The following is a 57114-nucleotide window of genomic DNA, read 5'->3' on the forward strand; positions in this document are numbered from 1 at the left end:
AACAACTGGAAGAAGAACTGAGGCAAAGATAATGTCTCTGGTGACGGGTTCATAGATGCCGAGAACCGAATCATTACCCCAGTGGTGTATAAACCTTCCCACCCATTGAAGAGATGTTCACGATTCTACCTGATTGCTGCTTACGCATAGTTGGCAATATCAATTGTGTCAATCGTGCCATTCCAAAAAGGTTTACTTCAAACTGCCTTCTTGCTTCGTCAAGTGATACGTCTTCCACAGCACCGTAAGAACCATAGCCGGCATTATTAATTAAAATATCTATCCTGCCTTCGTTGTTGAGAATAGTAGCTACGGCTTCAACAATTGATTTATCATTGGTTAAGTCAAGCGCGACTACGCCCATTCCTTTTGCTTTCAGGTCATTCATTTCATCCGTTCGTCTTGCCGCTCCATAAACTGTATAGCCTTGTCTATGTAATATGGTTGCTGTTGATTTTCCCATTCCTGAACTTGCTCCTGTGATTAATGCTACCTTTTTCATAAGTTTAAATTTTAAGTGTTTTTAAATTTTGTACACTACAAATTTAAATTTACTTACCAGGCTGAATTAACACAGTAAACGGGATGTATAACACAAATTACGGAATGGAAACAAATAGAAACAAATGCAACAAATTGCAAATTTGTAACCTGCTAAAATTGTAATAGGAGGAAAAGCGCATAAAGAGCTCTTCAATCCAAAAGTTCTAAATTGTCCATCCTACCCGACACTTTAAGGTCGTTCTCTGCAATGAGGCGGCCTTTTTGTTTTTTTTGGTATCCCCTTGACAGCAAGCTACATGTTGCACGCTTTACTTTTTTCGTATAAGTTCAACCACCTGTTCAATCCAATTGGAGTCGTCATTTAAAATAATGTCTGGCCTTATTCCATAATTCTCATATTGCAAAAGTTTTTCACTTCCTTTCATATCCGTTGGATATATCTCAAATTTTCCTCCCGGCAATTTTTCTCTGTTACCATAATTGCTTCCATATGTCAGCATTCCTTTTGTTGTTTGTCCAACAGTAGTGACATTTTTTAGCTTTTTCAACTTCAATGTTAGAATCTCAGCCTGGCTTAAGGTTCCGTTGTTTAATAACACATATAAGTGCCCTTTTCTAACGAATTTTCGCAAAAGCACAAAATATTTCCCCGCTTCTTTCCCCGAGCCACCCTCATTGTTTCTTAAGTCCAAAACGAGATAGGGTGCTTTCAGTGATTCTTTTATGGAGTCATAAAACCTATGCGACTCCTGCATCGTAATATTACCTGCCTGGAACGTTTGTATCAACAAATATTCAATATCATGAGTGATATTTTTTAGTTCAAATTTAGCAGGGGTTTTAGGCAAGTTGACATAATCAACTTGATTCAGTTGTTTGGAATAAATGCTGTGGGAGTAGGATGCATAGAAGTAAGAGTTAACTAAAGATTGATGCTCGTATTTTTCATTGCCTTGAAAAATGAAGTTCTTAAACCGGGGATGTCCATATATTGCCTTATAAAGGTTTGGGCCATACGCGTAAAGATGAACAGCAATTTGTCCCCTCAGCCACCATTTAACGTCACTATCCAGTACAACCCCAAGATATTCTTTGTCGCTGCTTTTAAAAAGACCAATCGAGTAAAACTTGTCATAATGGTAAATCCCCTCTATTGAGTCAGTAGGTTTATGGCTTAATTCAGCCTTTAAGGAATCAATATTGACTTTGCAGGTGGGATAACTTAAAAACTCTTTTGCTGTTAAAAAACTGTCAATGCTCTCTTTTGTTTTGAAATTATTATAATTGGGGAGTTCATAAAATCCCAGGTGATTGTCCCGAAGGGGAAATATAAGCTGCGCCAGATTGTAGAAATAACTGTAGCTATTTGAGTTGGCTATTGTATCAGCAACCAATCGATTATACAAAGCATTATAAAAAACCAGTTTTTCACCCTTGATTTGAGCCTTGTAGGATGGTGTCTTTTGAAGAATGGATTTTAATGCTGCCAGGTCCGTCAAATATTGATTTGTTTGGGCATCTGAAACAACTGTCAAAAGTAAAAAAGATAAGGTTAATACTATTCTCATACCGTTTTAGAAGAAATATTTAGTATATGTGGGAATTAAAATTATTATAAAAAATACAATATTTTTATTACCATAAAGAATATATTCCGGCTTCATTTTACCTGATCCAGATAACTATGCCTCCCGCAATAAAAGTCCTGGTTAAAATAAAGTTGATGCCGGGAACAGGTTGGGTATTCCATTCCCTTAATTTAATCAGGCCGCCCCTGCCATCGGTTTGATTTTTTTTGTTATTATTATACTTTGTAATTCAGTCCTATAATTTATAAACAGAAATCGTGTCGGTAGAGAATCTTATAACATATTTTCACAATTACGTTCCGCTAAATAGCAAGGAGAAGGAAGACTTACGAACTCGCGTGATCGTTAAAAAAATCAAGCGCCGGCAATTTATTCTCCAGGAGCATGATGTTTGCAGGCACTATTCCTTTGTAGTATCTGGTTGTACTAAAATGTATAGCATCGATAAAAACGGAGCCGAACATAATATTCAATTTGCTGCTGAAAACGAATGGATAATGGACATTGGCAGTTTTCATTCCGAAAGAAAAAGCCTCCTTAATATAGAAGCTATTGAACCATCCGTAATTTTACAAATTGATAAACCAACCCTCATTCATCTGTATCAAAATCACCCAAAGTTCTGTAGGATTTTTAGGGTTATCATTGAAAATAAATTCATAGAACTTCAAAACAGGCTGTTACAAAACATTAGCTCCAATGCCGAAGAACGATACCTCTCATTTTTAGAACAATATCCTCATCTCTCCAACAGGTTGCCTAATACCCAGGTAGCATCTTATCTTGGTATTACACCTGAGTTCCTGAGTGTTGTAAGAAAGAATATCGCCCAAAAGTAGTCTACCCTTAAACTATCTTAAGCCTATTTCTTAAATTATCTTATTGGCTGTTGGCCTCCCTTATGGCCAAATTTGCATTATCATTTAATACAAAAGATAATGTCAATGTCAATATTAATAAGTAAGCTCAATTGGCGGTATGCCACCAAACGAATGACCGGGGAGAAAGTTCCGGATCAGAAAATTGAATCAATTTTAGAAGCTATCCGTCTTTCCGCATCTTCTGCAGGGTTACAGCCATATACCATTTATGTAATCAGCAATGCAGCATTGAAAAAGGAAATTTATGAAAAGGCTTGTCATCAACTGCAGGTTATTGAATCTTCACATTTATTGGTTTTTGCCAGTAAAACTAACATTACCGATCAATACATCAGGGAAATTGTAGCCAATACCGCGGGTATTAGAAATATTCCTGTAGAAACATTAGATGGGTATTTCAATATGGTTAAAGGATATAATGATACACTGACCCATGAACAACGTGCCAATGGTGCCGCCCGGCAGACTTATATCGCTTTGGGAACGGCCTTGATTGCATCTGCCTTCGAAGAAGTAGACGCTTCACCCATGGAAGGCTTTAATCCTCTTATGGTAGATGAAATTTTAGGGTTAAAAGAAAAAGAACTGCAAAGCGTAGTATTATTGGCCTTGGGTTATCGCAACAAAGAAGCAGATCTTCTGACCAATGCAAAAAAAGCAAGAAAAACAAGAGACCAGTTGTATGTTGAAATAAAATAGCTTCATATGCAAAAGTCAATGGTATTACTGTTATTATTCCTCTCCACAGGCTATAAAATAACACAGGCACAAAATTTAAAAACTAAAGAAGGTAATAAGATGGAAGTAGAACAAAATAAAAAAGTGGTGATCAAATTCAATAAAGAATTTTTCGAATCGGGCAATACAGCAATTACAAAGGAGTTGTTGGCGGATACATTTGTAAACCATACTGCTCCGCCTAACGCTCCTACAGATGCAAGTGTAATGATCCAATTCATTACCGGTTTTCATAAGGCATTTTCAAATATTTCCGTGCAAATTCACGAAGTATTAGGCGAAGAAAATAAAGTATCACTAAGAAAAACTATTACTGCAACACATACCGGGGAGTTTATGGGAAAAGCTCCCACAGGGAAAAAAGTGGAAATGAATGTAATTGAAATAGATATTTTAAAAGACGGAAAGATAACAGATCATTGGAGCCGGAACGATTTTATGCAGGTAGTTCAAACGCTTTAGAGCCTGATAAAAAATAATTGTAAATTTGTTAAACAAAAGAAAATGGCATAGAAATTTTCCAAATAATTAAAGATAAAAATGGGCATGTTTCGGGACGGCAAGCGTCAACTTTTCCAGGTCCATGCAAGCGTCCATTTTTCATTTAATAGTTAAAAAAGACGAAGGAGTTTATGAAGAATAATCCGGTGCCTGTGGAGTTGTTGAAACAAAGTTGACTGGAATAACTTGCGGGTTGTACAATCCTGCTATCGAAAATAAGATAGTGAGCTGCATTTATCATGTATCTCTCTTTTTTACTCCAGCCCAGGTCCGGATGCCAGGCATCCTAAAATCAGGACTCTAAAGCCCAGCGTTGAACATATCCTTATTTATGAGCGTACAGTTATTACCATACAGTAATTTAATTGAAATCAATAGGCAATCCGCCGTTCCCATTTTTAAGCAGGTAGCGGAAGGTATTGTCTTTCTCATAAGAAATGGGAAATTAAAACCAGGATATCAATTGCCCGCTAGTCGGGACATGGCATCAATGCTGAAAATTAACCGTACAACGGTAGTATCGGCTTATGAAGAACTCCAGGTTGAAGGATGGATCAACGTGATAGAACGAAAGGGAAACTTTGTTGCCCAACAACTCCCGCTGATACAGCCCAGGCCCTTCGGCCCTTTGCCAACTAATGAGCCCAACCAGCAGCAAAATCCAAATTTCTACAAGCAAGTGGCTGCGGGGCCGGTTTCCAAAAAAACATTGAGCCCTCATCACCTGATGATTAATGACGGTTACCCGGATGCGAGGGTAGCACCCCTGGACTCGATTTTTGACCGATACAGGTTCTTATCTAAAAGAGTTCACCTCCATAGTAGGTTATTGAATGACAGTGCTGCCGGAAGTATGTCTTTGAGAACCGAATTAGCCCTTTTCCTTGCTAAAACCAGGGCACTCAATATTGAATCCAGGCATGTGCTGATCACCCATGGGGCACAACTGGCAATCTTTATAGCGGCAAGCTTAATCCTGCGGCCCGGGAGCACGGTCGTCGTCGGTGATTTAAACTACCCTCTTGCCAATAAGCTTTTTGAACAAATGGGGGCGAAACTGATCAGGGTTAAAGTTGATGAAAATGGGATTGACGTTGACGAAATTGAGAACATCTGCAAAAAGTCACCACCTGATCTTCTATACATTATTCCCCACCACCACCACCCCACAACCGTCACCCTAAGTAAAGAAAGAAGGATAAAACTTTTGAATATCATTCGACAGTACCGTCTTCCGGTTATCGAGGACGATTATGATTATGACTTTCATTATGAAAATTCTCCAATACTACCTTTAGCCAGCGCAGACCATAACGGTTATGTGATCTATATTGGTTCTATCTCGAAGACATTAGCACCAACGGTCAGGTTGGGTTACCTGGTTGCAGGGGATGATTTCATATGGCAGGCTTCCATGTTCAAACAAATGGTAGAAATCCGCGGTGACTTGTTATTTGAAGAATCTATAGCCCATCTTTTTAATACCGGAGAGATGCAAAGACATTTACGAAAATCGGTAAAGTTGTATAAAGAACGGCGGGATATTTTCTGCGACATGCTTAATGCCGGTATGGGAGACCTCATTCATTTTAATACGCCGAATGGCGGCATGGCTGTCTGGGCCACGTTCCCCCCGGGGTATTCGATACCTGATCTTGCCAAACGGTTAGCAGGAAAAGGTATCTTCATGAATGATGGTAGCCTGTACAGATATAAAGATGACATCAATGGAATAAGACTCGGATTCGCCTCGCTGAATACAGAAGAAATGCAAAAATTTATCGGGGTACTTAAGGACTGCAGGTGAGTAAGGCCTCCGTCAAAGATATATGGCAGCGGCACCAAAACTATCCAGCTGCCATATACTGGCCGCAACCTGAAAATTTTATGATGACTTTTTCCAATCGTCAAATCTTATTTCCCCCGGGAAAAAATCTCCGGCAGGCACCAACAACGATCTTGGTATCTCGAAGAACATATATTTATTGTCCTCGTTGGCTACTACCTCCTTTTCTTCACGCTTTTCGTCCAGGTATTTTTTCACAAATTCATTCATCGGGCCACGATCAGGACCGGCTATCTCAACGATTCCATTTTTCGGTTCCTCCAGGGCAAACTTAACAACGTAGTTGACCACATCTGTAACGGCGATCGGTTGATAGTCGACGGTTGAAACGTGTACCTCCCTGCCCTCACCCTGAACAGCGATTATCGTCGAAATATGCTCGTGAAATTGTGTCGAACGAATGATTGTATAAGGAATGCCAGATGTTGCAATCGAATCTTCCTGTAGCTTCTTGGCCTGCAAATAACCTATATGTTGAGCAAGGGGAACGCCAACAATAGAAAGTATAAGGTGATGTTTAACATTGGCAACTTTCTCCGCTGCAACCAGGTTTTTGCCCGCGGTACTGAAAAAGTGTAAAGCCGTTTCGCCATCCGGCGATTTGGAGTTGGACAGATCTATCACAATGTCTGTTCCCTCCAGTGCTTCTTCGAGCCCCTTCCCTGTCAGGATATCAACACCCCTGCCTGGTGATCCAACAATTACCTTGTGACCAGCACCCTCCAATTTTTTACATACATCTTTCCCAATGAGGCCGGTACCTCCGATTACTAAAACTTTCATGATTGGACTATTTTTAAAAATACTGAAATATATACCCTTATCAATCTGAATTGCCAGCTTTTAAAACTTGTAGGGACATCTGTGCATGCTACATAAGCCGGCTGTATAACATCCCATCGTCCGAACTGGATTTAATTCTTAACAAAGAAATAGATTAATTAAAATTACCTGGCCATCCAGCATTCATTTTTATGGCAGTCCAGACTCCCGGGTGAAGAAGCATATCTCAGAGCTAGAGTATAGAACCCAGGCATCCCCATTTATCAGATGCTTAATCTTTCGAATTAAAGACTGGTGTAATCCCTGAATCACTTTGTCAATTAAGATGTATATAAATACTGATCGAAGTAAGGTATATTATAGTACGAACCTGTAAGAAGTAGTTGTAAATTTGCTTAACAAGAGAAAATGGCTTATAAATTTTCACAAATAATCACAATAGTAAATTCCTTTTTTTCTACTTTTATTCCGCCTCCTAAATAATCCATCATGCAATCACCCATCCTCGACCAGTTCAATACCACCATCACCACCTGGATAAACTTCCTCCCCCATTACACCTTAGCTCAACTCCACCACTACCCACGCCCCGGCTCCTGGTCTTTAGGCCAGGTATACACTCATATCATAGACGATACCCGCTACCAGGTACAACAAATGAAAGCCGCCTTGTCAACACGAGAAAACGCCGACGAAACAATGCACCCGAACGCTAAAATAATGTTCGAAAATAATAGCTTTCCTGATCTATTAATCGAAGGTCCCGCTACCAACCAAATCATCCCCCAGCCCACCAGCAAACAGGAACTCATGCAGGCATTACTACAAATTCAAAATGAAGTCAACCAAGCCTGGCAATCAATAGATCCATCCACAGCCACCGGCAAATCATTACATCCCGGTTTACACTACTTCAGCGCCCTGGAATGGTTGCAGTTTATGGAAATGCATATGCGCCATCACTTCAGACAAAAGCAGCGCATCGATAATAATGGCCGCTAAAACCCAAATGCCCTTCCAATATCGCACACTGTGTGCCCTTCCCACTATACGGAGGACCGGTTATTATTAAAACTTCCATTGTTTATTGAATTAAATCTCTCTCTTTCAAATAATCAAATATCTGTTTATCCACTTCCGAAATCTTATCCTTGTCACTATGATCCAGCCATCTCACTTCTTCAATCTCCGCTGCTGCCTGCAGCTCTCCTGTATACGCAGCCATGTAACAAGTCATCTTCACCATCACCCCTTCCGGATGCCCATGAGCCGCTGCCTCAAATACCCCCACAAATGCCAGCGATGCCGGATGCAACGCTACACTCAACTCCTCCCTAATCTCCCTGCACAAAGCCTGCGCATCTGTCTCCCCCGCCTCTCTTTTCCCGCCGGGCAGATAATACTTATCCTTACCAATACTCCTCGTAGACAGAATACGCTGATTCCTGATTTCAATCCACGCGAGTTTATCAATTACATGCATACACATTTCATTTTATTCAGGCAATTTCACCTGCTTCAATTGCCCCTCTTTTATAAACAAGGTATCCGCCTCTTTCGCAGACCACACCTTTCCTGAAAATGTTGCATCAAAGTCAGCATTTCCTACACGTGTCACCCTTAGTACCACTGTAGACCCTGAGCCCGGTGCAATATCATCGTTCAACGTCTCCGTACCATGATCTCCATAAGGACCATAATACCTGAAATAAGGTAGCTTTATTTGCTGTCCTGCTGACAATACCGGTTCATCATTATAAGAAATGCCACGAAACGCATATCCAAGCGTAATCACGTAACTTTTTTTACCCGTAGCATTGTAAGTTACAATCGCATTTTTACTGCTATCACTATACCTGATAGTATCTTTGTTAGAAATAAAGAAAGCGGTGGTCTGGGAATAACCTGTATTGACAGGATCGTCTTTTTTACAGGCAACAAAAACTATAAGAAGAAAGGTACAGCGGGTTAATATCTTTTTCATGTTATGATGTTCTATTAGGATACGAATATTTACAACAACCTACAATATAAGCCCAATCATTATACTGAACCTGGGACCTGTCAGCACACCATTTTTCCGCATCGTCATCGTGCCCACTTCATTCCGCTCACGGAAATAATCATCAATCTGGTCAAAGGTGAGGGTACTTTTCTGCTGAATCTGGATCATATATCCCAGTTCGGCACTGACTGACAGCCTGCGCCAGTGTCCACTTGCTTCCAGCAATGGTTGCAGTGCCTTCGCCCTTCTTCTGTACTTCACTTCTACCCTGTCTGTATTATAAGTACTATACGTCGTTTCATCGTAGGTATTGCCCTCATCGTCTGTATACGTATTGGTATGTGATACTATAAACTGGGCCTCCGAATAAAATCCATCGAAGTACAGATCCCGCTGCTTATTATCTATATCGCCTATATGGTTCGATCCCCTCAGTGCATAATAATCCAAACCCGGCTTCAGGGACACTGAACCCAGGTTCAATACATACCGGTACCCCCCGTGAAAATAGAAACCGCCATCACCACCCACATTCTTAAATCCACCAATGCCTAAGACGATATCATTTTTCTCATTCCATATTGACTCATAATCAGCTCCCATTGACCACATCCTGTTGGCAAAGCCATTTTTCGCTGTCCCCTTAAAAACCTCTGATTGCTGTACACCTGTACCTACCGCGACAGACGTATAATTGATATATGCCTGCGTAGCCTGTCCCGGACTCACAGGAAAGATAGATCCGTAGTTGAATGCAAGAATATGATAGTGATCAGGGAACTTTTCCCATACGTAAGATTTCAGTGGTTTCCCTGCATTGTCCTTAGCAGATGCCTGATTACCGGTAAGCGAAATAGGCTGCATACGAGGACTGGTATCTCCCCGCTGGGCAAAACCCCTGAGGCTAACAATCAATAAAATGGGCAACATGAACGTTCGCATACTATAGGTCATGGTATATAGGGTCTGTTAAATCCGCTTACAAAAATGGCTTTTTTTCCGCAGCTCTCACAAAAATTTATTTAACAACTCATACACCCGCAGACTTCCATCCCTATACCCCACCAGAATCCTTCCTTCCCCCAGCAATTTTACTGCACCTACCTCCCCCTCATAATCCTCAATCTCTTCTCCTTCCTGCACAGCTCGTCCCTTCATATTATAGGCTGTCAACTGATTTCCCTCCAGCAATAACTCTCCGAAACAAAGCATCTCGTCCCGCTTTATCAGCAATAGTCTTCCAAATCGTGTAACCGTTAGCAATACATCGTCGTTCAAATAAATCACCTGGTACTCCAGACTATCATCATTCGCAGCCGGGTACTCATTCCTCCCTTCAAACAATGTCTTCTGCATAATCTCAGCCAGCTGCATTCCTCCCGGAAACGAAAATACCTTAATCCCTTCGCCATAATGAGGTGCCGTCACAAACTCCTTCCCCGAAGGTGCAAAGGCACCAAAGATCTCATCATTACATGCTGTCAGTTCACTCAGCTCCATCCCATCAGGTTGAATCCTGATCTTAAACAAACGGGTATCATCCTGCCCCGCCGCCAGGTCCATAAAAACAAGATCCGGCGCACTGGTAGCATGAAAACCATAAGCATATTCCTGGTACCCGTCCAATGTATACTCCTGGATTACGCTGAAATCAACCGTACTCACCAGCATCAGTTTATCTCCTCCGGGTGAAGGCGTTACAAAGAGCGCAACATCCCCTGAAAAATGACAACCCGACCCTAAAAATGAATACCATTCCTCATGAGGAAATGATGCAAGCAAAGTTCCATCTACACTGTAAAACTTTACATGATTGATATCTGAAGTGCAAAACATACTGCTATCCTGCCGTACCGTCACCCTTGGATAAACATAATTGCCGAACGCCATTTCCGGCTCCTTGGTCCAGACGGGCTCCAGGTCATAATTCAGTGCCACTATCTGCGCACTATTACTAAATGTCACGACAATCAGCTCATCATTTACGATAGCTGTTTCAAGAATTTTGAGGCCACTTGAAAAAGAAAACGCTACAGGAAGGTGATATTGTACAAATGAATGCATCATCAAACAATTACGGGTTATGCACAAATATAAACGGAATTTTTCAGAGCGCTCTAACAAAAAAGAAGCTTGTATCAAAGGTAAAATTCCGGGCTCCTAATGGAGAACATTTCTCAATGCCTTCAGATTACTTTTGATACAAGCTCATTATCATAATATCTCTCTCAACCATCCATCCACCTCCTGCGCCAGCCGCAGCGGATTACTTCCCTGGCAATGCGCATCCGCCCCCGTCTCCGCATCCAGCTTCAATAAACTCTTTTTGGCTGATGGAATAGCCGCATGCCATTCCTCCGTTTGCTTTTTCCAGATACTCCCCTCCTGCATCCCTAATACCGACAAAAACGGCACCTGCACAAGAGCCGGATCCACTGCCACTCCTTCCCATCGCTTTCCTAATTCTTCCAGATCTGTAGCACCTGCCTTCCACATCAATACCTGGTGATTTCTAAGCGCTGCCTCCGACTGCACAGTCGTGTCCTTCATTTGCTTGGCCACTCCTGAAAATAATTCGTAAGGACAAGTCAACGCCGGTGTCGCCATCACCGCCGCCAATCTTGGTTCATATGCCGCTGCACGACAGGCAAAATAACCTCCCAGGCTCATGCCCAGCAGCGCAATCTTACCCACACCAAACCGCGCTGTCAATACATCGATCACTGCCCCTATCGGTTGCTCTACTGCTGCCTCCCAATACAATCCCTGTTCCTGCACAATTCCCTGTCCCGGCAAATCAACCAATGCCACCGCATAACCACGCTCCAGGTAATAACGCCCCTGCGATAAAAACCGGTCCTCATGACAGGTATCCGCTCCTCCAATCACCAACACTGTTGGCGCAGCAGGATCACTGGCCGGGTAATAATGCCCGGGCAATACACCACCTCCATAAGGTACTGAAAAACCAATCGCTGTCAACCCCAGCTCCCCCATCGCCTGGTCAAAAAGCCCCTGGCTGTTTCTAAACAAACCAAGAAACCGTTCTCCCGGTGCTACAAACTGCCACGCGGAGCGATAACACGCAAATGCCTTCAACCGTGCTTCTCCGGCTGCCCGTACAAGCCCTCTCTGCTGCCATTTCTCCGCCTGCGCATGCAGGATCTCCCCCTGCCTTTCAAAGGCATCCGCCCAGGAATCCGCATCTCCATCCTTAATCCGGGCAGCCACATAAAATGCCTCCCCGGCAGACAATCCACCTGCCGGCCCCCAGCCAAGCGCACCCAGGAAAAACAGGTCCATATTAGGATCTGAAAAACGATAACGCTGACTCAATCGCTGAGTCGAATAATCCTCATTTGCCATAACTATTTTTTAAAACGTTCTATTGCTTCCTGGATACCTGCCGCCGTCTCCGGCACCAGCCAGTTCAATCCCCGTGTTATTTTTGACTGCACACTTTCTACATAAGGACGGTAAGCTTTATTATACTTTGCAAATGCAAGCGTATAATCTTCATTTTCCTGCAATGCTTTCGCCAGAGCAGCCGCCCCTTCCATTGCCAGGCTCGTTCCCATGCCTGTCGGAAAACTCGCAGTATGCGCCGCATCTCCTACCAGTGCCACACGTCCCTTTGTCCATGACGGCATATGAACCTGGCACACCTCATCAAAATATAAATTGTCTGAACCCAGCATCGCATCCAGGATCTCTGGAATCTTCCAGGCACTGTTTGCAAAATTTTCTTTCAGGATCTGCTTGTGCTGTGCATCATTTTTATAGTCATAATCCAGCTTTTCCGATCTGAATACGAGCAATGCATTCACCGCTTTCCTAAATGGATACAAGGCCGCCATCTTACCCGGTTCATGGTATATAACAGCGCCCTTACCGGGCTGGATGGCGGGTGCCTCCACAATGGCAAAGTAAGCACCGAAGAACCTGGAGTAGTTTTCCTCCGGACCAAATACTAATCTGCGCACAGCCGAATGTGTGCCATCTGCTCCAAATACAAAATCAAAATTGCTGGTCTCCCCTGTCCTGAATGTCACCTCCACCCTATCCTCATATTGCAGCAACTGCTCAATCCTGTTTTGAAAGATAAACGTCACTTCTCCCGCAGGAATGTTCTCAAACAAGATGTCCGCCAGGTCATCCCTGTGAATTTCTATATCCCCCTTATACTCCGCCTGCGTATTGATATTGAAGCTGACAAGGGTCTCATTTTGCGCATTCACCATCTCATCCGTATGCAGGAATTCTTTCGCTTTTATCTTATCCAGGATGCCCATTTCCGCCGCCACATCCAATGCACTGCCCCGCACATCAATCGGTGATCCTCCCCGCCTTAATCCTTTTGATAGTTCTACGACAGTTACTGTATACCCATTCCGGTTCAGCCAGTATGCCAGCGAAAGACCAGCTATGCTCGCTCCCGATATCAAAACCTGCTTTTTCATGTGTTCCATTTTTGGTTACACCACAAAATTGATTGTATCTTTAGAAATAAAATAGCTCATAAACTATTAAAAATAGTCGTAAAACATATGGAAGCAACAAAAGACAAACCGGATTTCCTCCATTTTATTGATAAAATAGGATATGATGTCGGGAAAGGAATGCTCCAAAACGTCAACTTACACTATCATAAAAGCTTCGACTTCTTCCCTGAACTCGTGATGTTCTTTGCCTCCTACACCGTGAACAAAACATTCAAACGGAAAACAGTAGCGCCCATTCACATCAAAGACAGCATCTGCTTTTTCTTTAAAAATGTATTTGAAGATGAACAGACAAGTCCTGCAAAACGGATGGAAAACCCTGCCATCCGGGCCTTTCCATCTACCTATTCTTACACCAGCACGTTCAAAAAAGATCCCCGCCGCGTACAGATAGTCGCTGTTATTATCAGTGCCGAATACCTGAAAAGCTTTCTTAAAAACGATACTGAAAAGTTTCAATACCTATTTGACACCAGCTACGATTTCCTCATCGAAGAAATCATGACCGACGACATTGTCCGCAGCATCAATGATATTGTCAAAAAAGAAGAACCCCATCACCTCCCCGATTTCCACTACAAACTAAAAGCCATGGAACTCCTCTTCCACCTTTTTAAAAGCCTGAGCAAACGCGAAAAATCTATACATCAGCAACTCAGCCACAAAGACATCAGCTCCATTTTCAAAGTACGGGACAAAATCCTCTCCTCCCTCAGTCAGCCCAGTAGCATAAATGAGTTAAAACAGATCGCTGGCATGAATGAATTAAAAATGCGGAAGATCTTCACACAGGTCTTTGGTATGGGCATCTACGATTACTACCAGTATTTCAGGATGCAGGAAGCCGCCCGCCTGCTTCGTGAAGAAAAACACTCAGTGTCAGAAGTGGGTTACCAATTAGGCTTCGAAAACCTCAGCCACTTCTCGAGAACTTTCGAAAAATACATCGGTAAAAAGCCTAAAAAATATAGCACCGAACGATAATCTGGAAATTACCCAACCAAAATCAGCAAATAGTTAAACCGGTTTAGCAAATTCTTTTATACCTTTCCTGCTGCTTATACCACTTAAATATGAAAAAACTGGTTTTTCTATTGTTGACTGCATTACAGTCAGCTACCATGTATGCGCAGGTCACCAGGGTTCCCAACGGGATCATTGTCACTGCCCGGGGCCACCAGGTCGGCCTCTTTGCCACAAATGCTGCTTTTTGCCTGAGCCTGAATGATTCGGCTGCTCCACGCGCCCTCAAAAGTATTTTTATAGAGAACCATACATCCTCGTCCTACACCCTGGTTTCAAAACCACCTTTGTACGGCATTCAGACGGCTTACGGTACCTTAATGATCAACGCGAATACCGGCAGCTGGTCACTCTATGATCCTGCCAATAAAGCCCTGATCCAGGATGGTACCTATGCCTTCACCGACTCATCTACGACCATCGCTTACCCCGCTGCCGGTACTTACTACGGCTCCGGCAATATCATTTCCAAAAGCCTGGAAAAAGAACAGTCTGGCTCCGCTGTCAGCAATGGCCTGGCTGGTATTCCCTACCTCTGGAATACTGGAGGGTACAGCGCTTTTGGAGTATCAGTCAACGACGATGCACCTGCCACCTGGAATAATGCCAATCAACAACTGAGCTGGCAATACAGGGCAAAGGCAGCCAACCTATACCTCTGGCCTGCCAGCACCATTTACGCTGGTGCCAATGGCTATGTAAAGCTCACAGGTAAGCCCAAACTCCCTCCCAGGTGGGCATTCGGCTACCTCCAAAGCCAGTGGGGATGGGAAGACAGCACCTATATCGCCAATGTGCTCAGCAAGTTCCGCTCACACAAATTGCCTGTAGATGCCTTCATCTTTGACTTTGAATGGTACACCACCACCCCCGATTACACGGTAGCCAAAGCAGGTAAGGAAGGCTACAGCGATTTCAACTTCAATCCTACACTCTTCCCGCATCCTGCAAAGCAGATAGCCGACTTCAAAAAAGCAGGCGTAAAATTCATCGGCATCCGCAAACCCAGGTTAGGCAATAATCTCCTGCTGGATACCGCCAGGCAAAACGGCTGGCTGAGTCATCCGGAATCCGAAAGCCGGGACCTGAACTTCAGCAATGCAAAACTCCGCCAATGGTTTGAAAACAAAACAAAACCTATGCTGCAGGCAGGTGTCGATGCCTGGTGGGATGATGAAGGGGAATCTTATTATACCTGCTATTATTGGTGGAATACCGCCCAATTTCACCTCTTAAATGAGGTCCGGCCCAATTACCGTCATTTTACGATTAACAGGGCATTCAGCCCCGGCAATCAGCGTTTTGGCTACTGTACCTGGAATGGCGATATCCAGTCCTCCTGGGAATCACTGGCAGATGTGCCTAAAGACCTGCTGAACTTCAGTCTGGCCGGCATGTATTACGGTGCATGCGATATCGGAGGCTTCCATGGCACCCCTGAAAAGGAAACCCTGGTACGCTGGTTCCAGGCAGGCGTTTTCTTCCCTATCATGCGTGCTCATTCTGATCTTGGTACGACTGCCCGCTTCCCCTTCCTCTGGGGTGAAGATGGGGAAGCCGCCATGCGCAAAGCACTGGAGCTGAGATACCAGCTCCTACCCTATACTTACAGCCTGGGACATGAAGCATACAATACCGGTGCACCCATCATGCGCCCCCTGGTGATGGAATATCCTGCTGATACCACCACTGCAAATATGACGGATGAATGGCTGCTGGGTAAAGGCATTTTAGCGGCTCCACTGCTCAATGCCGGTGGCAAACGCAGTGTATATTTACCCGAAGATACCTGGTACGATTTCTTTAGCGGCGAAGCAATTCGTGGTCCCAAAACCATCGCTGTCCGGAAGCAACTGGATGAGATCCCCGTGTATGTACGCGCAGGTACCATATTGCCACTGGGCCCTGTGGTACAATACACTGAACAGACCAGCACCACGCCGCTCGAAATACATATCTACCCGGGCAAAAACGGAAGTTTTAAAATGGTAGAAGATGATGGTACCTCTTATAACTATACTAAAGGAAATACCCGGACAACTACCTTTGCCTGGGATGATGCCACTAAAACGCTTAGCTGGAAAGTAAGCGGTACTTATTCCGGTAAAAATACCTACAAAGCGATCAAAGCCGTATTGGGTAAAGCAGAAAAAAGTGCAGTAATTGGAAAGGACGGACGTGTTAGCTTTTAATTAAAGGGGGAGGTCGAAGCAAAAGTAAAATTATCTCTTTTGCTTCTTTTCCTCCCCCACCATGAGTTTCTCCTCCTTTTTTCTCCAGGCTACACTTTTTACCATCCAGGCTAATTTTTATTTCCCGGCTTTCCGGACCTTTACATCATGAAAGCGACACCTCCTATCATATACAAAAGTATCTCCGGGTTCATGCGTGACCTGGATATGCCCAAACCACTGCATCCCCTGGTAGCATTGGTAAATTATGATCATGAAAAAGGAAGCCGCAACCTGGTGGGCGTGAAGTTCATGATCGATTTCTATAAGATCTCTTTTAAGAAAGATTTCAGCGGAAAAATAAAATATGGCCAGGGCTATTACGACTTTGAAGAAGGCGGCATGGCCTTCCTGGCTCCAAACCAGGTCGTCACGATGTCTGCCGAGGAAAGTTGCCTCGACGGTTATACCCTGTTCTTCCATGCCGACCTGATCCGAAACTATGCATTAGGTCAGCGTATCCAGCAATACGGCTTCTTTTCTTACGCGGTGACAGAAGCCCTGTTCCTCTCTGAAAAAGAGAAAAAAGTAATCGCAGGACTGTTTGAGAACATCGCTGATGAATTGAATAACAACACAGATATCTTCAGCCAGGACGTGCTGGTCTCCCAGATTGAACTCTTACTCAATTATAGTAATCGTTTTTATAACAGGCAATTCATTACACGAAAAGCACTGCATCATGATGTGATCACACAGATGAATGCCTACCTCGAAGCACGTTTTGCTGACCAGCAGGGAGGTATACCCAGCGTACCGGAAGTAGCACATCACCTGCAGGTATCACCCCGGTATTTGTCTGATATGCTCCGCTCCCTGACAGGACAAAACGCCCAGCAACATATCCATGACAGGCTGATTGAAAGAGCAAAAACAGTCTTAAGTACGACCAACTTAACCGTAGCTGAAATTGCTTACCAGCTGGGTTTCGAGCATCCGCAGTCTTTCAACAAACTGTTTAAGCGCCATACCAATTTATCTCCAACCATCTTCAGAAAGTCGTTTAACTAACAACATCATACATGAAACAAAATGAAATGAAAGCTGTCCGGCTCCACGAGTTCGGAGGGCCAGAAGTATTGCTATATGAGAACGCACCTGTTCCCACTTTGCAGGCAGGTGAAATACTGGTAAAGGTACATGCTATCGGCATCAATCCGCCGGACTGGTACCTGCGTGAGGGCTATAAAATGCTTCCTCCTGAATGGAGACCAAACATCCCCTTCCCTATTATTCCGGGTACCGATCTTTCGGGGGTCATTACAGCGGTTGCACCTGGTGTAACAGGTTTCGCTGTTGGCGATGAAGTGTTTAGTATGGTACAGTTTCCCAGCATAGGCGACAGTGCTGCTTATGCGGAATATGTATCAGGTCCTGCCACGCACTTTGCACACAAACCTGCCGGCATTAGTCATATACAGGCTGCAGCAGTACCCATGGCCGGACTCACTGCATGGCAGTTTTTAATAGAACTGGGGCATGATGTACAGAATCCCCTGCAGCCACATAAACATCAACCCGTACCCCTGGCTGGCAAAAGAGTGTTGATCAATGGTGCCGCTGGCGGTGTCGGTCACCTGGCCCTGCAACTCGCTAAATGGAAAGGAGCCTATGTAATAGCTGTTGCCTCCGGCAGACATGAAAGCTTCCTGAGAGAACTGGGTGCCGATGAGTTTATTGATTATACCAAACAGGCCCCTGAAGATGTAGTGCGCGATGTGGACCTGGTACTCGATACCCTGGGTGGCCCTACGACGGGGCGTTTCCTCAAAGTGCTGAAAAAAGGAGGGGCTTTATTCCCCGTGTTCCTGGGTTTCTCCGACAGCGAAGAAGCTGAAAAACTGGGCATCAGCGTTTCTATGACCCAGGTCCGTTCCAACGGCCCACAGTTGGAAGAAATCGGGAAACTCCTTGCATCCGGCATCATCCGGGTAGCCATTGATAGCACTTTTCCCCTTTCAGCAGCCTCAAAAGCACACGAAAGAGCTGCGCATGGACATATACAGGGAAAAATGGTCCTGAACGTCTTATAAAGCCATTATTTGCCAAATGACAAATATTCACACCTTTGACCAGACTACCTTCGTCACATCATCAAAAAAAGAAAATAATGTCGAAGACAGTTTTGGTCACAGGTGCCTCTTCCGGGATAGGGAAAGCCACCGCTCTTTACCTCGCTCAAAATGGCTATAATGTATATGGTGCCGCACGCCGCATGGAAATGCTGCAGGCCTTGCAGCAATACGGCGTAAAACCCCTGGCCCTGGATGTCACCAAAGATGAAAGCATCCTGGCCTGTGTAGCCGCAATTGGTAAAATAGATATTCTCGTAAACAGTGCAGGCCTGGGTTCTTATGGTGCACTCGAAGATGTACCTATGTCGGAAGCCAAAAACCAGCTGGAAATAAACCTGTTTGGCGTAGCGAGATTGATCCAGTTAGCATTGCCACAGATGCGGGAACAGCACTACGGCAAGATCGTCAATATCTCTTCCATAGGGGGTAAAGTCGGCCTGCCAATGGGCACCTGGTACCATGCAGGAAAATTTGCGCTGGAAGGTCTGAGCGATTCACTCCGCAATGAAGTGAGACAATTTGGGATAGATGTAATCGTGATAGAACCAGGTGGCACAAAGTCTGAAATGATCGCTATAGGTGCCAGGGATATGATGCGGGTGTCTGGTCACACAGTATATAAAGGACTCGCTGCCAGCCTGGATAAAATGTATAGCGACATGGAGAAGAATGCTGTCGAACCCATTGTGATTGCACGGCTGATCAAAAAAGGAATTGAAGCGAAACATCCAAAAACAAGGTATATTGGAGGCGCAATGGCAAAGCCAATGCTTTTGCTTCGAAAATTACTCTCTGATAAAATGTTTGACAAAATGCTGATGAGTCAAATGAAATAGCCGGATTATGGAGCAACTTATCAATTACCTTTTACATTTCGGGCAACTGAATCAACAACAGATTGAGCTGATCAAAAGCAGGGCTGTAACCAGGACCACGAAGAAGGATGCATATTATCATGAGGCAGGGAGAATACCCCGGGAGATCATTTTCTTGACAGCCGGCATCATGCGGGTTTGCTACTATAACAATAAGGGCGATGAAATCACGAAGTACTTCATCGGCGAGAATAATTTTATCGCAGATATCAATAGCTACAACCAGCACACCCCATCTACCGAATACATACAGGCCATTACTGATTGCGAATACATCGTATTTTCCAAAGCGGACATGGAAGAACTGTCTATGACCATTATTCCATGGGATACTATTATTGCTAAAATCACGGCAAAGAGCCTGGCGGAAAAAGTGAACAGGATTAGTCCGATGATGACGGAAGATGCGACGGAGCGCTACCTGATGTTCCTGCGGAACTTCCCGGCATTGGCGAACAGGATTCCCTTATCCTACCTGGCTTCTTACCTGGGCATTACCCAATCATCGCTGAGCAGGATCAGGAGAAAGATCCGTTAATAATTAGGGAAAAGATCTGTTAAGGATCATTTCACCACTACTTCCCTTTCCTTGTCTACCAGGTGTTCATCTCCCTGTTCAAGTGATTTCAGGATGGCATTTTCGAAATGGAGGATGTTGTTGATTTCATACCAGTTCCGCATCCAGATGTGCTCCTTGTAATATAAATTTTCATGCACTACCTGGTTGCTGTCGGTAAAGGTGCTTTCTTTATAAGGCTTGCCGTATAGGGCAATGACAGCTTCTTTGGTCATACCGGGTTTTACGCGGTCCGTGGTAAATTTAGACTGCTTTTGTACAGTACAGCTACAGGTAAATACTGTCAGAGCGAACAGCAGGGAAAACAATATCTTATTCATAACGGGAAGGTAATCAATTTTCTGAATCAAAAAACTCCGTCATCATTGGGTCGTGTTGCTGGTTGGATTTATTGCCGGGTTTTCAGCTGATGAGCTTCAATAAAGGTTCTTGGGATTAATACTTCCAAACTACAACATTCCCTGATGGCCGGGTAAGCGATATTCATATGGTTGACCTGGCACCACTAAAGTAATGATTTCCACCTTCATCCTCAAACTCCTCAACATCCGGTAAGCCCGCATCCAGCATCAATTTTCTATACGCCTCCGCGCCAAGAGATCTTGACAAGTTTCCTGTCATTACATCTGTCCATTCCACCTTTTCAAGCGGTGCCGTAAATAATAATTTCCCACCTGGCAGCAAGGCCTTCCCCATTTTACTGATCAATACCTGCTGACTTTCCTCAGCCAGCAAAAATATCAATCCAATAGCGATGATGCCATCAAAGGAACGATTAAAAAACACTGATTGTTCCGCTGCCTCAACTGCAACATGAACATCCGGGAAATGTGTACGTACCATGGCCACCATATTAGGCGAAGCATCTACCGCATATACCTTCAAACCTGCTTCCAGCAGGATTTTCGTAACAGGAATGCCAGTACCGCAACCCATATCCATAACAGTTGCCTCCCGGGGAAATGATTCCGCCCAGGCACGCACTACAGCAGTACCGATGCTTCCTCTCGCCTGGAGATATAATTTGCTGATAGCATCGTAACCGTTTGAAAGATCATGCATATATTCAATCAGGTGTTAATTGTTAAAAGATCATGCATATACTCAATCAAGTGTTAATGGTCAAAAGATCATGCATACGCCCAGGTGTTAGTTGTCAAACAACTTCAGTTTATCCACCTCATCCCCCCACTTCATTTCCATCTCTACCTGCGCAATCAGGGTCCGTACCTGCGATAAAAAATGTGCCGGGAACAAAGCATCTATCACCTCCTGCTCCGATTTATTCATCAACAAGCCTTCTTTAAAATCCTTATCATAAGGGTCTGCACTCCATTCCTGCTGCAAGGTAGCAAAATCAGCACCGCCCTTCATCAGGTAATCCGCCGCCAAAGCCTCCCGCATCCCATCATTCGGCATCGGCCCGGTTTCAATTTTTATCACAAAACTACAGGTCTCAAAAGCCATTGTCAATGAAGCAAAATATTTCACGCCCTCATCTCCCTGCGGAATCTTAAAGATGGTTTTCAGCATAGGCATATCATTGATCCGGATCAGGTCTACCTGCACCAATCCACCATTCGCACCCGCTACCATATGCCTGTAAAAATTCCGGAGCAACTTCACATTCTTCATTGTAGGAAGATCCGGGGGGATATTGAAAAAGTTGACCGAGATGGCCATAGTTTGTTCCGGGTGCAACCATTGCATAACACCAGGTTCACTTCTAAGCAGGTTCCAACCAAAGTTTGGCACAGTAACAGAACGTACGCTTACTTTTTTCTTCTTAAAAAATGAGAACATTATTTTCCTTGCCGTTTTTGTAAATATATGCCGGCTATGGGGATAAACCAATACCTTTTGCAAGAGCCTTATTGGTGGGTAGTTGAAATTCAATTTAAACTATAACAACAGCTCTTACAAAAAGTATTGGTGTAGGATCCGATCAATCTATCACGATACTCCCTATCCCCTTCTCCAGCGCCGTCTCTTTCAGGCCGGGCACCTTCAATCCCTCTGCACGAAAAACAGTCAGATCCGAAAAGCATTGGCTGAAGACCCGATCAATCTATCACGATACTCCCTATCCCCTTCTCCAGCGCGGTCTCTTTCAGGCCGGGCACCTTCAATCCCTCTGCACGAAAAACAGTCAGATCCGTCATACCCAGAAACCCTAAAAACGCCTTCAGGTATGGTGCTACAAAATCATTCTGCATCCCCGGCCCTTCTGAATATACACCACCCGAAGACATGCCTACATACACTTTCTTTCCGGTAACCATTCCTACCGGCCCATGTTCGCCATAGCCGAAGGTAATCCCAGCCCGGGTTACATGATCTATCCATGATTTCAGAGAAGTATGGATCGTATAGTTGTACAAAGGGGCACCAATCACAATGATATCTGCCGCCATCAGTTGTTTTACCGCATCGTCCGAGTAGCGCAATGCCTCTTTTGCCGATGGGGTCAGCTGCTCTCCGGGTGTAAACATCGACTGTAGTACGGTGGGGTTCAGATGCGGGATTTCCTGTTCCACCAGGTTCACCTCTTCCACGGTACTGCCCGGGTATTTCTCTATCACCTTTTCTACGATGGCTTTGCTCAGTTTGGTGCTGTAAGATGTATTTCCCTGTAAACTTGAAATTAAATGAAGAATACGTTTCATAAATTACTACATTTTAAGACAGCAAAAGTATTTGCAGTAACTATGCAAAAATGAGTACTTACCTAAAAGTAAGTGCTTACATGTAGGAAAGTCTTTAATTTTGCAGCATGATACCTGATGATAATATCCTTGGTAAGGAAGCCTGTGCAGACTCCCTGAAATATGTAATAGACGCATTGTATGTACTCGGTGGCAAGTGGAAACTTCCTGTCATCCTATGCATTGTGCAGTCTTCGAAACGCTTTAATGAAATCCAGCATGAGGTAAGTGGCATATCGCCCAAGGTGCTGGCACAGGAACTGAAAGACCTGGAGATGAATGATTTTATCAGGCGGAATGTATACCCGACTACACCCGTGAGCATTATTTACGAAGCAACGGAATATAGTCTTACGCTGAAAAATGTATTGCGCGAGTTGAGTACCTGGGGCGAGCAACATAGGGAGCGGATCAGGAGAAGTATGAGTAAAAAAGCTTATCTTTAACCCTATTTTTCAGGAGTATTCATCTCATCCATTAAAACAGAATATGACAAACGGGTTTAAGGTAATCGGCATTTCAGTACGAACAACAAATAAGGATGGCCAGGCGATGCAGGACCTGGGGAAATTGTGGGGACAGTTTTTTGCAGAAAATATATTTGAGAAGATCCCTCATAAAGTATCCGAAGAAATATATGCGATCTATACCGATTACAAAAGCGATTATACAGAAGAATATACTACTATTATAGGCGTACCTGTTACCAGCCTGGATGAGATCCCTGAAGGAATGACCGGGCGTGAGTTTGAGGCGGAGCAATTCCGGAAATTTATTGCGAAAGGCGCGATGCCGGCAGCAGTGGGCAATACCTGGATGGAGATCTGGCAGAGAGATAAAGAATTGAACAGGAAATATACTTATGACTATGAGGTGTATGGCGCGAAATCCCGGCAGGGAGATCATTCAGAGGTAGACATCTTCATAGCGACAAAATAAGAATCGCCACATAATAAAAAGCCATAAAAAAAGAATAGCTATAAAATAAGAATAGCGGCGAAATAAGAATAGCTATAAAATAGGAATAGCGACGAAAAAAGAATAGCGATAAAATAAGAATCGCCATAAAGTAAGATCAGAAAAGGGCTCCTGAAGCATGATACATGAACAATCATCTCCAGCGCCACACAATAAAATTACCAACATGTCAATAACAAAAGAAGCTGAATTAATTGGTATGCAAAAAGCCAGCGAAGCTGTTGCCTACACCTTAAAAGAAATGACCAACTATGCACAGGTGGGCATGAGTACAAAAGAGCTGGATGAATTCGGTGCTAAGATCCTCGCTGGCTTTGGTGCTAAATCCGCCCCTTACTTAACATACAAGTTCCCGGGCTGGACCTGCATCAGCGTTGACAACGAATTTTGCCACGGCGTACCATCTGAAAAAAGAATCCTGAAAGATGGTGACCTGGTCAACATCGATGTCTCAGCGGAATTAAACGGCTTCTGGGCAGATAATGGCGGATCATTTGTACTGGGCAATGACATTCACCAGCATCAGAAACTGGTAGATGCATCCAAAGAGATCCTGCAAAAAGCACTCAATACCATAAGAGGTGGTGTGAAAATCTCAGATGTGGGTTTGCTGATGGAAACGGAAGCAAAGAAACGAGGCTATAAAGTGATCAAAAACCTTGGTGGCCATGGCATCGGCAGAGGCCTGCATGAAGAGCCGGGAGACCTGCTCAACTACAGGGTAAAATCAGACAAGAGACGCTTTGCGAAGAACTCAGTCGTGGCGATCGAAACCTTTATTTCTACGCACTCATCTTATGCCACAGAGTCTGCTTTCTTAAATGATGGCTGGACAATGATTGGCGAAAGAGGCGGGTACATGGCACAACATGAACATACCATTGTCGTGACTGATGGACAGCCATTGATCCTGACAGCGATGAACGGCATCTTCAACTAGTAAACTGCTTTCAAAACCTATAATAGATACTCTTTTGTAGAAATGCTAAAAGTTACAGTCAGCCTTATTGCCATCTTACTAAGTTTCCCAACCATACATCGCGGAATTACTGGTCAGCATGGCCTGGTTGCTTTAGCCGGGGTCTTAATTGTAAGTACCAGTATCATTGCACTAGCCATAATATCAGGAAACAAATAAAATTTAAGGCCTTCAGCTCATAAACTGAGGGCTTTTTTTTAAACATTCAACCTGGCCCTCTCAAACCAGTAAATCTGGACCGCTCAGCCTAATAAGCAGTTTCCCCAGCCTCTAGCTTTGCAGTATTAAATCACATGCAATGCAACATTCAGCACAGGTTCTCGTAACAGGTGGCAACGGCGCGCTGGCCATTCACTGTATTCATCAGTTATTAAAAAAAGGCTATCATGTACGGACTTCCCTCCGTTCACTCAGCAAGAAAAATGATGTACTGTCCATGCTGAGAAATGGGGGTATCAGCGCTTTCGATCAACTATCATTCATCGAAGCTGATCTCACCAAAGATGATAACTGGGATGCTGCTATGAAAGGCTGTAAATATGTACTGCACGTCGCCTCCCCCACACACTCTTCATCAAAAAATGAAAATGAAATGATTGGCCCCGCTGTCGAAGGTGTACTGCGTGTTCTGCAGGCAGCTAAACATGCAGATGTAAAGAGGGTGGTGCTCACTTCCAGTTTCGGTGCACTTGGATTCAGTCACAAAGCAGTCAAAGGTCATACATCCGGCAGGAACCCATGTCAAAAAAGCAATGAAACCACTGGGACTACCGAAATAACCGGGACTAACGATATAACCGGGACCACCCAAACCACAGGGACTAACAAAACCACTGGGACTACCGAAATAACCAGGACTAACGATATAACCGGGACCACCCAAACCACAGGGACTAACAAAACCACAAGGACCACCGAAATAACCAGGACTAACGATATAACCGGGACCACCCAAACCAGAGGGACTAACAAAACCACAAGGACCACCGAAACCACCGAAGCAGACTGGACCGACCCCAACGAAAAAGGCCTCTCCGCCTATGAAAAATCCAAAGTACTAGCCGAACGTGCTGCCTGGGATTTTATCAACACCGAAGGCGGTGATATGGAACTATCCGTAATCAATCCCGTCGCCATTTATGGCCCCTCATTAGGCCCCAATAACTCCCCCAGCCTTGGATTGCTCAGGATGCTCCTGGGCGGGCAACTGAAAGCTGTTCCAAACATTCCCCTGAACGTCGTCGACATCCGCGACGTTGCCGACCTGCATCTCCGTGCCATGGAAAATCCTGCTGCCGCCGGCCAGCGCTTTATCGCCACTGCTGATGGCCAGATCTCCCTGCCGGAAATTGCCCGCTTATTGAAGGCTAAAATGCCCGCTGCCGCAGCAAAAGTGTCGCTGAAAGTCATTCCCGACGGGGTACTTCGCATCATGCGCTTATTCAACCCACAGGCAAAAACCGCTTACCACATGCTCAGCATCAACCGCAATGTCAGCAATGCAAAAGCAAAAAAGATCTTAGGCTGGACACCCTCCGGTAACAATGAAACCGCTATTTTAGCAGCTGTAGAAACGATGCTGAAATGATAAAGCAACCCTGCCTGAATGAACACGAAGTATTGCTGGAACAATTTATTCCGGACCATGTCTTCCTGTACGTAACAAAAGGAACCATTTATGGCTATGATGGAAGTCGTACCTACACCCTGCAGGAAGGCGATTACTGTGTAGTGCGCAAGAACCGCCTGGCAAGATACAACAGTGAAAAAGGAGCTGCATTTCACAGGATCTTCTTTTGCTTTGATGAAACATTTATAAGAGGCTTCCAGGAAAAATACCAACTGAAAGCAGGCAGCCTAAAAACACCTGGCAATCTAAAAACAAATGACACCTTTATAAAAATCAGGGACAATGACATGGTCCCTGCTTTTATCCATTCCCTCCTACCTTATACCGATGCCACCGGACGACTCCTGCCCGCCTTTGAAGATGTGAAGTACGAGGAGCTGATGATCTTGCTCCTGCATGTTCAGCCGGAACTGGCAGACCTGTTTTTTGACTACGCCCCTCCGCAGAAAATAAACCTGGAAGAGTTCATGCAGCGCAATTACAAATTCAATGTAAACATAACGCGCTTTGCATACCTGACAGGGCGTAGTCTCTCCGCTTTCAAAAGGGATTTTAAGGCCATCTTTCATCAAAGTCCGAACCAGTGGCTCATACAACGCCGACTGCAGGAAGCTTACGTATTGATCGAACAGGGAAATAAAAAAGCATCTGAAATTTATATCGAGCTGGGATTTGAGGACTTATCCCACTTTTCGCTGGCTTTCAAAAAATTGTTTGGCATCAGGCCTACAGAGCTGGCGAAAAAAGGGTAATCCTTTCCCCAATAAACCGTAATTTTGCGCCCAAATTAAAACATCGTTGGGAGATAAGATCGCTTACTTTTCGCAAGAATCAATTAAAGATATACCCTTACCAGAACGGTTTACCTTTCCTTTTTTCTACGAACCACATCCATTATCCAGACTAGCCGCTGCCAACCTCCAACACTACCTGGAAACACACACCGGGCTGGATCACAATTTTGGATTGGAAAACGATACGGATGGGTCCCCCATCGGGAAAATGTTCGGCGTGCTCGTCGTACAGGACCCACAAGGCCAACTGGGCTACCTCTCCGCCTTCTCCGGTAAACTGGCCAACTCCAACGACCATCCTAAATTCGTTCCGCCTGTTTTCGATATGCTCACCGAAAACAGCTTCTTCCTGCAAGGACTGGAAATCATCACATCCATCAATACCCGCATTGATCAGCTCAGCACAGATAATGATTACCTGCGCCTGCAAACCGCCCTGGAAAATGCACGCAAAAACGCAAACAGTGAAATCAGCGATTTAAAGGCCCAATTAAAGCTGAATAAGGATAAACGCAAACAGGTAAGGGCCGAACTGAAAGAACGCCTGAATGAGGCGGATTACGCTATTGCGGAGGCAAATGTGATCAACCAGAGTCTGGCCGATAAGCGACAGCTGAAACACCTCTCTGACCAATGGTCTCAAACCATCAGCGATCTGCAAAACCAGGTGGCCACATTCGAATCGGAAATCGAGTCCCTAAAAAACGAACGCAAAGAACGATCGGCCGATCTGCAGCAACAGATCTTCGAACAATACAGTTTTCTCAATAAAGACAAGAAGAGCCGGAGTCTCCGGGACATCTTCAAAGAAACGCCATTTGGCAAACCTCCTGCCGGCAGTGGCGAATGCGCCATGCCCAAGTTATTGCAATACGCCTTTGCCCATGACTACCAGCCCATTTCCATGGCTGAGTTCTGGTGGGGCGCTTCTCCTAAATCCGAGATCCGGAAGCACCAGCAGTTTTACCCCGCCTGCACCGGCAAGTGTAAACCGATCCTGGCCCATATGCTGGAAGGAATCCCGGTGGACGACAACCCATTACTCGACATTAAAGAAGACCGCAGTCCCCTCGAAATCATCTTTGAAGACGATAGTTTCGTAGTGGTCAACAAACCGGCAGGTTTACGCTCCGTACCCGGTGTGAACATTGAGGATTCTGTATATAGCAGGTTAAAGCGGGGTCTACTAGCTACAGAACCGTTGATAATCCATAGATTAGACATGGATACTTCAGGACTACTCGTCGTTGCCAAAACCCCGGCAGCCCACAAGCATATCCAACGGCAATTCTTACAACGAACAGTTCGAAAACGCTATACAGCACTGCTGTCAAAAGTAATAGACCAGTCAGGAGGCATGATCGATCTACCCCTGGGCCCCGACCTCTTCAACCGCCCCCGACAACTGGTTTGCTTTGAAACAGGCAAAAAAAGCGTAACTAAATGGGAAGTAGTGACACGTTATTCAGATACAACCAAAGTCAATTTCTGGCCACTCACAGGCAGAACGCACCAACTCCGTATGCACTCCGCTCATGTATCCGGCCTGAATGCCCCCATCGTTGGCGACGACCTGTATGGTACTCCATCGGAAAGAATGTACCTGCATGCAGCTGAAATTGAGTTTGTGCACCCCGCCACCCGGGAAAAAGTGCGCTTTGCTATTGCGGAAGGCTTCTGATTTCATTGATTTTCAATACCTTTTTCCACGCCTGACAATAGTCATCGCCACTGATGATGCTATTTTCAAAGTAGCATGATCCCCGTCAATAGTTTTGCCTGCAAGATGAAGGAGTTTTGAAGTAGAATTAAACTTTAAACCTTAAGCTATGAAATACATAAAATTCATGCTTGTAGCCATCGCTCTGATGCTGACCAATTTCCTTTCATTATCTGCGCAAACTACTGCTGCACCTGGCGGACCTTCTGTGAACCTCCAGGCCACCAGCTATAAGTTTATCAAAACTGTAAACGGAAAAGAAGAAGCACAACCTGTACAGCCACTTACAATTACTTCTGCCCCATACGATCTGAAGACCGCTGTCAACTATTATGAAGACGAGTATGATTCATACTTCGTTTCCTTCGCAATACCTGACGGCCTGACACTGGCAGCCTACGATAAAAGCGGAAAACTGATCCGTACCGCGGAAAGATATGAACTGGAATTACTACCTACTTCTTTAACAGCTGCAGTTGCAAAAAAATATCCGGGTTGGACTATCTGTAAAGATGTATACCTGATTACTTACATCAAGGACAGGGACAATGAATCCAAATACAGACTTGTTCTGGAAAACGGGACCAAACGGATCAAAGTAAAGGCCAACGACAACGGGGACCTTTTCTAATTGGTTTTTTAAAGACAATGTTTATTTAAAAAAGGGTGTCTCTTTGGGGACACCCTTTCTTTTACCAGGCATTAATGCTATGAGTATATTATAAGGACACTATAAGGTCACTAAAAGGTCACCTCAATATCGATTGGATATTGAGGTGACCTTTTAGTGACCTTAATATGATATATTAGTATCGAATAAGTATTAAAAAAGCACTATCTTCCACTTCCATATCTTTAACATCGATCCTTAACCTCAAAACCATTTTTTATGGCACTCATTAAAGACAGTATTCTTTTTCAATGCGTAGAAGGCAGCCTTGGTGATGAAGTCACCATTTACAAACGAAACGACCAGATTATCATCGCCAAAAAGCGCGGCCCTTCGAAGAAAAAGCCCACGCAAAAACAGCTGGAAGCCCGGTACAGGATGAAGATTGCCGCCAGTTATGCCACCGAAATCCTGAAAGATCCGGAGATGAAAGCTTACTATAAATCCAAAGCTGGACCAGGACAGAATGCCTGGAATATGGCGATAAAAGATGCCTTCAACTCCCCCGAAGTGCAGCAGATCCGCTTCGAAGACACGACTGTAATAGTAAAAGCGAAAGATGATTTCAGGGTAGCAGAAGTAGCAATAAAAGTAGTGGATGCAGATGGCGTACTGCTGGAACGAGGAATGGCAGTTTTAAGCAGGAATGGCGTGGAATGGTACTACCATGCAGCCAGTCTGCCTCCCGGAGGCAGGGTGATAGCTGTGGCCGTGGACCTGGCCGGAAATGAAACCCTGAAAGAAGTAAAACTGGAATAAAACTTTCATGAAAGAGGGTATTGACCCCAGGGAATAAAAACTCTCCTGAGAATAAAACTTTCATGAAAGAGGGTATTGACCCCAGGGAATGAAAACTATCCTCAGAATAAAACTTTCATGAAAAGAGGGTATTCCCCAAAGGGAATACAAACTATTTTCAGAAAAAAGAGAGTATCTCAATGATCCGATGAGATACCCTCCCAAACTATTATCCATTATAAGCAGCCAGCCATTTGGCTTTAATATCTGCACGGGCTTTTATAAACTCCTTGTCGGTTCCCTGTGCGATCGCATCCAGCGGGAAACGGAGCGGACGTGAACCCGCCTTCATATTGACCAGTTCAAGAATGCCATCCGCAATCGTCTGCGGATTCATGTCAAACTGCGCCATCTTGCCAAAAAGGGCAGCACCCAGGCCGTTGAACTTTTCTTCGGCAGCAGCTCCATATGCCTCAATGATCTCTGGTCTGTCCGCATTTAAACCCGCCTTCACACCGGTTGTCATTTCGGTAGGATAAACACCCGGCTGGATACTGACGTTTTCAATGCCGTAGTCCGCCAGCTCATCCTGTGCACCTTCGGTAATGCTCTCTACTACGAATTTAGAGGCTAAATAAGGCACCATGAATGGCATGGTATGACCACTTGCCCCTGAAGTGATATTGATGATCAAACCGCCCTTCTGACTCCGCATTACCGGCAATACTGCCTGGTAGGTACGGAACACGCCGTATACGTTCACTTCGAACATACGGCGGATCTGGTCAATGGTATATGCTTCCAGCAGACCAAAACCACTCACGGCAGCATTGTTTACCAATACATCGATACGGCCAAATTTGCCCACCACCTCTTCAAAGGCTGCTTTTACAGAATGATCATCCGTAATGTCTATATCTACGACCGTAATGTTGGGAATCTTTGCCATTTCAGCCGCTGCTGCAGCGTTTTTGCCGTTTACACCACGCATACCTGCTGCTACTGTATATCCTGCCTTTGCAAGTGTCTGTGCTGTCAATTTACCAAAACCTGTACTTGTTCCTGTGATGAATATTACCTGTGACATAATTTGTAATTTTTACGATACAAAGTTGCGACAGGGGCTTTTTCTCACCATTGACTTATAATAAAAAAAAGCGTTGACAAATGTCAAGAGGAGTTTTGAAGCAGGTTAATTTTGAAGCCTCGTGAACAATTCACCCCGTTTCCTGCAGGAACCCGGGGGCCGGCTTTATTAAATTCGAATGATCCAACGCCAATTATTATTATCTTATAAAGGCCCATTATTTTTTTATAGCTTTACGCCTATATGTTTGAGTCCTTTAAGAATTACATCCTCGAAAGAAGCGCTATCTCAGAACCGGACCTCCTGAAAATAGAGGCCGTATGCCAGTATAAAAAACTACGAAAAAAACAATATCTCCTGCAGGAAGGTGATGTCTGGAAATACAACGCTTTTATTGTAAAAGGCTGTCTGCGCACCTTCCACGTAGATGATAAAGGCAACGAACATATTTTAAACTTCGCTATTGAAAACTGGTGGACCGGCGACCGCGAAAGCCTGCAATCAGGCAAGCCCTCTATCTACAATATAGAAGCGCTGGAAGATGCGGAAGTCATCCTGATCACTAAACCCAATTTCGACCAGCTCTGCCAGGATATCCCCGCTTTCAATGATATGATCAATGCAATATTGCAGAAAAGCTTTATTGCTTCTCAGGGACGGATCCAGAACTTCCTGAGTTTAGGGGCTGAAGAAAAATACCTGAACTTTATGGAGAAATACCCCCAGCTGGCCCTGCGGGTACCACAGGGCATGATCGCCTCTTACCTGGGCATCACACCCGAGACCCTGAGCCGGGTGCGGAAGAATAAACTTAAATGATCTTTATCCGCTCCTCCTCCAGGTCTATCTGGTACAATTGCTCCCTGATGATCTCTTCATCTATCAAAGGGTCCTTATTCAATTCCGTCAGGTAGGCACGCTGACTCTCCAACAATGCTATAAAGATCTTCTTCGTCTGCTCATTCATCAGGTCCTCACTATTCGCCTTGGACCGCTCTTCCCAGATGTGCAGCAACTTCTCCATTCCCGCATGCCCATTCAACTCATTCTCATACTTCTCCTTTAAAAACAGGTACACATGCTGCTTCAATCCCTGTTTCATCTGCTGCCTGGTATCATGCGTTGTCTCCTCCTGGTCCAGGCCATCAAAGATGCCCGTACGCCTGATGAAATAAGGCAATGTAAGCCCTTGTACCAGCAGGGTCAGCAGGATGGTTACAAACGTTATAAAGAGGATCAGGTTACGCTGCGGAAATAAAATACCATTATCAAAGGCCACCGGTACGGACAATGCCGCCGCCAGGGATACCACCCCGCGCATCCCCGTCCAGCCCAGCATCAGGGGCAACAGGAATGTTCTGAGCCGGGTGGTACCCCTCGGCCTTACCTGCGGCCGGAAAATGATCGTAGCCAGCATTGCACAATAAGCACTGATCATTCTTGCCACGATCAGTACTAATGTGACCATCACGCCATACCCGATCGCTGTATGCAAAGGAGTACCATCCGCCCGCAGCCCGTCTACGATTTCAGGCAGGTCCAGGCCAATGATCAGAAAGACGATGCCATTCAATATAAATACAAGGCTATCCCATACGCTATAGGCTGAAATCCGGCTCGCACTGTTCAGGAAGAGCAATCGATTTGACGACATATACAATCCACCACATACTACCGCCAGCACACCGGAACAATGCAATTGCTCCGCCAGCCAGTACATAAGATAAGGTTCTATCAGGGTAAGCGCAATATCAGAAGTAGGTGTTGTAGGCAGACATTTGTGCGCTTTTACAAACAACCATGCCAGCACCAGCCCAATCGCTGCCCCACCTATGACCATCCATACAAAACTACCCGCTGCCTGGAACCAGATAAATTGTCCCGTGCCTACGGTAACCATGGCAAAACGGAAAATGATCAACGAAGAGGCATCATTCAGTAAGCTCTCCCCTTCCAGGATCGCGGAAGTAGATTTAGGGATCTTTACAAACTTTGTAATAGCGGCTGTACTGATCGCATCCGGTGGCGAGACTATACCACCCAGTAAAAATCCTAATGCAATACTGAATCCCGGTAAGAAATAATTGGCAAACACGGCCACCGACAATGCAGTAAAGAATACCACCAGGAATGCAAAACTGCTGATGATCCGCCACCATTTTTTCATCTCCTTGAAGGATACTCCCCAGGAGGCTTCAAACAATAAAGGTGGTAAAAAAATAAAGAAAATCAGGTCAGGGTTGACCCTCACCGCAGGTAAACCGGGGATAAAACTAATGAGCAATCCTGCCACTACTAATACGATAGGATACGCGATTTTTAGCTTGGTCGCCCACATTTCCAATATCACGACAGCCGCAATCATTGCGAGAAAAAAAGGAAGGATAGTGTGCATTCAACTTATTTTAGAGCCAGACGGGCAATCAGGCTCTAAAATAAGGAAATAGGATGGGATTTTACTCCTGAATGCGCATCAGCCTTTCTTCAATGTCAGCACAGCAATCTCAGGCCACATACCGATCCTTCCTTTTAAGCCAAGGAAACCAAATCCCCTGTTCACATACAGGTATTTTCCCTGTTGCTCGTACAGGCCTGCCCACTGCTTATACACATATTTTATCGGGCTCCATTTAAAACCAAACAACTCAATACCGAACTGCATACCATGGGTATGCCCCGCAAGCGTAAGGTGTACATGCTGGTGATGGTCTACCGTCACTTCATCCCAGTGAGAAGGATCGTGCGACATCAGTACTTTGAAGGAATTATCAGGTACATTAGCTGTAGCCCGCTTCAGGTCACCGTATTTATGAAAACCACCCTTGCCCCAATTCTCCACCCCGATCAGGGAGATACTCTGCCCTTGTTTTTTGATGGTCACCGCCTCATTCAGCAACAGGTTAAAACCCATTTCTCCATGCACTTCTTTCAGGCGGGCCAGGTTTGCGGCCTGCGCCTCCTTACTTTCCCACCTGATGTAATCACCGTAGTCATGGTTGCCTAATACGGAATACTTGCCGTAAGGGGCCTTTAATTTGTTAAATCCGCCTATCCAGGGGTCCATCTCGGAGGCCATGTTATTGACAAGGTCGCCGGTGAAGAGTAAGAGATCGCTTTGCTGGGCATCCACCAGGTCAAGACCTTTCTGTACGCCGCCGGCATCGCTGAAACTACCGGAGTGAATATCGGATAACTGGGTGATGGTAAAACCGTCGAAAGCCTCAGGCAGGTCGGGGAAGAAAATGGTTTCTTTTCTCACCTTGTAGAAGTGCTTCCCTTTCGTGAGACCAAAGAGAATGGCCACGAAGAGAGCGCCTGCTATGGCCAGGGCAACTTCACTCACGTATATGCTCCTGGCTGGAAAGCCACGGAATAAACGCACAATATCCTCGGCCAGTAATACCGGGGAGGAAAATACCTTGGGAATGTAGTTGAGCATCATAGCACCAATCACAACAGCGATGAATCGTTCTGAATGTAAACCAGCCCTGCGCAGGAAGATGATAGAGATGATCGCAGCAATCAATAAAATATCGAAGAGCCAGTAAGCGAAGTGCAATGCGGGTTGCTGACTGAGTGTCGAAACAGCCTGGTAAAAATAAAGATCGCCTACCAGGAAGAGCAATAACATTAATGGAAACCTTGCCATATAAAAATAAAACGCGTTTATTAGGTAGACGATCAGGGGGTAATAATATTGTAAATTATTATTTATTTTTTGTATTTAGCTGGTTTCCAAGGCGCTCTTTATGCCTCCTTTGCTTCATTATTTTCTCCAACACCAAATCGATTCTTAGCATCTCCGGTAACGGGTGTAAAGAAGTTCACCAGGTTACCATCCGGATCCCTGAACAGGAGAGAACGGTTGCCCCATGGCATTGTGGTAGGCGGCTGTACCACAGTATCAGCAGGAATGCGGGTGTAAGCAGCATCTACATCGTCTACCCTGAATTCAATGATCACAGACCTGTTGCTGGCAGCTTCGGCTACATGGCCGCCAAAGAGGGCAAGGGTACGGGTACTGCCAATGGCCAGTGCGGCAGCGGAGGTTTTTACTTCGGCAAAGTCTTCCGTAAACCAGGTAAAAGGCAATGCTGTAGCGCTTTCATAAAATTTAACCAGGCGCTGGATGTCAGCCGTAATGATACGGATCGAGGAAAGAATCATGGTCTGTTTATTTTGTTACCAGGGCAAAATAAAGCGGCCCGGGTGACAACCCTATGTCAGCAGCTTTCCTAATAATTTTAATTTCTGGTCCACCTTTTCTGAGAAGAGCACCCCCAGCGATAAGCGGATACAGTTTTCAAACTGGTCCTGCAGGGTAAACATCCTGCCGGGGGCAATGCTTATTTTATTTTTCAAAGCAGTTTCAAAGAGTTCGGTTGTATTCACCTTTTTATTGCATTCCACCCAGATGGCAAGGCCCCCCTGTGGACGGCTTACCTTCGTATCAGCAGGAAACCAGGAGGCAATTGCATCTATATAATGCAAATAGTTTTGTAGTAAAGTGGCTCTCAACTTCCTGAGATGATTGTCATACCTGCCATTCCTGAGAAAGGAGGCAATGGCTTCATGTACAAGTGCCGGTGATGATAACATATGCACCAGTTTCAGTTTCAATACCTTCTCCCTGTACCTGCCTGGTGCCACCCATCCTACACGGTACCCCGGTGCAATGGTTTTCGAAAAGGAACTACAGAGCAATACATTGCCTGCTTCATCAAATGTCTTGCAGCATTTAGGACGCTGTGTACCAAAATACAGATCGCCATAGATGTCGTCTTCTATTAATGGAATGCCATGCTTTGCCAGGAGTGCAACTACTTCTTTCTTATGCTCATCGGGCATACAGCTACCCAGTGGGGTATTGAAATTTGGCACCAGCAGACAAACATCGATCTTCTTTATTACTTTTTTCAGGGCATCGATTTCGACACCTGTTACAGGATGCGTAGGAAGTTCCAGGACCTTTAAACCCAGGCTCCTGGCCAGCTGCAGACTCCCCGGATAGCAGGGGCTTTCCATGGCAATGGTATCTCCCGGTTTGCTTACTGCCATCATGCAAAAGAAGAGTGCATTGATACCACCGGTAGTGGTAATAATATCGCTTTCCTTTAGCTTGCCTCCCCATGATAAGGAACGGGCGGCAATCATTCTTCGCAGGTCTTCATTGCCGGGTACCTCTTCATAGGCGGTACCGCTGGAGGATAAACGACGGGTAGCCTGTATTATTTCTTTATTCAGTTTTGCCAGGGGCAGCATTTCAGTACTGGGTGCACCCATGGAGAGGTGGGTGAGCCCGGGTTTTCCCCGGGTAGCATACACCCTGGAAATGAGGGCTTCAGGCTCATTGTCCTGGCTGATGGGAGAAGGCTTGCTGACTTCCGGCAGGGGGAGGCGCTGATAAGGTAGCTGACTTACAAAATAACCGGATTGAGGTTTCGACTCAATCAGCGATTGGGCTTCCAGTTCTATAAAGACCCGTTTGGCGGTATTCATGCTGATACCGTGCTCCTGGCAGAGTAGCCTGACGGAGGGAAGACGGTCACCGGGCTTCAATACCTGCTCCCTGATCTGGCGCGCAATGCTATTGGAAATATCAGCGTACAACATGTAACAAAGATAACTGTGTCCATCAAAATACACAAAACTGAGACTGTGCTTATTGAGTAGTGGGCAATAGATTTGCACTATTAAAAAAGAACATGATGCCGGATGTAGTAATTAAAACAGGAAAAGAACAGATGGACCTGCAAACGGTGCATCAGTTCCTAAGTCAGGAATCCTATTGGGCCAAAGGTATCCCCTTTGAGATGGTAGCAGATGCCCTCTCCCACTCTTATTGCACGGGCGCATTCCTGGACGGGCAACAAATCGGTTTTGGCAGACTGATTACTGATTACACCACCTTTGCGTGGTTTGCTGATTTCTTTGTACTGCCTGAATACCATGGCAGGGGTGTGGCGAAACAAATGCTGACACATATATTATCACAGCCCTGGACGAAACGGCTGCGCAGAAAAATGCTGGCGACAAAGGATGCGCATACTTTGTACGAAAAGTTTGAGTTTACAGCACTGGCATCGCCCGATAGGATCATGGAGATTTTTCAGCCGGATATTCATCTGCATATTTGATTAACTTTGCAGTATGCCTGTTTCAATCCTTCGTTATCGCACCAGTACACCGGCCCCCAGGGCGCAGATCATGCTGGGACAGAATATGTTTACCTTTCTGCTGGATGGTGAAAAAACGGTGCATTTTGCCGGCACACAGGTGACGGTGCAGCCACAGCAATTTGTATTGCTGGCAGCAGGAAATTGTTTGATGAGTGAGAAGATTGCCCCGGCGAATGCTGACTATCACAGTATCCTCATTCTCTTTGGCAATGAATTACTATCAGATTTCTTTAACAGGCATCTTGCTTTGTTAGGTACACCCGTTAAGCAACCAGGGACTCTTCCTTTCTTAAAATTTGAGAAAGATGCGTTCCTGGACAGCTTTGTACATTCGCTGGATTGTATGCTGACCGATGACAAGTCGTTTCACCCGGCATTGGCGCAGGTAAAACTGGAGGAGTTGTTCTTATACCTGGCAATCCACTTCCCGGGGCAGTTATCGCAGATCAGGAGTATGGGTTACGAGGCGAATGAGGAGCTGGTGATCCGGCAGGCAATTACTTCGCATATAGATAGTAATATTACGGTGGAGGAGCTGGCTTTTCTATGTAATATGAGTTTGTCTTCCTTCAAGCGGAAGTTTGCGAAGATGTATGAGACCAGTCCGAATAAATGGTTGCTGGAAAAGAGGATGGAGAGAGCAGCAAAGATGCTGCGGCAGGAGAACAGGAAGGCCAGTGAAATTTATTATGAACTGGGTTATGAAAATCTATCCAGTTTTATACAGTCTTTTAAGCAGATGTATGGAGTGACCCCCAGGCAATATCAATTGAACGTCTAGCGAACATTTGTATGGAATGCCCCAGGCAATATCAATTGAACGTTTAGCAAACATTTGTATGGAATGCCCCAGACAATATCAATTGAACGTTTAGCAATACATTTGTATGAATGTGCCCCAGGCAATATCAATTGAACTTTTAGCTACATATTTGTATGGTCTGCCCCAATATCAATTGAACGTTTAGCGACACTTTCCGGACGTTTACCTGTTTTTAGGCAGCCATGTGCATGACTACCTTTGGGTCATGAATAAAACATACTTTTTACAGTTAGCCGACTACAATGTCTGGGCAAATGCAAAGGCGATCAGCTGGTTGCAACAAATCAGTGATGCACAATGGGAACAGGACCTGACCAGTAGTTTCAGGAGTATAAGACAAACGGTGTTGCACATCGCAAGTGCAGAAAAAATCTGGATTGATTTCTGGACGAAGGCAGCGGAACCGGCATTTATATCAGGTACATTTAACGGGAGTAAGCAGGAGTTAATAGCTACCTGGGAACAGGCTTCAGCGGGCATGCGGGCGTTTCTATCGACTTATCCCGAGGAGGCGTTGATGGACCCGGTACTGTTCAAATATCCCAGGGGTGGCGAGGCACAATTACCGTTTATGCAAACCTTCGCGCATATTATGAATCATTCTACCTATCACAGGGGACAGCTGGTGACCTTGTTAAGGCAGGTCGGATTTACAGGGATGTCATCGATAGACCTCGCTACCTTTTATCGTCAATAGAATTCATCGCCGGGCTTGGGGCAAATGATTATATTTGAGGGCATATAAAATCACCACATTTATATGTCCCGCAAATTCGAAACCCCGGCCCTGCTGGCTTCGCTTTACAAGCAGGTAGATGTATTGTCAGGCATTGCAAAGGATGAATTATTACTTACGGATCAGGACCTGCTCCTACGGCAGCCAGCACCAGGTAAATGGAGTGCGGCACAATGCCTGGACCATTTGAATGGGTATGCCCGGTTTTATATTCCTGCGATAGAAAAAGCGATAGCAGCAAAACTATCGGGCAGCCTGCCTCCTACCCCATCGAATATATTCAAAAGCGGCTGGCTGGGAGATTATTTTACAAGGATGATGCTGCCTAAAGCAGATGGACACCCGGGTATAAAGATGCAGTCTCCAAAGGCTTACAGGCCTTTAGCGAACCTGGATGCAGTGCAGGTAGTCAATGAATTTATCGGCTGGCAGGAAAGATTAAAGCAATTACTGATCCAGGTTAAAACTGTAAACCTGGAAAGTGTCAGGATTCCCACTACCTTGGGAAACTGGCTGAAATTCTCCCTGGGCGATACTTTCAGGTTTGTCATTGCACATGAACAGCGGCATATGGCGCAGGCATTGAGAGCAAAATCATAATCATCTATAAAATTGCAACCCCATGAGAAAAATCACATTGCTGACACTTTTATTATTCACCTGTTATGTAGTGAATGCCCAACAATTAGACACCACCAAAGAGATCCCGGCGATTAAACAATTAGTGCAGCACTATGAAGATGCCTGGAACCGGCATGATCCGCAAGGCCTGGCGGACAACTATGATACAGATGCCACCTGGGTCAATTGGTTTGGTGCTTATTACAAAGGCAGGGAGGATATCAGGTATCATTACCAGATCGTGCATACCTCTTATTTTAAGAACACGCAATATTACACGCGCGCGATAGAAGATGTTACTTTTTTGAAACCGGATGTGGCCATTGCGCATGTGCGCACAGGCTTAAGCGGCGACTCGCGCTATCCCGGGCAGACCTTTGAGTTCAGGCGAATGATAATATTGACTAAGCAACAGGGAAAGTGGTTGATTAAGGCAGGGCAAAATGCAAAGCTGGACCCGGGAGTGAAATAATTATAATGAAAAGAGGGTGTACCAAAAGTAAATTGAACGCATTGAGAATTACAACAATAAAAATTCTCTCCGTCAGTTACCTGAATTGAATCCGAATTGAATCCGAATTGAATCCTGGAAATTTTACTTTGGATACAACCCTCTTTATTTTTTCCTCCTGATCCTGCTCAGGGAAGAAGGCGTAATACCTAAAAAAGAAGCCACATACACCAGGGGTACTCTATTGACCAGGCCCGGAAAATTCTGCAGGAACAACTCATACTTTACCTGTGCCTCTTCCATAATATTTAACTTCAACCTGTTCATCTTCTCTATCAGGAATTTATTAGCCACCTTCTGGAAGATCAGGTCCCAGTCCAGAATTGTCGCCGACAATTCTTCATAATCTTCTATTTTGATAATGATCAGCTCACAATCGGTCACAGCCTGCACATAGCCCATGGAAAACATTTTATGCAGGAAACTATCGATATCTACATAGAAGTGATTCTCGGTGATAAAGTAGTGTGTTACATCCTCACCTTTGTTATTATAGAAACTGGATCTTAACACCCCATCTACGACAAAGGCCAGCTCACGCGCCACCTGTCCGGCTTCTGACAGGTACGCTCCCTTCGGCAGGTGACGCAGCGTCAGTTTGCTATGAATCAGCCTGATCTGCTGTTCATTTAAATGTCCAAACTGCAGGAGGTAATTTGTAAATGCTTCCATTAAGCTGAAAAATAGAACTTTTCTTTATAGTTTAAAACATTTTCCACACCTTCTTTCTCAATAGTAGCGCCTGTTCTGATGGCATTGTCTCCTATCAGGTAATGCAACTGATCACTGCCATCTACAGCGGCATTGTATACAAAGGTAGCCACTGCTGCAGGATCATCGTAGACCAGCGGAGAATCAGGATTTGAAAAGATCGCCAGCATCTTATCTACCCATTCCTGGTAAGCAGGGTGCAGGATCAATTGCGCATTGGCGACAAAACTGGTTTGCATCAGGTCAGGAATCAGTGTTTTGATACCGATGCCCACCTTACTTAATTCAGAACGCATAGATGTAGACCAGGCTTCTATGGCTGCCTTGGTAGCGCCATAGATGGACATAAAGGGTTCCGGCAATAAGGCTCCGGTAGATGTTACATTCAGGAACAAGCCACTCTTCCGCTCCCTGAAATAAGGCAGAAATTCCTTTGTCACCCTGATAGGTCCCAACAGATTCGTTGTCACCTGCAGTGATACCTGTTCATCAGTAAATCCTTCCAGTGGTCCCACCAGGATGTGTCCTGCATTATTCAGCACGACATCTACCTGCCACTTGTCTTCTACTTCTTTGACAAGTGCCTGCAATTGCGGTACATTATTTACATCCAGTTGTTTCAGGTGCACATTTGGCAATTTACCCAATTCTTCTCCGGCGGCGGGATTGCGCATAGTCGCGATCACTCTCCAGCCCTTGTCAGCAAATACCTTTACGCATGCCCTGCCTAATCCTGAGGAAGCCCCGGTAATAAATATCGTTCTCATTTTCATATCATTTATGCAGTAAAGGTGGCGTGATGCGAAGAAAATAGCCTTGTCATATGACAAGAAATATTATTTTCGCATATATTCTGTTTCAACCTTAAAAATATTATCGAGAATGAAAAAGATTGTTGGCCTCCTGGTATTAACCCTTGCATTGGCATGTAACACCAAACAACAGCCGAAGACTGCGGAAGAAGTTTTAAGTACGATCAACAAGACGAACTTAAACAAAGGCAGTCAGAACTATCACTTAGATACGCCTGAGGGCTGGACCACTGATCATAAAACAATTCAGGGGATTAATTATTACTACATCATTGCACCTAATACAGGTGAAGTACCCAGTCCGAACATCAACCTGCTCACAGAATCTATGCAGGGCGCATCGCTGAAGGATTATATTGCCAAATCATTGTCGTCTTTAAAACAGGTATTACCTACTTCAGAGGTGAAAGCGTCTGGAGATATCACCGCGAATGGTATCCAGGGTGCGTGGTATAACTATACGATGGAGATGCAGGGTGTAAAGGCTTACCTGATGGCGTATGTGTTTCCGAAGGATGGGATTGCATATGTGATTACGGGTATTTGTCCGCCGGACAAGGCGACTAAGTACAGGCCTGTTTTTGATTCGGTAGCGAAATCATTTAAAATGGATTGATAAAATAATACGGATTGATAAAAAAGGCCCCGGTAGTATCGGGGCCTTTTTTAATATCATACTATTACTTGAATGCTTCGCTGTACAGGGTATTGATGATATCTTTCCAGGCCTGGGCATTTTCCAGCTCACCGTTGCAGATGAAGATCACCCCTTTTTTACTGACCGGATTGTAGGAAATGAAGGAGGATACGCCGATGGCAGACCCGGTATGACAATACAATATAGCTCCTTTATTGGTCGCAAACTGGAACCAGGTATGGAAGCCCAGGTTAAAGTCATCCGGCGTTAAAGCCTGGATGGCATTGCTGTCAATAACAGCATTGTTATGATAGCGGCCCTGGTTGGTCCAGGCAATGAGGAAATGGGCAAATTCATTGACATTGGTATGCAGACCACCGGCAGGGTAATCAGGGAATCCACCGTGACCCAAAGCCTGGTAAGTATGCAGGGAATCGGAATAGTGGTAAGGCATCGCTACCTGGTTGCTATCCAGTTCTTTCAGGAACCAGGCCGTGTTGGGCATTTCCAGGGGGCGGAATAAATGTGTTTTGCAATAGGTATTGAAATCCTGGCCGGAGAGGCGCTCTACGAGGTAGCCTAAGAGTGCGATCCCCATGTTGGAATAATTCGCTTTGGTACCGGGTGGATAAGCATAGAAGTTCTTTTCCTTATCGTAATGCGCCCCCTTGGGTGAAAAATAGTCTTTGATAAATACGGGGAGAGGAATGGTAGGATCCCCGTGATTGGTGTCCCAGAAGATATGCAGGTAGTCTACATTATCATCAATAGCAGCACGGTGCCTCAGGAGCTGGCGGAAAGTGATGGGCTTATCAGGGAACGTGGGATTGGCTAGGTGGAAGTCAAGGTACTTATTGACATCGTCATCCAGTTTGAATTTCTTTGCTGCATACAATTGCATGATGGCAGCTGCAGTGACAGTTTTAGACGTACTGGCCGCTTCAAAAATGGTGCTGGGGCCTACAGGTATTTGCTTTTCCAGGTTTTGGTAGCCGTAATAGCCAGTCCATACAATTTTACCTTTGTCAATGGCAACTGCTTCGAAGCCGGCAATGTGTTTACCGGCAAGCAGACTATCGAGCAATGATTTTTGCGGATAGGCGGTAAATGGCAAAAGTGTGCTAACAATCAGAAGAGTGGTGCTTAATTTCATGTTGTGTCCGGGATGAGGAACTAATTTATGGAATTTTGGGGATTGATGTTTACAATTGTATAAATGATCATGGAAAACGTAATATGCTGTTTGCACAGCATATTACGCCAGTTTCTTTTTACCTGTCAGCATCTTGATGGCCAGCAAGCTCACTCCCAACAACACCAGGCCCGCCGTCAGGCGTTGGCGTGTACGTTTTGACAAGCGTGGCCGCGCGTTTCCATTTGTACTCATTGAATAATCCACGGTGTTGAAAATATTCCCATCAGTCTTCGCAATTGCATCTGCACTTTTAAAATACCCCCTCATCAGCAAACTGGTAAACTTCACCATTAGTTCCGGTGCCAGTGCATGCCCCAATTTAAATAATTTCGATGCCCCCCCGGGATACCTGTTGGAAACAGGGCGTAAGATGGATGCCTTTACAGCTTCTGCTACCACTTTCGGATCTGATACAGGTGGTGCATTCCTCAGTACCTTCCCGGTATAGTTAGCGGCATGCTGGATCCCGGGAGTATCCAGGAATGCGGGATACAGGTCTACCACATGGATCTCCGGCCAGCTGCTCAACTCTCCTTTGATGGATTCAAAGAAACCGCGGAGGGCATATTTGCTGGCAGTATAAGCACTGCCGTATGGCACAGGTACATAGCCACCAATAGAGATATTGTTGATGAGGATACCGGCACCCTGCAGTTTGAAAAAAGGGAGCACGGCATGAGTACCACTCATATAGCCTAACAAATTAGTGTTGATGACCTGCTGATGAGTTTCCCAGGGTGTTTCCTCAAAAGTACCTGCAGCGAGTACACCGGCATTATTGACCCAGACATCAATACGGCCTTTCCATTCGAAGGCTTTCTGTGCCAGTTCCAGCACAGCAGTACGATCACAGACATCTGTGGGCAATACTAATACATCAGCACCGAGTTCCCGGCATTCATCAGCCAGTTCCAACAAGGCAGTTTCATTCCTGGCAGCGAGGACCAGGTTTACTTTTCCCGGAGCCAGCTCAAGGGCAGTGGCTTTGCCTGCGCCGCTGGATGCTCCTGTTATGACGATTGTTTTGTTTTCCATAGGAAAAAGACTTCAAAAGCCAAGCCAAGAACCCCGACATTGGATTGAAGCTGACATACCTGGCCCCATCCACATTGAAACTGGTGAATGCAGGTAGCGTTCCCTTTTATAGTTCAGCACTCCTTGAAAAGTTAATCACTATATTTACCTTATAATTGTTGGATGATGCAATCTTTCTTTGATAAGGGCAGGCAGGAACCGTCGGTACCCGAATGGGCAGATTTCTTTTCTGCGGAAGAATACAGCCGGTTCATGACATTGCTGGGCGAATACCTCGCTTCGCAGGAAATCGCATTTACTACTGATGATGAAATCCTCATCGTGGAAACTGAGCGCTATGGTGGTTCTCAGCTTGGGCTGATCAACCTTGCACAAAGCTGTCACCAGGCCGATGAGGATGAATGGACAGAGCGGATTGAAGATCACTTTGAACAGCTGGAGCGGATCCATACTTTCGACCAGGAATTCTCCGCTACAGTGCATGACTTTGAAAAGATCAAAGATGCACTGGGTGTAAGATTGTACCATAAAGAATACCTGAAGCACCTGGAACCAAATACAACAATCACGCGGCAGGTAACTGAGGATATTATTGCCATGCTCATCTTTGACCTTCCTTATGCAATCAAGAGCGTGAACGAGGAGGACATGGCACCATGGAACAAAACAACCGATGAACTGTTTAAGATTGGTATAGAGAATATCAGAGATAATTATGAAACAGATCTCAACTCACAGGAGTTGGGTGATTTGGAATGCTTATCTATCGACAATGAACATTACTACTCTCCTAATGTATTGCTGGATATGGATAGCTATCCGGAAGCGATTGGTACATATGGGTCGATAGTAGCTGTGCCTACCCGGCATTTTGTTTTGCTATACCCGGTGGAAAGCCTGGAGGTGGTACAACTGATCAATATGTTTGCGCAATTAGTACCGGAACTCTATAATGAAGGACCGGGATCCATCAGTCCGAACATTCACTGGTATTACAAAGATGCTTTTACCATCATACCGTTTACATTTGATGAGGAAACACTGCGGATCTCACCGCCTGATAGTTTTGTTGAGGTATTAAATCAATTACAAAATGTGGGAGAAAGAGACTGAAAAATTAAGAAAGATCGTACTCGACTGCGGACTGAATGAGGAGACCAAGTGGGGTAAGCCCTGCTTTGATTACGAGGGAAAGAACATTGTGATCATCCAGGGTTTTAAGGATTATTGTGCATTGCTTTTTTTCAAAGGAGCCTTGCTTACCGATCCCGATGGGATCCTGGTGAAAACCGGTGAGCATACGCAGGTGGGCAGACAGGCCAGGTTTAATAATGTAAAGGAGATCTCGCAGGTAGCTGCGGGCCTGAAGGCTTGTATCTTTGAAGCCATCGCGGTGGAGAAGGCGGGGCTGAAAGTGGATACAAAGAAAACACCTGTGAAGATCCCGGAGGAACTGGCTGCGCAGTTTAAGAAACAGCCTAAGCTGAAGAAAGCCTTTGAGGGTTTGACACCGGGCAGGCAGAAGGCGTATGTATTTTTCTTTTCAGGGGCAAAGCAGGAGAAGACGAGGGAGGCGAGGATAGCGAAGTATGTTCCAAAGATCCTGGAGGGAAAAGGAATAAATGATTGAAATATACACAAGTACGTTTGAAAAGTATCAGTATTACAGTAAGGTAATTATTATGGGAGACCGGTAAAATAACACATTTACCGGTCTTATATTTTACTGGTATGTCCGATCCCCTTTTATATAACTTAGGACAATGAAATCTCTATCAGCATGTTCCCGGCGGGACTTTCTAAGCGCCCTTACGGGAACGGGAGTAGCCATGATGTTGCACCCATTGTCATCCTGGGCTATCAGTGACATAGACCCTCGTGTAGCCGCTATTGTTGCAGCAAGCTACGGTATTGATACGCACAATCACGTAGACGTTCCTTTGACCAAAGAAGATATTCCCGGGCCGGATATTGAGCTGGCAGGCGAAATGAAACGCGCTGGTTTAACGGCTATCTGTATGACGTTTGCAGTAGACTACCAGCAGCTGGTGAATCCCGGAGATGCCTATGATCGTTTTCTGAATGGCCTGACGGCGATGGATGCGGAATTGGCAAAGAACAGGATGAAGCGGGCTTTGAATATGGATGACCTGCGCAGGGCGAAGCAGAAAAAGCAGCCCATCGTAATTCAGTCGGTAGAAGGCGGGCACTGGCTGGAAGGCCAGCTGGACAGAGTGGAAGTGGGCTATAAGAGGGGCTTGCGTCATCTTACTTTATTGCATGATAGTGATGCCTCTACACCGCTGGGTGATGTATATACAAATGTACCCGTGTTTGGCGGGCTGACTAAATTTGGTGCGGATGTGATCACCGAGTGTAATCGCTTAGGTATTCTTGTAGACCTGGCGCATTGTGACGGGAATACGGTGGCAATGGCACTGAAAGTGGCGCAGCAGCCCGTGTTTATTTCGCATACGGGATTGAATACGCAGTTGGGGACTAATCCCAATTTTGCGAAGATGATGTATAAAAGGCTTATTAGTAAGGAGAATGCAAAGATAGTGGCAGATGCCGGTGGTGTGATTGGCGTATGGACGCACCTGGCAGATACGCCGCTGGCATATGCGCAAAATATAAGGGCGCTGGTCGATGTTGTGGGGGTGGATCATGTGTGTATCGGTACGGATACCAAGATGACACCAGCGTATAGGAAACCGGGTAGTGGGTTTGGAGGTGATAAGGGGAAAGGGCAGAATGGCGGGCCGCAAAAACCACGGGTAGGAGAACGAACAAATGAGGCCTGGGCCGATCAGAAAGCAGGGTTTTATTATGCGGTAGTAGATGCGATGTTGAAAACCGGTTTTAATGAAGAAGAAATAAGCAAAATAGGCGGCGGGAATTTCTGTCGTGTATTCGATGCTGCGACTAAGAAATAAATAATTGATTAAATATTACCCCAGCTCACCGGGGTAATATTTAATCAATTATATCTTCTCCATACATATCCTGCATCCCACACCAGCACTTATCAAATTTTTTTTCTCCAGGTCCTGTATTGTACCTCTTCCGGCATTTTTCCCGGATAGGAAATAACCCTTGCCAACACTTCGCTGTCCACATCAAAATATAATACCCTGAAAAGATGCTTTTCCTCCGCAGCATAGCCCCCATTCCCGATTGCCCGGGTGCAGCCCTTTTGTAACCGGGAACCTGTTGCCGGTAATACCTGATCGAATCCTTCGTCAGGGCCTCAAACCATGGTAAATATTGCTATAGATATTCGCGGCCAACGCTGAATAAAGTTATGCTTAGTCATGACGGGAAATACATAAAATATATACCCATATGTCTAACTGGCCACTTCATTTGTCCGGTTCGGGGGTTTGCACCTTTCCCCGGGGCGGCGATGGGGATACCTTTGCTGCATAATCAAAACAATTCATCATGAAACATATACTGATCGCGCTGGTCTTATTCACGACTTCCTTACAGGCACAGACTATTAAACAGATCCATGCAGGGGTATTAAATGTCGGTTATGCAGAAAGCGGGCCTGCGGGTGGCAAAGCGGTTATCTTACTCCACGGATGGCCTTATGATATCCATAGTTATGACAGTGTAAGCAGCATTCTCGCCAATAAGGGTTATAGGGTCATTGTGCCCTATTTAAGGGGTTATGGTACCACTACCTTCCTTTCCCCGAAAACGTTCCGTAATGGGCAGCAATCGGCCCTTGCCATGGATATGATCGCCTTCATGGATGCCCTGAAAATAAAGAGTGCCATCATCGGTGGATTTGACTGGGGAGCAAGAACGGCTGATATCATGGCTGCTTTGTGGCCTGAGCGTGTCACAGCCCTCGTATCTGTGAGTGGTTACCTCATAGGCAGTCAGCAGGCAAATGCGGCTCCTTTAAAACCTAAAGCTGAACTGGCCTGGTGGTATCAATTCTATTTTGCGACTGAAAGAGGGCAGCAGGGCTATGCGGCCAATACAAATGAGTTTAATCAACTCATCTGGGAACTGGCTTCTCCAAAATGGCAATTTGATTCGGCTACTTATCGTGCTACTGCAGCTGCCTTTAATAATCCTGATCATGTAGCGATTGTCATTCATAATTATCGCTGGAGACTGGGGCTTGCACAGGGAGAGAAACAATATGATGCGCTGGAAAAAGAACTGGCTGCGGCACCTGCTATCAGTGTACCTACCGTGACCCTGGAAGGTGATGCCAATGGTGCACCTCACCCGGACCCAGCACAATATGCGGCAAAATTCAAAGGTCCCTATGCGCACCACACCATTACAGGCGGCATAGGTCATAACCTGCCCCAGGAAGCCCCTGTAGCATTTGCGAATGCTGTGATCGAGGCGGACAGTTTTGCTAAATAATCTATCTTTAAGCACGGATGAAGCAAACTACACTCAAAATATCACAGGCGACCATTTGGATCAGCTCAATTTTCCTGGGCCTGTTATCGTCAGTACCACAGATTGCACAGCAACATTTCAATGCCATGGAGGCCATCGTCAATGCCGCAATTACAGGCACCTTTGCTTTGCTGATGTGGTACTTCAATATCTACCTGCTTTCCAGGAGGCCGCAGCAGCAAAGTATCTCTTATTCCAGGCTCCTGAGCAGTCTTGCATTTGGAATGGTCATCATGTTTGGCCTGGCATGGATCCAGCAACTGATCCTCTCTCACATCAACTTCGGTCCAACCATGCTGATGGTAGAGGTAAGAGGGATCCTCATCAACCTTGTGTTCTACATGTTCCTGCACCTGCTGCAACAGAACTACGAGAACCAGGCGGTGAACATGGAACTGGAGCGGATTAAAAACGATAACCTCGGCGCACAATATGAATTACTGAAACAGCAGGTGAATCCACATTTCCTGTTCAACAGTCTGAATACACTGAAGGCAATGGTCGAAACCGGCGATGAAGAGGCGATTGACTTCATCATCAAACTATCTAACTTCTACCGGTTTACTTTGGAGAGCCGCAAATTGGACCTCATTCATGTGCAGGATGAAATGGAGATCCTGAACGCCTACCTGTTCTTACAGAAAGCCCGCTTCGATGCAGGCTTTACCTTTAGTAACGAACTGGATGACGAGGTATTGAAGACCCTCATTCCACCATTCACCCTGCAACTGCTGGTAGAGAACTGTATTAAGCACAACGTGGTGTCTCTGCAAAAGCCGCTTCATATCCGTATCTATGCTGAAGGGGAAAAGATCGTGGTAGAAAACCAGTTGCAACCAAAGGTCGGTGAAAACAATTCGCTGGGCGTAGGACTTAAGAATATTGATCTGCGCTATAGTCACCTGTTACATCAGCATATTGACATCATCAAAACCGATACTATCTTTCAAATCAAACTGCCTTTGATTTATGAATATCATAATAATAGAAGATGAATTAAGAACCGCGAAATCACTGGAGCAAATCATCCTGAAAATAAAGCCTGAAGCCAAAATAACCGGGCAGTATCAAAGCGTGGAAAGTTCTGTAGCAGCTTTGTCCGGCGGCACACAACCGGACCTGATTTTCATGGATATCCAGCTGGCAGATGGTTTATGTTTTGAAATCTTTAAATCTGTTAGCATCAGTGCGCCGGTGGTGTTTTGTACTGCCTTTGATGAATATTCCCTGGATGCATTTAAGAACAATGGGGTGGATTATGTATTGAAACCATTTTCAAAAGAAGATATCCGGGAAGCGCTGAAAAAAGTAGATGAGTTAAAGAACTTCTTCCAGCAGAAAGTAATGCCGGACCTGGGAGATCTCTTATCTAAACTAGGCGCACCACAGGCCAGCAAAAGCAGTTTCCTTGTTTTCAAGAACCAGAAGTATACGACGGTGGCTGTTGAAAACATTGCTTATTTCTTTATAAAAAATGACTGTACGATTATCGTGTGTTTTGACAAGGAGCAGTTTATTATTAATCAGTCCCTGGACCAGATTGCAGGGATGGTATCTGCCAAACAATTCTTCAGGGTGAACAGGCAGTACCTGGTGAACTTTAAAGCGATCAGGGAAGTAGAGCCTTATTTTTTAAGGAAACTGTATGTGAAGCTGGTGATTGAGACACCGGAGAAGTTGTTGATCAATAAAGAGAAGTCGCACAACTTCCTGAGCTGGATGGAAGAAAGATAAATTGAAAGAAAGAGCTTGTATCAAAATCCAGATACAAGCTCTTTTTTCGCTATTGCTCAATAAACGTGATCACCGATTGTACAAACTCCGTTGGGTACTGGAACAAGGCAGCATGCGCTGCATCCGGATAAACGATCAATTGTGCATTGGGGATATTCTCTGCCATGAATTCCGCATTCCCCAACGGCACCGGCACATCGTCTTTCCCCTGTACGATCAGCACAGGTTGTGTGATGGTTTTCAGCTCTTCAGCCGCATTGGCATCAGCTTGTGCCCATCCTAATACAGCGATCACCTGGGCGCTAGCACTTGCCTGGGATACGGCAGCATCGCGGTCCTGCACCCGTTGCTGAATCCTTGACCAGGCGGCTTTGCCTTTTGCCAGACTTTCATTGGAGCTGGTAAATCCAAATCTCAGGAAATTCTCTTCTGCGCTCAGGTTCGCTCCTGCTGCGAGTAAGGCAGGAAGATTAGAGAGACCTACTGCACCTTTTGGCCCCGTGCCTGTCAATATCATTTTATTGATGATGCCGGGTGCTGTGAGGGCAATCTGCTGGGAGATAAAGCTACCTAAAGAAAAGCCCAGCAGGTTGACTTTGGGTAATCCTAATGCATGTACAAAGGCTGTTACACTACTGGCCATGTCTGCAATATTATCAGGTGTGCTGCCAGTGGAAGCCCCTTCTCCCGGCAGGTCGAACAGGATGACCTTGTATTTCTGAGCAAGGGCATTGATAATAGCAGGATCCCAGTCATCCATATTACTCCCTAATGGAGAGATCATCAGCACAGGTATACCGGTATTATTGCCCAGTTCCCTGTAAGCATAGTTCACACCATTGGCAGTGATGAATTTTGTTTTCGCCGTCTCCTGGTAATCTGAGGGTGTTGTGTGGGTCTTTTTGCATCCAAAGAGGCTTAGGCCCAGCAAGGCAATGGTTAAGAGTTTCATGTAGTAATGTTTTTAATGAGGCACAAATGTGGAACAAGCAATGGCAGTAGTCCAGCAGCAAAGCTTCCGGTCGGACAATTCTATTCCCGGCATAGACATTTGAGTAGCCGAACATTTCCTGCTTACTCAAGGAGCAATATGTCCGGCCCGGGGGTTTCATACTTATCACTCAGCCCTGCAAGAAATAATTTTACAGGAAATTATACGCCATGAAAATGATCTGTTTATTAGTAGTTATGACCCTGTTATCATTCAAATCAGGTGCACAGGGATTTATTGTACTTGAATTGTTTACATCGGAAGGATGCTCCAGTTGTCCGCCGGCAGAAGAATTGTTAGCAAAGATTCCGCCTGACAAGCAGGTGTACATCCTGGAATACCATGTAGACTACTGGGATCGCCTGGGATGGAAAGACCCGTTCAGCAGCCACCAGTTTTCAGAAAGACAATACCAGTATAGCCAGATGCTTTCCAGCCAGGTATATACCCCGCAATTGGTGATGAACGGGACTACGGAATGTATAGGGAGTGATGCGGCAATTGTGCGCAGTACAATACATGCGGCGTTATCAAAACCGGCTAAGGCCACGCTGAATGTGCAGGGCAGGATCCAGGGTAATAAGTTGAGTGTGTCACAAAAAAACATCCTGGTTGCGGTGGTACAGAAATACGCGGTAACGCAGGTAAAAAGAGGGGAAAATGAAGGACGTACACTATCGCATATACAAATAGTGAGACAGCTTCACCTGGTGAAAGGAACGGAATGGATGGATCTGCCTGCGGGATTTAATACGGAGGATTATGAGATTATAGCGATGTCTCAGCACCCATCTACGGGAGAAATAATTGCTGTATCGAGAATAGTACCTACCCGGATTTAAATTTCGTAAAAATTAAGTACCATTGTATCATGGAACTGAATTTAGAATACAACAAGGCTATTCGTTTGCTGGATGCGGGGCGTGAGGAAGAAGCCCTTTTACTGCTGGAAAAGGTATTGCTGACCAGCATGCAGAAAAATGACCAGGTACATGTGGTGAGAGCCAGCGTGGTACTGGGAGAATATTTCTTTAACCTGGGTGATGAGGAAGCTGCGGGCAGGAACCTGGAGCGGGCTATAGAGGCGATACTGACTGATGATGAGGCGGAGGAACTTGATTATGAACTGAACCAGGCAAGAGAATTACTGAATAACCTGTAAGGGGAAAAAAGCAATTGTCAATTGTAATGAATACATTTATAAGTAACAGCGCAAGGGCTTTTTACAAACCCTTGCGCTGTTGCTTATTTAGCGTTTAAGATACTCGTTGTAAAATCCACCCACTCCGTTTCAGGAATAGTCCTGTCCAGGTAAAAGTCAGGATGCAACCCCATATCATCCACCGGGAATTCAGGGATGCGCAGGGACCTGGAGATACAATATTCAAAGATAAAATTCCCTGCAGGGTCTTTCGCTTCTATCATATTGGATACATCCAGTGCACCTCCCGTTTTGCGTCCAAAGAACTTTACCTTCTTACTTTGTTTAGCCTTCAGGATGAACTCTTCAGTAGTACTGAAATTATTCTCATGAATGATAATACCGATGTTTTGCGGGTAAGGCAGCACCTTATTCAGGGTGAGTACATTTACATCTTTGCCGAAGATATTGACGAACTGCCCTAATTTGCTGTTCATTAAATCAGCAATATCAAGGTAGGTTTTCTTCTCTTCCGGATCCAGTCCTTCCCTGTTGGCGATGTCTTTCCACATCTGGTTGTTCATGGGCGTGGAGTAGAATTCTGCCATTACACTCCGGATAGGATTGGTGTAGAGGTATGGAACCAGGTTGGAAAAACTTGCATCTGAACCACCCTGGCAATCACGTAAGTCAATGATGAGATTGGGAGTCGTAATGATAGCGGCATGCAGGCTTTTCAAAACACTGTCAATCGCGCCTTTACTTTCGTAATTGAAGGAATTGATGTGTATGTAGACCGTGTTGCTGTCTCTCTTATATCCAAATGGCTGCGGACTTGTTTTCAGCCGGTAATATTCATTTGTGGCCACATCGGCAAGAGGGCGTTTCAGGTAAAAGTTGTCCAGCTGAAGGACGGTTTTCCCTTTACCCACGAACTGGATTTTCTTTATGGCGATGGCTGCGGATGATTTATTACCATATACATAGCGTGTGCCTGTTTTCAAATCAGCGCTCATGTCGAACTTCAGGTCACCGGGCTTCCAGCTGGCCGCGGTGGCAGTGATCACAGTACCTGTGTAGCTGTTATTTTGTTTCCTGACAGCAATGGTATAATCAGGCGATTCCCAGATCCCTTCTATGCTATCGGTAGATTTGTCCAGGTATTGCTTAAACTGCGCGGCCGAGAATTTACTATCATGAATGATTTTAAATTCAGGAGGCGCTGGGGCCGATGCTGTTTTTGTAAAGCGGAAATGATCTGTTCTGAAGAATCGTACCCAGTCCTGGAGATAGCCGATACAGCTGTCGAGGTTCGTGGTATTTTTAACCCTATCCAGTGTTAGCTGGTTGTGCATGTTATATGCATCCTGTCCTTTTTGTTTCAGGATATGGGCATATCCTGCGTCATTTTCTTCAAAGGTTTTACGTACCCATTCAAAACTGGTTTTACAATTACATTGTTGTGCATAAGCGCCGGCTGCTATCAATACGAAGAGCGGTACAAGGAATATAGATTTCATGTTGGTATAACAAAATGTTTGTCAGGTTAAGAACGTGTTGTCCCTACACGTGGGTTTCTGGCAAACAAGATAGTTATATTATCGCTTATTGCAAACCACCGGACGCTTTTATTCTATCGGCGGTAATCCATTTGCCGGCATCGGATACGAGGAAGGTTACAACAGCTGCGATATCTTCTGGTTGTCCCAACCTGCCTAATGGTGTGGAGCGGACCATGAACTGTTCAGCCTCGGTGCCTAACAGGCCCTGTGACTTAACGCCATCGGTGACTGTAGGACCGGGGGCGATGTAATTGACCCTGATATTGCGGGGACCCAGTTCCCTGCCGAGTGCAATGGACAATGCATCCAGTGCGGCTTTGGAGGCGGCATAGATACTTGTGGATGGCATGGGATTTTCGCTGGCAGAAGAGCTGATGTTGACGATATTGCCCCCGGTAGCAGGGAAGTATTTCAGGGCTTCCTGTATGGTGAGCACGGGGCCGAGTACGTTGATATCAAATTGTTCCCTGTAGAAGTCAGGTGTCACAGATTCAATAGGCGCAAATTTATAGATCCCTGCATTGTTGACGAGGATATCGATCTTTCCGAAAGCATCTATTGCTGTTTCAAACATTTTCTTTACATCGCCGGCATTGCTCACATTTGCCTGCAGGGCCAGTGCCTGTCCGCCATTGGCAGTGATGGCCTGCACCACTTTTTCAGCGTCTGTGATGCTGGCGGCATAGTTGACAATTACCGCGGCACCTGCGGCAGCTAAATCCTTCGCAATAGCCGCACCAATTCCTTTAGAAGCACCTGTCACAAGGGCTACTTTTCCTTTCAGTGTTTGTTCCATTTGTACTACTTTTTGTGAGGACAAATGTAGATGCTGTATCTTTACAAAATACAGCACTTTCCCGAAGGAAAGTATTAACTAATTAATAATCAATACAAAATGGAGGCCTGCAAACCAGTCTTATCAGAATGTATGCAACAGATGAAGGGTATTCAGGATGCCCTCGATATCTTCAACGGAAAGTGGAAAATAAAGATCATGGCGGCCCTTACTTTTGGTCCGAAGCGATATACCGATCTGCAAATGATCATCGAAGGAATAGGCACTAAAATGCTCTCAAAAGAGCTGCAATTGCTGGAGCTGAATGGCCTGATCCGCAGGGAGGTGATTGCCAGTAAACCAGTGGCGGTGAACTACGTGATTACGGAATACGGTCTTACGGTGGGGCCTGTGGTCAGAGAATTGTCTCACTGGGGCAATACCCACCGGAAACAGGTCATGGGCAGGATTTAATACCGTGCTTTTAGTTTCAGGTAAATCAGGACCATCAGCAAGAATGTGCAGGCGATCGCCACATGTACACTCAGGGAGATGGCATGGAGGATGTCGGTACTATCCCCGGCAGCTGCTGCGCCGAGTATGGCAACACCTGTGGCACCTGCGGCTTGTCTAACGGTATTCAATGCAGCAGATGCTGTACCGGATAGTTGCTTGTCTACACTACTGAGAATACCTGTGGTCATAGCCGGCACAGCCAGTCCCATCCCCATAGGAATCACCAGGAATGGCAGGAATAACTGCCAGTAAGGTGTTTGTTCATTTGCGATCAACAAGCCTGCAAAGCCCAGGGCGAACATGATAAGGCCTGCCAGGATGGGTTTACGGATGCCAAACTTATTGATGATCGCCGCGCTGGCTAAATTCGAAATTACAAACCCAATGGTGAGTGGCAGGAAGGCAAAGCCTGCGGTGAGGGAAGAATAATGCAATACGTTTTGCAGGTATAAACTCAGGATGAATACTGTGCCGTAATAAAATCCATTCAGCAAAGCGCCCAGCAGCAACAATACATTGAATGAACCTGAGTGAAAGAGATACAGTGGCAGCATGGGATGTGTGCCTTTCTTTTCCAGGATGATGAAGACGATGAATGAGATAGCGCTCAGTATGCAGGCACCATAAATGAGAGGATGGGTAATGCTTAATTTAGGGCCTTCAATGATTGCACCGATCAGGGTGGTAATAGCGATCATCCAGGCAATGGTACCAGGGAAATCTATTTTTCGCTTTAGTTCCGGCAATTCATTTTTCGGCAATCCTAATGTCAGGAGCATACCCAATATACACAGTGGCGCATTGACAAAAAAGATATAGCGCCAGTTACTCACCGAGATAATAACACCTCCGGCTATAGGCCCGGCCGCGATGGCGGCACTCCCTGCCGCGGTCCAAAGCCCGACAGCTCTTGCACGGATCTCAGGCAGATGTGCAAAGTGCTGGTTCAGGATGGCCAGTGAACTGGGAATCATAGTGGCAGCACCCAGTCCCTGTACGGCTCTCCATGCGATGAGCATACCGGCATTGCCAGCGAAACCACAACCGATGGAGGCGGCACCAAATATGAGCATACCCCATTGAAATACTTGCCTGGCACCAAACAGGTCACTGAGGTTGCCTGCTGACAACATCAGTACGGCAAAGGCGAGTGCATAGGCATCGATCACCCATTGCAGCACACTCATATCTGCTTTGAAGGTCTTTGCGATTTCAGGTAAGGCGATATTGACGATAGATACATCGAGTTGTGCGACTACAAATGCAAGACTGG

Annotated in this window: 61 protein-coding genes (1 of these 61 only partly in view); 35 read left to right on the plus strand and 26 right to left on the minus strand. The window is 45.3% G+C overall.

The annotated features are described in order from the left end of the window. Window positions 1-73 precede the first annotated feature (73 nt). Together DXN04_RS29935 and DXN04_RS29940 are read right to left on the minus strand one after the other, a co-directional pair. A complete protein-coding gene (locus tag DXN04_RS29935; protein ID WP_199415172.1) occupies window positions 74-502 on the minus strand; it encodes an SDR family NAD(P)-dependent oxidoreductase in 429 nt (142 codons plus the stop codon). Window positions 503-812: 310 nt separating this feature from the next. Continuing rightward, entirely contained in the window at window positions 813-2072 is a 1260-nt protein-coding gene (locus tag DXN04_RS29940; protein WP_116857107.1) for a S41 family peptidase, read from the minus strand. Between the two features lie 278 nt (window positions 2073-2350). On the opposite strand from DXN04_RS29940, the gene DXN04_RS29945 reads away from it, so the two are divergent. The 4 genes from DXN04_RS29945 (at window position 2351) to DXN04_RS29960 (ending at window position 6020) form a co-directional block, all read left to right on the plus strand. Further along, the gene (locus tag DXN04_RS29945; RefSeq protein ID WP_116857108.1) at window positions 2351-2932 is read left to right on the plus strand and encodes a Crp/Fnr family transcriptional regulator; all 582 of its coding nucleotides are present in this window, start codon (window positions 2351-2353) and stop codon (window positions 2930-2932) included. Window positions 2933-3037: 105 nt separating this feature from the next. Next, on the plus strand, window positions 3038-3673 hold the full coding sequence (locus DXN04_RS29950; protein ID WP_116857109.1) for an NAD(P)H-dependent oxidoreductase: 636 nt from the start codon (window positions 3038-3040) through the stop codon (window positions 3671-3673). A 6-nt stretch (window positions 3674-3679) separates the two neighbouring features. Then, a complete protein-coding gene (locus DXN04_RS29955; protein ID WP_116857110.1) occupies window positions 3680-4174 on the plus strand; it encodes an ester cyclase in 495 nt (164 codons plus the stop codon). Window positions 4175-4544: 370 nt separating this feature from the next. Further along, a complete protein-coding gene (locus DXN04_RS29960) occupies window positions 4545-6020 on the plus strand; it encodes an aminotransferase-like domain-containing protein (protein ID WP_116857111.1) in 1476 nt (491 codons plus the stop codon). Window positions 6021-6098: 78 nt separating this feature from the next. Here the strand turns inward: DXN04_RS29960 and DXN04_RS29965 are convergent, their stop codons facing one another. Beyond that, complete coding sequence (locus tag DXN04_RS29965; protein ID WP_116857112.1) at window positions 6099-6842, minus strand: SDR family oxidoreductase; 744 nt, start codon at window positions 6840-6842, stop codon at window positions 6099-6101. 489 nt (window positions 6843-7331) lie between these two features. Between DXN04_RS29965 and DXN04_RS29970 the strand changes: the two genes are divergently transcribed. Further along, on the plus strand, window positions 7332-7844 hold the full coding sequence (locus tag DXN04_RS29970; RefSeq protein ID WP_116857113.1) for a DinB family protein: 513 nt from the start codon (window positions 7332-7334) through the stop codon (window positions 7842-7844). An 82-nt stretch (window positions 7845-7926) separates the two neighbouring features. Here DXN04_RS29970 and DXN04_RS29980 read toward each other — a convergent pair whose 3' ends face one another. The 6 genes from DXN04_RS29980 to DXN04_RS30005 form a co-directional block, all read right to left on the minus strand. Next, a complete protein-coding gene (locus DXN04_RS29980; RefSeq protein WP_116857114.1) occupies window positions 7927-8325 on the minus strand; it encodes an NUDIX hydrolase in 399 nt (132 codons plus the stop codon). 12 nt (window positions 8326-8337) lie between these two features. Next, complete coding sequence (locus tag DXN04_RS29985) at window positions 8338-8826, minus strand: hypothetical protein (RefSeq protein ID WP_116857115.1); 489 nt, start codon at window positions 8824-8826, stop codon at window positions 8338-8340. Between the two features lie 39 nt (window positions 8827-8865). Beyond that, complete coding sequence (locus DXN04_RS29990) at window positions 8866-9789, minus strand: hypothetical protein (RefSeq protein ID WP_147320101.1); 924 nt, start codon at window positions 9787-9789, stop codon at window positions 8866-8868. 66 nt (window positions 9790-9855) lie between these two features. Continuing rightward, on the minus strand, window positions 9856-10914 hold the full coding sequence (locus DXN04_RS29995; protein ID WP_116857117.1) for a hypothetical protein: 1059 nt from the start codon (window positions 10912-10914) through the stop codon (window positions 9856-9858). A gap of 147 nt (window positions 10915-11061) precedes the next feature. Further along, complete coding sequence (locus DXN04_RS30000) at window positions 11062-12213, minus strand: alpha/beta hydrolase family protein (protein WP_116857118.1); 1152 nt, start codon at window positions 12211-12213, stop codon at window positions 11062-11064. Between the two features lie 2 nt (window positions 12214-12215). Then, window positions 12216-13307, minus strand: coding sequence for an FAD-dependent monooxygenase (locus DXN04_RS30005; RefSeq protein ID WP_116857258.1), 1092 nt, complete (start codon window positions 13305-13307; stop codon window positions 12216-12218). 87 nt (window positions 13308-13394) lie between these two features. Between DXN04_RS30005 and DXN04_RS30010 the strand changes: the two genes are divergently transcribed. The 6 genes from DXN04_RS30010 (at window position 13395) to DXN04_RS30035 (ending at window position 20091) form a co-directional block, all read left to right on the plus strand. Further along, window positions 13395-14333: a helix-turn-helix transcriptional regulator gene (locus DXN04_RS30010; RefSeq protein ID WP_116857119.1), complete on the plus strand. Its 939-nt coding sequence runs from the start codon at window positions 13395-13397 to the stop codon at window positions 14331-14333. An 89-nt stretch (window positions 14334-14422) separates the two neighbouring features. Continuing rightward, on the plus strand, window positions 14423-16564 hold the full coding sequence (locus DXN04_RS30015; protein ID WP_116857120.1) for a glycoside hydrolase family 31 protein: 2142 nt from the start codon (window positions 14423-14425) through the stop codon (window positions 16562-16564). 147 nt (window positions 16565-16711) lie between these two features. Further along, window positions 16712-17614, plus strand: coding sequence for a helix-turn-helix domain-containing protein (locus DXN04_RS30020; RefSeq protein WP_116857121.1), 903 nt, complete (start codon window positions 16712-16714; stop codon window positions 17612-17614). Window positions 17615-17625: 11 nt separating this feature from the next. Continuing rightward, entirely contained in the window at window positions 17626-18636 is a 1011-nt protein-coding gene (locus DXN04_RS30025; protein WP_116857122.1) for an NADP-dependent oxidoreductase, read from the plus strand. A 77-nt stretch (window positions 18637-18713) separates the two neighbouring features. Beyond that, window positions 18714-19514, plus strand: a complete 801-nt coding sequence (locus DXN04_RS30030) for an oxidoreductase (protein WP_116857123.1) — start codon at window positions 18714-18716, stop codon at window positions 19512-19514. 7 nt (window positions 19515-19521) lie between these two features. Further along, a complete protein-coding gene (locus DXN04_RS30035) occupies window positions 19522-20091 on the plus strand; it encodes a Crp/Fnr family transcriptional regulator (RefSeq protein ID WP_116857124.1) in 570 nt (189 codons plus the stop codon). A 26-nt stretch (window positions 20092-20117) separates the two neighbouring features. On the opposite strand, the gene DXN04_RS30040 is transcribed toward DXN04_RS30035, so the two are convergent. The 4 genes from DXN04_RS30040 to DXN04_RS30060 all read right to left on the minus strand — a co-directional run bounded on the left by DXN04_RS30040 (window position 20118) and on the right by DXN04_RS30060 (window position 22796). Beyond that, on the minus strand, window positions 20118-20450 hold the full coding sequence (locus tag DXN04_RS30040; RefSeq protein WP_116857125.1) for a hypothetical protein: 333 nt from the start codon (window positions 20448-20450) through the stop codon (window positions 20118-20120). Window positions 20451-20613: 163 nt separating this feature from the next. Next, window positions 20614-21192: a class I SAM-dependent methyltransferase gene (locus tag DXN04_RS30045; protein WP_116857126.1), complete on the minus strand. Its 579-nt coding sequence runs from the start codon at window positions 21190-21192 to the stop codon at window positions 20614-20616. An 87-nt stretch (window positions 21193-21279) separates the two neighbouring features. Further along, a complete protein-coding gene (locus tag DXN04_RS30050) occupies window positions 21280-21933 on the minus strand; it encodes a hypothetical protein (protein ID WP_116857127.1) in 654 nt (217 codons plus the stop codon). A gap of 260 nt (window positions 21934-22193) precedes the next feature. Continuing rightward, window positions 22194-22796 carry an FMN-dependent NADH-azoreductase gene (locus DXN04_RS30060; protein WP_116857128.1) on the minus strand — a complete coding sequence of 201 codons (603 nt, stop codon included), beginning with the start codon at window positions 22794-22796 and terminating at the stop codon, window positions 22194-22196. Between the two features lie 107 nt (window positions 22797-22903). Between DXN04_RS30060 and DXN04_RS30065 the strand changes: the two genes are divergently transcribed. The 8 genes from DXN04_RS30065 (at window position 22904) to DXN04_RS30100 (ending at window position 30365) form a co-directional block, all read left to right on the plus strand. Further along, window positions 22904-23281, plus strand: coding sequence for a winged helix-turn-helix transcriptional regulator (locus DXN04_RS30065; RefSeq protein ID WP_116857129.1), 378 nt, complete (start codon window positions 22904-22906; stop codon window positions 23279-23281). Between the two features lie 43 nt (window positions 23282-23324). Next, a complete protein-coding gene (locus DXN04_RS30070; protein ID WP_116857130.1) occupies window positions 23325-23774 on the plus strand; it encodes a GyrI-like domain-containing protein in 450 nt (149 codons plus the stop codon). 205 nt (window positions 23775-23979) lie between these two features. Continuing rightward, the gene (gene map / locus DXN04_RS30075) at window positions 23980-24753 is read left to right on the plus strand and encodes a type I methionyl aminopeptidase (protein WP_116857131.1); all 774 of its coding nucleotides are present in this window, start codon (window positions 23980-23982) and stop codon (window positions 24751-24753) included. Window positions 24754-25090: 337 nt separating this feature from the next. Continuing rightward, window positions 25091-26380, plus strand: a complete 1290-nt coding sequence (locus tag DXN04_RS30080; protein ID WP_116857132.1) for an NAD-dependent epimerase/dehydratase family protein — start codon at window positions 25091-25093, stop codon at window positions 26378-26380. Then, window positions 26377-27174 (plus strand): helix-turn-helix domain-containing protein, encoded by a 798-nt coding sequence (locus DXN04_RS30085; RefSeq protein WP_116857133.1) that lies wholly within the window; start codon window positions 26377-26379, stop codon window positions 27172-27174. Before DXN04_RS30080 ends, DXN04_RS30085 begins: the two co-directional genes overlap by 4 nt. A 46-nt stretch (window positions 27175-27220) precedes the next feature. Further along, window positions 27221-28897: an RluA family pseudouridine synthase gene (locus DXN04_RS30090; protein WP_233525722.1), complete on the plus strand. Its 1677-nt coding sequence runs from the start codon at window positions 27221-27223 to the stop codon at window positions 28895-28897. A 148-nt stretch (window positions 28898-29045) separates the two neighbouring features. Then, window positions 29046-29567: a nicotinate-nucleotide adenylyltransferase gene (locus DXN04_RS30095; protein ID WP_116857135.1), complete on the plus strand. Its 522-nt coding sequence runs from the start codon at window positions 29046-29048 to the stop codon at window positions 29565-29567. A gap of 258 nt (window positions 29568-29825) precedes the next feature. After that, window positions 29826-30365, plus strand: a complete 540-nt coding sequence (locus DXN04_RS30100) for a hypothetical protein (protein ID WP_116857136.1) — start codon at window positions 29826-29828, stop codon at window positions 30363-30365. Between the two features lie 208 nt (window positions 30366-30573). Here DXN04_RS30100 and DXN04_RS30105 read toward each other — a convergent pair whose 3' ends face one another. Then, window positions 30574-31431: an SDR family oxidoreductase gene (locus DXN04_RS30105; protein WP_116857137.1), complete on the minus strand. Its 858-nt coding sequence runs from the start codon at window positions 31429-31431 to the stop codon at window positions 30574-30576. A 243-nt stretch (window positions 31432-31674) separates the two neighbouring features. Here DXN04_RS30105 and DXN04_RS30110 point away from each other — a divergent pair, with 243 nt between their 5' ends. After that, a complete protein-coding gene (locus DXN04_RS30110; protein WP_116857138.1) occupies window positions 31675-32250 on the plus strand; it encodes a Crp/Fnr family transcriptional regulator in 576 nt (191 codons plus the stop codon). On the opposite strand, the gene DXN04_RS30115 is transcribed toward DXN04_RS30110, so the two are convergent. From DXN04_RS30115 to DXN04_RS30130, 4 genes are all read right to left on the minus strand, one after another. Continuing rightward, window positions 32243-33826: a Na+/H+ antiporter gene (locus tag DXN04_RS30115; protein ID WP_116857139.1), complete on the minus strand. Its 1584-nt coding sequence runs from the start codon at window positions 33824-33826 to the stop codon at window positions 32243-32245. The genes DXN04_RS30110 and DXN04_RS30115 overlap by 8 nt on opposite strands. Window positions 33827-33904: 78 nt before the next feature. Further along, window positions 33905-35080 carry a metallophosphoesterase gene (locus tag DXN04_RS30120; protein ID WP_116857140.1) on the minus strand — a complete coding sequence of 392 codons (1176 nt, stop codon included), beginning with the start codon at window positions 35078-35080 and terminating at the stop codon, window positions 33905-33907. A 98-nt stretch (window positions 35081-35178) separates the two neighbouring features. After that, window positions 35179-35598, minus strand: coding sequence for a VOC family protein (locus DXN04_RS30125; RefSeq protein ID WP_116857141.1), 420 nt, complete (start codon window positions 35596-35598; stop codon window positions 35179-35181). A 51-nt stretch (window positions 35599-35649) separates the two neighbouring features. After that, entirely contained in the window at window positions 35650-37044 is a 1395-nt protein-coding gene (locus DXN04_RS30130; RefSeq protein ID WP_116857142.1) for an aminotransferase-like domain-containing protein, read from the minus strand. Between the two features lie 92 nt (window positions 37045-37136). Between DXN04_RS30130 and DXN04_RS30135 the strand changes: the two genes are divergently transcribed. From DXN04_RS30135 to DXN04_RS30155, 5 genes are all read left to right on the plus strand, one after another. Then, on the plus strand, window positions 37137-37568 hold the full coding sequence (locus DXN04_RS30135) for a GNAT family N-acetyltransferase (protein WP_233525723.1): 432 nt from the start codon (window positions 37137-37139) through the stop codon (window positions 37566-37568). A gap of 13 nt (window positions 37569-37581) precedes the next feature. Beyond that, the gene (locus DXN04_RS30140) at window positions 37582-38391 is read left to right on the plus strand and encodes a helix-turn-helix domain-containing protein (RefSeq protein WP_116857143.1); all 810 of its coding nucleotides are present in this window, start codon (window positions 37582-37584) and stop codon (window positions 38389-38391) included. Window positions 38392-38638: 247 nt separating this feature from the next. Beyond that, a complete protein-coding gene (locus tag DXN04_RS30145) occupies window positions 38639-39130 on the plus strand; it encodes a DinB family protein (protein ID WP_116857144.1) in 492 nt (163 codons plus the stop codon). A gap of 63 nt (window positions 39131-39193) precedes the next feature. Then, window positions 39194-39769, plus strand: a complete 576-nt coding sequence (locus DXN04_RS30150) for a DinB family protein (RefSeq protein WP_116857145.1) — start codon at window positions 39194-39196, stop codon at window positions 39767-39769. A gap of 22 nt (window positions 39770-39791) precedes the next feature. Continuing rightward, complete coding sequence (locus DXN04_RS30155) at window positions 39792-40262, plus strand: SgcJ/EcaC family oxidoreductase (RefSeq protein ID WP_116857146.1); 471 nt, start codon at window positions 39792-39794, stop codon at window positions 40260-40262. Between the two features lie 144 nt (window positions 40263-40406). Here the strand turns inward: DXN04_RS30155 and DXN04_RS30160 are convergent, their stop codons facing one another. Together DXN04_RS30160 and DXN04_RS30165 are read right to left on the minus strand one after the other, a co-directional pair. Continuing rightward, window positions 40407-40973 (minus strand): Crp/Fnr family transcriptional regulator, encoded by a 567-nt coding sequence (locus DXN04_RS30160; protein WP_116857147.1) that lies wholly within the window; start codon window positions 40971-40973, stop codon window positions 40407-40409. Beyond that, entirely contained in the window at window positions 40973-41779 is an 807-nt protein-coding gene (locus tag DXN04_RS30165) for an SDR family oxidoreductase (protein ID WP_116857260.1), read from the minus strand. Before DXN04_RS30165 ends, DXN04_RS30160 begins: the two co-directional genes overlap by 1 nt. 115 nt (window positions 41780-41894) lie before the next feature. Here DXN04_RS30165 and DXN04_RS30170 point away from each other — a divergent pair, with 115 nt between their 5' ends. Next, window positions 41895-42440, plus strand: a complete 546-nt coding sequence (locus DXN04_RS30170) for a DcrB-related protein (protein ID WP_116857148.1) — start codon at window positions 41895-41897, stop codon at window positions 42438-42440. Between the two features lie 64 nt (window positions 42441-42504). On the opposite strand, the gene DXN04_RS30175 is transcribed toward DXN04_RS30170, so the two are convergent. Together DXN04_RS30175 and DXN04_RS30180 are read right to left on the minus strand one after the other, a co-directional pair. Beyond that, window positions 42505-43614, minus strand: coding sequence for a serine hydrolase domain-containing protein (locus DXN04_RS30175; protein WP_116857149.1), 1110 nt, complete (start codon window positions 43612-43614; stop codon window positions 42505-42507). A 102-nt stretch (window positions 43615-43716) separates the two neighbouring features. After that, window positions 43717-44691, minus strand: coding sequence for an SDR family oxidoreductase (locus DXN04_RS30180; protein ID WP_116857150.1), 975 nt, complete (start codon window positions 44689-44691; stop codon window positions 43717-43719). 162 nt (window positions 44692-44853) lie between these two features. On the opposite strand from DXN04_RS30180, the gene DXN04_RS30185 reads away from it, so the two are divergent. From DXN04_RS30185 to DXN04_RS30210, 6 genes are all read left to right on the plus strand, one after another. Continuing rightward, window positions 44854-45804: a hypothetical protein gene (locus DXN04_RS30185; RefSeq protein WP_116857151.1), complete on the plus strand. Its 951-nt coding sequence runs from the start codon at window positions 44854-44856 to the stop codon at window positions 45802-45804. Continuing rightward, window positions 45785-46321 carry a YdeI/OmpD-associated family protein gene (locus tag DXN04_RS30190; RefSeq protein WP_116857152.1) on the plus strand — a complete coding sequence of 179 codons (537 nt, stop codon included), beginning with the start codon at window positions 45785-45787 and terminating at the stop codon, window positions 46319-46321. Before DXN04_RS30185 ends, DXN04_RS30190 begins: the two co-directional genes overlap by 20 nt. Before the next feature lie 133 nt (window positions 46322-46454). Beyond that, entirely contained in the window at window positions 46455-47627 is a 1173-nt protein-coding gene (locus DXN04_RS30195; RefSeq protein ID WP_116857153.1) for a dipeptidase, read from the plus strand. A 508-nt stretch (window positions 47628-48135) separates the two neighbouring features. Beyond that, window positions 48136-49083: an alpha/beta fold hydrolase gene (locus tag DXN04_RS30200; RefSeq protein WP_116857154.1), complete on the plus strand. Its 948-nt coding sequence runs from the start codon at window positions 48136-48138 to the stop codon at window positions 49081-49083. 17 nt (window positions 49084-49100) lie between these two features. After that, a complete protein-coding gene (locus DXN04_RS30205; RefSeq protein WP_116857155.1) occupies window positions 49101-50117 on the plus strand; it encodes a sensor histidine kinase in 1017 nt (338 codons plus the stop codon). Beyond that, complete coding sequence (locus DXN04_RS30210) at window positions 50092-50856, plus strand: LytR/AlgR family response regulator transcription factor (protein WP_116857156.1); 765 nt, start codon at window positions 50092-50094, stop codon at window positions 50854-50856. Before DXN04_RS30205 ends, DXN04_RS30210 begins: the two co-directional genes overlap by 26 nt. Window positions 50857-50905: 49 nt before the next feature. Here the strand turns inward: DXN04_RS30210 and DXN04_RS30215 are convergent, their stop codons facing one another. Continuing rightward, window positions 50906-51808 (minus strand): alpha/beta fold hydrolase, encoded by a 903-nt coding sequence (locus tag DXN04_RS30215; protein WP_116857157.1) that lies wholly within the window; start codon window positions 51806-51808, stop codon window positions 50906-50908. Window positions 51809-52017: 209 nt separating this feature from the next. Between DXN04_RS30215 and DXN04_RS30220 the strand changes: the two genes are divergently transcribed. Continuing rightward, a complete protein-coding gene (locus tag DXN04_RS30220) occupies window positions 52018-52689 on the plus strand; it encodes a DUF1223 domain-containing protein (protein ID WP_116857158.1) in 672 nt (223 codons plus the stop codon). A gap of 29 nt (window positions 52690-52718) precedes the next feature. After that, a complete protein-coding gene (locus tag DXN04_RS30225) occupies window positions 52719-53009 on the plus strand; it encodes a hypothetical protein (RefSeq protein ID WP_116857159.1) in 291 nt (96 codons plus the stop codon). Between the two features lie 83 nt (window positions 53010-53092). On the opposite strand, the gene DXN04_RS30230 is transcribed toward DXN04_RS30225, so the two are convergent. Beyond that, on the minus strand, window positions 53093-54508 hold the full coding sequence (locus tag DXN04_RS30230; protein WP_116857160.1) for a S41 family peptidase: 1416 nt from the start codon (window positions 54506-54508) through the stop codon (window positions 53093-53095). 85 nt (window positions 54509-54593) lie between these two features. Beyond that, on the minus strand, window positions 54594-55346 hold the full coding sequence (locus DXN04_RS30235) for a glucose 1-dehydrogenase (protein ID WP_116857161.1): 753 nt from the start codon (window positions 55344-55346) through the stop codon (window positions 54594-54596). A 132-nt stretch (window positions 55347-55478) separates the two neighbouring features. On the opposite strand from DXN04_RS30235, the gene DXN04_RS30240 reads away from it, so the two are divergent. After that, window positions 55479-55799, plus strand: coding sequence for a winged helix-turn-helix transcriptional regulator (locus DXN04_RS30240; protein ID WP_199415173.1), 321 nt, complete (start codon window positions 55479-55481; stop codon window positions 55797-55799). Here the strand turns inward: DXN04_RS30240 and DXN04_RS30245 are convergent. After that, window positions 55796-57114, minus strand: partial view of an MFS transporter gene (locus DXN04_RS30245; protein WP_116857163.1) — the 3' portion only. Its footprint extends 34 nt past the window's final position; 1319 of the gene's 1353 nt are visible here — the last part of the coding sequence; its start codon lies beyond the right edge, outside the window; it ends in the stop codon at window positions 55796-55798. The genes DXN04_RS30240 and DXN04_RS30245 overlap by 4 nt on opposite strands.

Source organism: Chitinophaga silvisoli (assembly GCF_003412465.1).
Taxonomy (GTDB): domain Bacteria; phylum Bacteroidota; class Bacteroidia; order Chitinophagales; family Chitinophagaceae; genus Chitinophaga; species Chitinophaga silvisoli.

Bases quoted from the DNA above. Each gene is read 5' to 3' on its own strand.
- DXN04_RS29935 (WP_199415172.1), bottom strand. From the start codon at position 502: ATGAAAAAGGTAGCATTAATCACAGGAGCAAGTTCAGGAATGGGAAAA.
- DXN04_RS29940 (WP_116857107.1), bottom strand. From the start codon at position 2,072: ATGAGAATAGTATTAACCTTATCTTTTTTACTTTTGACAGTTGTTTCA.
- DXN04_RS29950 (WP_116857109.1), top strand. From the start codon at position 3,038: ATGTCAATATTAATAAGTAAGCTCAATTGGCGGTATGCCACCAAACGA.
- DXN04_RS29955 (WP_116857110.1), top strand. From the start codon at position 3,680: ATGCAAAAGTCAATGGTATTACTGTTATTATTCCTCTCCACAGGCTAT.
- DXN04_RS29960 (WP_116857111.1), top strand. From the start codon at position 4,545: ATGAGCGTACAGTTATTACCATACAGTAATTTAATTGAAATCAATAGG.
- DXN04_RS29965 (WP_116857112.1), bottom strand. From the start codon at position 6,842: ATGAAAGTTTTAGTAATCGGAGGTACCGGCCTCATTGGGAAAGATGTA.
- DXN04_RS29970 (WP_116857113.1), top strand. From the start codon at position 7,332: ATGCAATCACCCATCCTCGACCAGTTCAATACCACCATCACCACCTGG.
- DXN04_RS29980 (WP_116857114.1), bottom strand. From the start codon at position 8,325: ATGCATGTAATTGATAAACTCGCGTGGATTGAAATCAGGAATCAGCGT.
- DXN04_RS29985 (WP_116857115.1), bottom strand. From the start codon at position 8,826: ATGAAAAAGATATTAACCCGCTGTACCTTTCTTCTTATAGTTTTTGTT.
- DXN04_RS29990 (WP_147320101.1), bottom strand. From the start codon at position 9,789: ATGCGAACGTTCATGTTGCCCATTTTATTGATTGTTAGCCTCAGGGGT.
- DXN04_RS29995 (WP_116857117.1), bottom strand. From the start codon at position 10,914: ATGATGCATTCATTTGTACAATATCACCTTCCTGTAGCGTTTTCTTTT.
- DXN04_RS30000 (WP_116857118.1), bottom strand. From the start codon at position 12,213: ATGGCAAATGAGGATTATTCGACTCAGCGATTGAGTCAGCGTTATCGT.
- DXN04_RS30005 (WP_116857258.1), bottom strand. From the start codon at position 13,307: ATGAAAAAGCAGGTTTTGATATCGGGAGCGAGCATAGCTGGTCTTTCG.
- DXN04_RS30010 (WP_116857119.1), top strand. From the start codon at position 13,395: ATGGAAGCAACAAAAGACAAACCGGATTTCCTCCATTTTATTGATAAA.
- DXN04_RS30015 (WP_116857120.1), top strand. From the start codon at position 14,423: ATGAAAAAACTGGTTTTTCTATTGTTGACTGCATTACAGTCAGCTACC.
- DXN04_RS30020 (WP_116857121.1), top strand. From the start codon at position 16,712: ATGAAAGCGACACCTCCTATCATATACAAAAGTATCTCCGGGTTCATG.
- DXN04_RS30025 (WP_116857122.1), top strand. From the start codon at position 17,626: ATGAAACAAAATGAAATGAAAGCTGTCCGGCTCCACGAGTTCGGAGGG.
- DXN04_RS30030 (WP_116857123.1), top strand. From the start codon at position 18,714: ATGTCGAAGACAGTTTTGGTCACAGGTGCCTCTTCCGGGATAGGGAAA.
- DXN04_RS30035 (WP_116857124.1), top strand. From the start codon at position 19,522: ATGGAGCAACTTATCAATTACCTTTTACATTTCGGGCAACTGAATCAA.
- DXN04_RS30040 (WP_116857125.1), bottom strand. From the start codon at position 20,450: ATGAATAAGATATTGTTTTCCCTGCTGTTCGCTCTGACAGTATTTACC.
- DXN04_RS30045 (WP_116857126.1), bottom strand. From the start codon at position 21,192: ATGCATGATCTTTCAAACGGTTACGATGCTATCAGCAAATTATATCTC.
- DXN04_RS30050 (WP_116857127.1), bottom strand. From the start codon at position 21,933: ATGTTCTCATTTTTTAAGAAGAAAAAAGTAAGCGTACGTTCTGTTACT.
- DXN04_RS30060 (WP_116857128.1), bottom strand. From the start codon at position 22,796: ATGAAACGTATTCTTCATTTAATTTCAAGTTTACAGGGAAATACATCT.
- DXN04_RS30065 (WP_116857129.1), top strand. From the start codon at position 22,904: ATGATACCTGATGATAATATCCTTGGTAAGGAAGCCTGTGCAGACTCC.
- DXN04_RS30070 (WP_116857130.1), top strand. From the start codon at position 23,325: ATGACAAACGGGTTTAAGGTAATCGGCATTTCAGTACGAACAACAAAT.
- map (WP_116857131.1), top strand. From the start codon at position 23,980: ATGTCAATAACAAAAGAAGCTGAATTAATTGGTATGCAAAAAGCCAGC.
- DXN04_RS30080 (WP_116857132.1), top strand. From the start codon at position 25,091: ATGCAACATTCAGCACAGGTTCTCGTAACAGGTGGCAACGGCGCGCTG.
- DXN04_RS30085 (WP_116857133.1), top strand. From the start codon at position 26,377: ATGATAAAGCAACCCTGCCTGAATGAACACGAAGTATTGCTGGAACAA.
- DXN04_RS30095 (WP_116857135.1), top strand. From the start codon at position 29,046: ATGAAATACATAAAATTCATGCTTGTAGCCATCGCTCTGATGCTGACC.
- DXN04_RS30100 (WP_116857136.1), top strand. From the start codon at position 29,826: ATGGCACTCATTAAAGACAGTATTCTTTTTCAATGCGTAGAAGGCAGC.
- DXN04_RS30105 (WP_116857137.1), bottom strand. From the start codon at position 31,431: ATGTCACAGGTAATATTCATCACAGGAACAAGTACAGGTTTTGGTAAA.
- DXN04_RS30110 (WP_116857138.1), top strand. From the start codon at position 31,675: ATGTTTGAGTCCTTTAAGAATTACATCCTCGAAAGAAGCGCTATCTCA.
- DXN04_RS30115 (WP_116857139.1), bottom strand. From the start codon at position 33,826: ATGCACACTATCCTTCCTTTTTTTCTCGCAATGATTGCGGCTGTCGTG.
- DXN04_RS30120 (WP_116857140.1), bottom strand. From the start codon at position 35,080: ATGGCAAGGTTTCCATTAATGTTATTGCTCTTCCTGGTAGGCGATCTT.
- DXN04_RS30125 (WP_116857141.1), bottom strand. From the start codon at position 35,598: ATGATTCTTTCCTCGATCCGTATCATTACGGCTGACATCCAGCGCCTG.
- DXN04_RS30130 (WP_116857142.1), bottom strand. From the start codon at position 37,044: ATGTTGTACGCTGATATTTCCAATAGCATTGCGCGCCAGATCAGGGAG.
- DXN04_RS30135 (WP_233525723.1), top strand. From the start codon at position 37,137: ATGATGCCGGATGTAGTAATTAAAACAGGAAAAGAACAGATGGACCTG.
- DXN04_RS30140 (WP_116857143.1), top strand. From the start codon at position 37,582: ATGCCTGTTTCAATCCTTCGTTATCGCACCAGTACACCGGCCCCCAGG.
- DXN04_RS30145 (WP_116857144.1), top strand. From the start codon at position 38,639: ATGAATAAAACATACTTTTTACAGTTAGCCGACTACAATGTCTGGGCA.
- DXN04_RS30150 (WP_116857145.1), top strand. From the start codon at position 39,194: ATGTCCCGCAAATTCGAAACCCCGGCCCTGCTGGCTTCGCTTTACAAG.
- DXN04_RS30155 (WP_116857146.1), top strand. From the start codon at position 39,792: ATGAGAAAAATCACATTGCTGACACTTTTATTATTCACCTGTTATGTA.
- DXN04_RS30160 (WP_116857147.1), bottom strand. From the start codon at position 40,973: ATGGAAGCATTTACAAATTACCTCCTGCAGTTTGGACATTTAAATGAA.
- DXN04_RS30165 (WP_116857260.1), bottom strand. From the start codon at position 41,779: ATGAGAACGATATTTATTACCGGGGCTTCCTCAGGATTAGGCAGGGCA.
- DXN04_RS30170 (WP_116857148.1), top strand. From the start codon at position 41,895: ATGAAAAAGATTGTTGGCCTCCTGGTATTAACCCTTGCATTGGCATGT.
- DXN04_RS30175 (WP_116857149.1), bottom strand. From the start codon at position 43,614: ATGAAATTAAGCACCACTCTTCTGATTGTTAGCACACTTTTGCCATTT.
- DXN04_RS30180 (WP_116857150.1), bottom strand. From the start codon at position 44,691: ATGGAAAACAAAACAATCGTCATAACAGGAGCATCCAGCGGCGCAGGC.
- DXN04_RS30185 (WP_116857151.1), top strand. From the start codon at position 44,854: ATGATGCAATCTTTCTTTGATAAGGGCAGGCAGGAACCGTCGGTACCC.
- DXN04_RS30190 (WP_116857152.1), top strand. From the start codon at position 45,785: ATGTGGGAGAAAGAGACTGAAAAATTAAGAAAGATCGTACTCGACTGC.
- DXN04_RS30195 (WP_116857153.1), top strand. From the start codon at position 46,455: ATGAAATCTCTATCAGCATGTTCCCGGCGGGACTTTCTAAGCGCCCTT.
- DXN04_RS30200 (WP_116857154.1), top strand. From the start codon at position 48,136: ATGAAACATATACTGATCGCGCTGGTCTTATTCACGACTTCCTTACAG.
- DXN04_RS30205 (WP_116857155.1), top strand. From the start codon at position 49,101: ATGAAGCAAACTACACTCAAAATATCACAGGCGACCATTTGGATCAGC.
- DXN04_RS30210 (WP_116857156.1), top strand. From the start codon at position 50,092: ATGAATATCATAATAATAGAAGATGAATTAAGAACCGCGAAATCACTG.
- DXN04_RS30215 (WP_116857157.1), bottom strand. From the start codon at position 51,808: ATGAAACTCTTAACCATTGCCTTGCTGGGCCTAAGCCTCTTTGGATGC.
- DXN04_RS30220 (WP_116857158.1), top strand. From the start codon at position 52,018: ATGAAAATGATCTGTTTATTAGTAGTTATGACCCTGTTATCATTCAAA.
- DXN04_RS30225 (WP_116857159.1), top strand. From the start codon at position 52,719: ATGGAACTGAATTTAGAATACAACAAGGCTATTCGTTTGCTGGATGCG.
- DXN04_RS30230 (WP_116857160.1), bottom strand. From the start codon at position 54,508: ATGAAATCTATATTCCTTGTACCGCTCTTCGTATTGATAGCAGCCGGC.
- DXN04_RS30235 (WP_116857161.1), bottom strand. From the start codon at position 55,346: ATGGAACAAACACTGAAAGGAAAAGTAGCCCTTGTGACAGGTGCTTCT.
- DXN04_RS30240 (WP_199415173.1), top strand. From the start codon at position 55,479: ATGCAACAGATGAAGGGTATTCAGGATGCCCTCGATATCTTCAACGGA.